This window comes from Streptomyces sp. NPDC059524, from assembly GCF_042749255.1.
In the GTDB taxonomy this organism is placed as follows: domain Bacteria; phylum Actinomycetota; class Actinomycetes; order Streptomycetales; family Streptomycetaceae; genus Streptomyces; species Streptomyces xanthii.
This window is the reverse complement of record NZ_JBHYTK010000009.1, coordinates 1-53733: the sequence shown is the minus strand read 5'-3', so window position 1 is coordinate 53733 and position 53733 is coordinate 1. Positions and strand designations below refer to the sequence as shown.

58 protein-coding genes, 2 pseudogenes and 1 riboswitch (1 of these 61 only partly in view) are annotated in these 53733 nt (G+C 71.2%); of the genes and pseudogenes, 27 read left to right on the top strand and 33 right to left on the bottom strand.

Going from position 1 to position 53733, the window contains the following annotated elements:
- Both ACFW9D_RS04340 and ACFW9D_RS04335 read right to left on the bottom strand, forming a co-directional pair.
- On the bottom strand, positions 1-1827 hold the 5' portion of the coding sequence (locus ACFW9D_RS04340; RefSeq protein ID WP_384617600.1) for an aminotransferase. Its footprint begins 1194 nt before the window's first position; 1827 of the gene's 3021 nt are visible here — the first part of the coding sequence; it begins with the start codon at positions 1825-1827; the stop codon falls past the left edge of the window.
- 42 nt (positions 1828-1869) lie between these two features.
- Positions 1870-2310, bottom strand: coding sequence for an Lrp/AsnC family transcriptional regulator (locus ACFW9D_RS04335; RefSeq protein ID WP_188335027.1), 441 nt, complete (start codon positions 2308-2310; stop codon positions 1870-1872).
- A 228-nt stretch (positions 2311-2538) separates the two neighbouring features.
- On the opposite strand from ACFW9D_RS04335, the gene ACFW9D_RS04330 reads away from it, so the two are divergent.
- Together ACFW9D_RS04330 and ACFW9D_RS04325 are read left to right on the top strand one after the other, a co-directional pair.
- The gene (locus ACFW9D_RS04330) at positions 2539-2916 is read left to right on the top strand and encodes a nuclear transport factor 2 family protein (RefSeq protein WP_188335028.1); all 378 of its coding nucleotides are present in this window, start codon (positions 2539-2541) and stop codon (positions 2914-2916) included.
- Between the two features lie 127 nt (positions 2917-3043).
- The gene (locus ACFW9D_RS04325; protein WP_384617596.1) at positions 3044-3517 is read left to right on the top strand and encodes a tetratricopeptide repeat protein; all 474 of its coding nucleotides are present in this window, start codon (positions 3044-3046) and stop codon (positions 3515-3517) included.
- Positions 3518-3676: 159 nt separating this feature from the next.
- Here the strand turns inward: ACFW9D_RS04325 and ACFW9D_RS04320 are convergent, their stop codons facing one another.
- Both ACFW9D_RS04320 and ACFW9D_RS04315 read right to left on the bottom strand, forming a co-directional pair.
- Entirely contained in the window at positions 3677-4219 is a 543-nt protein-coding gene (locus ACFW9D_RS04320) for a hypothetical protein (protein ID WP_384617593.1), read from the bottom strand.
- A gap of 122 nt (positions 4220-4341) precedes the next feature.
- On the bottom strand, positions 4342-5271 hold the full coding sequence (locus tag ACFW9D_RS04315) for an NAD(P)-dependent oxidoreductase (RefSeq protein ID WP_384617591.1): 930 nt from the start codon (positions 5269-5271) through the stop codon (positions 4342-4344).
- A 55-nt stretch (positions 5272-5326) separates the two neighbouring features.
- Here ACFW9D_RS04315 and ACFW9D_RS04310 point away from each other — a divergent pair.
- Positions 5327-5509: pseudogene (locus ACFW9D_RS04310) on the top strand (winged helix-turn-helix transcriptional regulator); the annotation flags it as partial.
- A 70-nt stretch (positions 5510-5579) separates the two neighbouring features.
- Here the strand turns inward: ACFW9D_RS04310 and ACFW9D_RS04305 are convergent.
- From ACFW9D_RS04305 to ACFW9D_RS04295, 3 genes are all read right to left on the bottom strand, one after another.
- Positions 5580-5792 (bottom strand): DUF4287 domain-containing protein, encoded by a 213-nt coding sequence (locus tag ACFW9D_RS04305; protein ID WP_384617588.1) that lies wholly within the window; start codon positions 5790-5792, stop codon positions 5580-5582.
- A gap of 60 nt (positions 5793-5852) precedes the next feature.
- Positions 5853-6425: a dihydrofolate reductase family protein gene (locus tag ACFW9D_RS04300; RefSeq protein WP_384617585.1), complete on the bottom strand. Its 573-nt coding sequence runs from the start codon at positions 6423-6425 to the stop codon at positions 5853-5855.
- A gap of 117 nt (positions 6426-6542) precedes the next feature.
- Positions 6543-7103, bottom strand: coding sequence for a dihydrofolate reductase family protein (locus ACFW9D_RS04295; RefSeq protein WP_384617582.1), 561 nt, complete (start codon positions 7101-7103; stop codon positions 6543-6545).
- Between the two features lie 161 nt (positions 7104-7264).
- Between ACFW9D_RS04295 and ACFW9D_RS04290 the strand changes: the two genes are divergently transcribed.
- Together ACFW9D_RS04290 and ACFW9D_RS04285 are read left to right on the top strand one after the other, a co-directional pair.
- The gene (locus ACFW9D_RS04290) at positions 7265-7909 is read left to right on the top strand and encodes a TetR/AcrR family transcriptional regulator (RefSeq protein WP_384617579.1); all 645 of its coding nucleotides are present in this window, start codon (positions 7265-7267) and stop codon (positions 7907-7909) included.
- A gap of 56 nt (positions 7910-7965) precedes the next feature.
- A pseudogene (locus ACFW9D_RS04285) lies at positions 7966-8352 on the top strand (hypothetical protein); the annotation flags it as partial.
- 45 nt (positions 8353-8397) lie between these two features.
- Here the strand turns inward: ACFW9D_RS04285 and ACFW9D_RS04280 are convergent.
- Complete coding sequence (locus tag ACFW9D_RS04280; RefSeq protein ID WP_384617576.1) at positions 8398-9465, bottom strand: GNAT family N-acetyltransferase; 1068 nt, start codon at positions 9463-9465, stop codon at positions 8398-8400.
- Positions 9466-9496: 31 nt separating this feature from the next.
- Here ACFW9D_RS04280 and ACFW9D_RS04275 point away from each other — a divergent pair, with 31 nt between their 5' ends.
- Positions 9497-9964, top strand: a complete 468-nt coding sequence (locus ACFW9D_RS04275) for a MarR family winged helix-turn-helix transcriptional regulator (protein ID WP_384617573.1) — start codon at positions 9497-9499, stop codon at positions 9962-9964.
- A 225-nt stretch (positions 9965-10189) separates the two neighbouring features.
- On the opposite strand, the gene ACFW9D_RS04270 is transcribed toward ACFW9D_RS04275, so the two are convergent.
- Together ACFW9D_RS04270 and ACFW9D_RS04265 are read right to left on the bottom strand one after the other, a co-directional pair.
- Positions 10190-10651: a hemerythrin domain-containing protein gene (locus ACFW9D_RS04270; RefSeq protein WP_188335038.1), complete on the bottom strand. Its 462-nt coding sequence runs from the start codon at positions 10649-10651 to the stop codon at positions 10190-10192.
- A gap of 218 nt (positions 10652-10869) precedes the next feature.
- Positions 10870-11133 carry a metal-sensitive transcriptional regulator gene (locus tag ACFW9D_RS04265; RefSeq protein ID WP_384617570.1) on the bottom strand — a complete coding sequence of 88 codons (264 nt, stop codon included), beginning with the start codon at positions 11131-11133 and terminating at the stop codon, positions 10870-10872.
- Positions 11134-11403: 270 nt separating this feature from the next.
- Between ACFW9D_RS04265 and ACFW9D_RS04260 the strand changes: the two genes are divergently transcribed.
- The 3 genes from ACFW9D_RS04260 (at position 11404) to ACFW9D_RS04250 (ending at position 14789) form a co-directional block, all read left to right on the top strand.
- A complete protein-coding gene (locus ACFW9D_RS04260) occupies positions 11404-12792 on the top strand; it encodes a rhodanese-like domain-containing protein (RefSeq protein ID WP_384617567.1) in 1389 nt (462 codons plus the stop codon).
- A gap of 62 nt (positions 12793-12854) precedes the next feature.
- Positions 12855-13439 carry a rhodanese-like domain-containing protein gene (locus tag ACFW9D_RS04255; RefSeq protein ID WP_384617564.1) on the top strand — a complete coding sequence of 195 codons (585 nt, stop codon included), beginning with the start codon at positions 12855-12857 and terminating at the stop codon, positions 13437-13439.
- Positions 13440-13805: 366 nt separating this feature from the next.
- Complete coding sequence (locus tag ACFW9D_RS04250; protein WP_384617561.1) at positions 13806-14789, top strand: 1-phosphofructokinase family hexose kinase; 984 nt, start codon at positions 13806-13808, stop codon at positions 14787-14789.
- A gap of 662 nt (positions 14790-15451) precedes the next feature.
- Here the strand turns inward: ACFW9D_RS04250 and ACFW9D_RS04245 are convergent.
- The 3 genes from ACFW9D_RS04245 to ACFW9D_RS04235 all read right to left on the bottom strand — a co-directional run bounded on the left by ACFW9D_RS04245 (position 15452) and on the right by ACFW9D_RS04235 (position 17976).
- Positions 15452-16060 (bottom strand): hypothetical protein, encoded by a 609-nt coding sequence (locus ACFW9D_RS04245; protein WP_384617558.1) that lies wholly within the window; start codon positions 16058-16060, stop codon positions 15452-15454.
- 84 nt (positions 16061-16144) lie between these two features.
- Positions 16145-16441 carry a hypothetical protein gene (locus ACFW9D_RS04240; protein WP_384617555.1) on the bottom strand — a complete coding sequence of 99 codons (297 nt, stop codon included), beginning with the start codon at positions 16439-16441 and terminating at the stop codon, positions 16145-16147.
- Between the two features lie 188 nt (positions 16442-16629).
- Complete coding sequence (locus ACFW9D_RS04235) at positions 16630-17976, bottom strand: phosphoribosyltransferase family protein (RefSeq protein WP_384617552.1); 1347 nt, start codon at positions 17974-17976, stop codon at positions 16630-16632.
- 168 nt (positions 17977-18144) lie between these two features.
- Between ACFW9D_RS04235 and ACFW9D_RS04230 the strand changes: the two genes are divergently transcribed.
- Positions 18145-19053, top strand: a complete 909-nt coding sequence (locus ACFW9D_RS04230; RefSeq protein WP_384617549.1) for a hypothetical protein — start codon at positions 18145-18147, stop codon at positions 19051-19053.
- A gap of 256 nt (positions 19054-19309) precedes the next feature.
- On the top strand, positions 19310-20773 hold the full coding sequence (locus tag ACFW9D_RS04225; protein WP_384617546.1) for a glycosyltransferase: 1464 nt from the start codon (positions 19310-19312) through the stop codon (positions 20771-20773).
- A gap of 26 nt (positions 20774-20799) precedes the next feature.
- On the opposite strand, the gene ACFW9D_RS04220 is transcribed toward ACFW9D_RS04225, so the two are convergent.
- Positions 20800-21777 carry a LysR family transcriptional regulator gene (locus ACFW9D_RS04220; RefSeq protein WP_384617542.1) on the bottom strand — a complete coding sequence of 326 codons (978 nt, stop codon included), beginning with the start codon at positions 21775-21777 and terminating at the stop codon, positions 20800-20802.
- Between the two features lie 67 nt (positions 21778-21844).
- On the opposite strand from ACFW9D_RS04220, the gene ACFW9D_RS04215 reads away from it, so the two are divergent.
- Complete coding sequence (locus ACFW9D_RS04215) at positions 21845-22645, top strand: SDR family NAD(P)-dependent oxidoreductase (protein ID WP_384617539.1); 801 nt, start codon at positions 21845-21847, stop codon at positions 22643-22645.
- A gap of 90 nt (positions 22646-22735) precedes the next feature.
- Here the strand turns inward: ACFW9D_RS04215 and ACFW9D_RS04210 are convergent, their stop codons facing one another.
- Both ACFW9D_RS04210 and ACFW9D_RS04205 read right to left on the bottom strand, forming a co-directional pair.
- A complete protein-coding gene (locus ACFW9D_RS04210) occupies positions 22736-23050 on the bottom strand; it encodes an ANTAR domain-containing protein (protein WP_384617536.1) in 315 nt (104 codons plus the stop codon).
- 253 nt (positions 23051-23303) lie between these two features.
- Entirely contained in the window at positions 23304-23819 is a 516-nt protein-coding gene (locus tag ACFW9D_RS04205; protein ID WP_384617533.1) for a GNAT family N-acetyltransferase, read from the bottom strand.
- Between the two features lie 208 nt (positions 23820-24027).
- Here ACFW9D_RS04205 and ACFW9D_RS04200 point away from each other — a divergent pair, with 208 nt between their 5' ends.
- Positions 24028-24402, top strand: a complete 375-nt coding sequence (locus tag ACFW9D_RS04200; protein WP_188335083.1) for an FKBP-type peptidyl-prolyl cis-trans isomerase — start codon at positions 24028-24030, stop codon at positions 24400-24402.
- A gap of 52 nt (positions 24403-24454) precedes the next feature.
- Here ACFW9D_RS04200 and ACFW9D_RS04195 read toward each other — a convergent pair whose 3' ends face one another.
- Positions 24455-25858, bottom strand: a complete 1404-nt coding sequence (locus ACFW9D_RS04195) for an MATE family efflux transporter (protein WP_384617529.1) — start codon at positions 25856-25858, stop codon at positions 24455-24457.
- A 113-nt stretch (positions 25859-25971) separates the two neighbouring features.
- On the opposite strand from ACFW9D_RS04195, the gene ACFW9D_RS04190 reads away from it, so the two are divergent.
- On the top strand, positions 25972-26496 hold the full coding sequence (locus ACFW9D_RS04190) for a PadR family transcriptional regulator (protein ID WP_384617526.1): 525 nt from the start codon (positions 25972-25974) through the stop codon (positions 26494-26496).
- Between the two features lie 81 nt (positions 26497-26577).
- Here ACFW9D_RS04190 and ACFW9D_RS04185 read toward each other — a convergent pair whose 3' ends face one another.
- Together ACFW9D_RS04185 and ACFW9D_RS04180 are read right to left on the bottom strand one after the other, a co-directional pair.
- Positions 26578-27984 (bottom strand): carbohydrate-binding protein, encoded by a 1407-nt coding sequence (locus ACFW9D_RS04185; RefSeq protein ID WP_384617523.1) that lies wholly within the window; start codon positions 27982-27984, stop codon positions 26578-26580.
- A 150-nt stretch (positions 27985-28134) separates the two neighbouring features.
- Entirely contained in the window at positions 28135-28920 is a 786-nt protein-coding gene (locus ACFW9D_RS04180) for a Tat pathway signal sequence domain protein (protein ID WP_384617520.1), read from the bottom strand.
- Positions 28921-29186: 266 nt separating this feature from the next.
- On the opposite strand from ACFW9D_RS04180, the gene ACFW9D_RS04175 reads away from it, so the two are divergent.
- Entirely contained in the window at positions 29187-30209 is a 1023-nt protein-coding gene (locus ACFW9D_RS04175; RefSeq protein ID WP_384617518.1) for a LacI family DNA-binding transcriptional regulator, read from the top strand.
- Between the two features lie 63 nt (positions 30210-30272).
- Here the strand turns inward: ACFW9D_RS04175 and ACFW9D_RS04170 are convergent, their stop codons facing one another.
- The 3 genes from ACFW9D_RS04170 to ACFW9D_RS04160 all read right to left on the bottom strand — a co-directional run bounded on the left by ACFW9D_RS04170 (position 30273) and on the right by ACFW9D_RS04160 (position 34185).
- Positions 30273-31778: an aromatic amino acid ammonia-lyase gene (locus tag ACFW9D_RS04170; protein ID WP_384617515.1), complete on the bottom strand. Its 1506-nt coding sequence runs from the start codon at positions 31776-31778 to the stop codon at positions 30273-30275.
- On the bottom strand, positions 31778-33118 hold the full coding sequence (locus tag ACFW9D_RS04165) for an MFS transporter (RefSeq protein WP_384617512.1): 1341 nt from the start codon (positions 33116-33118) through the stop codon (positions 31778-31780). Before ACFW9D_RS04165 ends, ACFW9D_RS04170 begins: the two co-directional genes overlap by 1 nt.
- Before the next feature lie 443 nt (positions 33119-33561).
- Entirely contained in the window at positions 33562-34185 is a 624-nt protein-coding gene (locus ACFW9D_RS04160; RefSeq protein ID WP_384617509.1) for a TetR family transcriptional regulator, read from the bottom strand.
- 76 nt (positions 34186-34261) lie between these two features.
- On the opposite strand from ACFW9D_RS04160, the gene ACFW9D_RS04155 reads away from it, so the two are divergent.
- The 5 genes from ACFW9D_RS04155 (at position 34262) to ACFW9D_RS04135 (ending at position 37975) form a co-directional block, all read left to right on the top strand.
- Positions 34262-34957 carry an NAD(P)-dependent oxidoreductase gene (locus tag ACFW9D_RS04155; protein ID WP_384617507.1) on the top strand — a complete coding sequence of 232 codons (696 nt, stop codon included), beginning with the start codon at positions 34262-34264 and terminating at the stop codon, positions 34955-34957.
- Positions 34958-35019: 62 nt separating this feature from the next.
- On the top strand, positions 35020-35421 hold the full coding sequence (locus tag ACFW9D_RS04150; RefSeq protein WP_384617701.1) for a pyridoxamine 5'-phosphate oxidase family protein: 402 nt from the start codon (positions 35020-35022) through the stop codon (positions 35419-35421).
- A 35-nt stretch (positions 35422-35456) separates the two neighbouring features.
- Entirely contained in the window at positions 35457-36332 is an 876-nt protein-coding gene (locus ACFW9D_RS04145; protein ID WP_384617504.1) for a haloalkane dehalogenase, read from the top strand.
- Between the two features lie 83 nt (positions 36333-36415).
- Positions 36416-37342: a sigma-70 family RNA polymerase sigma factor gene (locus tag ACFW9D_RS04140; RefSeq protein ID WP_384617502.1), complete on the top strand. Its 927-nt coding sequence runs from the start codon at positions 36416-36418 to the stop codon at positions 37340-37342.
- A gap of 69 nt (positions 37343-37411) precedes the next feature.
- Complete coding sequence (locus ACFW9D_RS04135; protein ID WP_384617500.1) at positions 37412-37975, top strand: dihydrofolate reductase family protein; 564 nt, start codon at positions 37412-37414, stop codon at positions 37973-37975.
- Positions 37976-38054: 79 nt separating this feature from the next.
- Here ACFW9D_RS04135 and ACFW9D_RS04130 read toward each other — a convergent pair whose 3' ends face one another.
- Positions 38055-38546 carry a hypothetical protein gene (locus ACFW9D_RS04130; protein ID WP_384617497.1) on the bottom strand — a complete coding sequence of 164 codons (492 nt, stop codon included), beginning with the start codon at positions 38544-38546 and terminating at the stop codon, positions 38055-38057.
- 588 nt (positions 38547-39134) lie between these two features.
- Positions 39135-39276: riboswitch (SAM riboswitch) on the top strand.
- A 189-nt stretch (positions 39277-39465) separates the two neighbouring features.
- Here ACFW9D_RS04130 and ACFW9D_RS04125 point away from each other — a divergent pair.
- Positions 39466-40188, top strand: a complete 723-nt coding sequence (locus ACFW9D_RS04125; RefSeq protein WP_384617494.1) for an IclR family transcriptional regulator — start codon at positions 39466-39468, stop codon at positions 40186-40188.
- A gap of 26 nt (positions 40189-40214) precedes the next feature.
- On the opposite strand, the gene ACFW9D_RS04120 is transcribed toward ACFW9D_RS04125, so the two are convergent.
- Positions 40215-40799, bottom strand: coding sequence for a DinB family protein (locus ACFW9D_RS04120; protein ID WP_384617491.1), 585 nt, complete (start codon positions 40797-40799; stop codon positions 40215-40217).
- On the bottom strand, positions 40796-42085 hold the full coding sequence (locus ACFW9D_RS04115; RefSeq protein WP_384617488.1) for an MFS transporter: 1290 nt from the start codon (positions 42083-42085) through the stop codon (positions 40796-40798). Before ACFW9D_RS04115 ends, ACFW9D_RS04120 begins: the two co-directional genes overlap by 4 nt.
- A gap of 89 nt (positions 42086-42174) precedes the next feature.
- Here ACFW9D_RS04115 and ACFW9D_RS04110 point away from each other — a divergent pair, with 89 nt between their 5' ends.
- Positions 42175-43152: an ArsR/SmtB family transcription factor gene (locus ACFW9D_RS04110; protein WP_384617485.1), complete on the top strand. Its 978-nt coding sequence runs from the start codon at positions 42175-42177 to the stop codon at positions 43150-43152.
- Positions 43153-43189: 37 nt separating this feature from the next.
- Here ACFW9D_RS04110 and ACFW9D_RS04105 read toward each other — a convergent pair whose 3' ends face one another.
- The 5 genes from ACFW9D_RS04105 to ACFW9D_RS04085 all read right to left on the bottom strand — a co-directional run bounded on the left by ACFW9D_RS04105 (position 43190) and on the right by ACFW9D_RS04085 (position 47186).
- On the bottom strand, positions 43190-43822 hold the full coding sequence (locus tag ACFW9D_RS04105; protein WP_384617482.1) for a M15 family metallopeptidase: 633 nt from the start codon (positions 43820-43822) through the stop codon (positions 43190-43192).
- Between the two features lie 11 nt (positions 43823-43833).
- Positions 43834-44454, bottom strand: a complete 621-nt coding sequence (locus ACFW9D_RS04100; protein WP_384617480.1) for a hypothetical protein — start codon at positions 44452-44454, stop codon at positions 43834-43836.
- Between the two features lie 266 nt (positions 44455-44720).
- A complete protein-coding gene (locus ACFW9D_RS04095; protein ID WP_384617477.1) occupies positions 44721-45233 on the bottom strand; it encodes a DinB family protein in 513 nt (170 codons plus the stop codon).
- 109 nt (positions 45234-45342) lie between these two features.
- On the bottom strand, positions 45343-45738 hold the full coding sequence (locus ACFW9D_RS04090) for a cupin (protein WP_384617474.1): 396 nt from the start codon (positions 45736-45738) through the stop codon (positions 45343-45345).
- Positions 45735-47186: an MFS transporter gene (locus ACFW9D_RS04085; protein ID WP_384617471.1), complete on the bottom strand. Its 1452-nt coding sequence runs from the start codon at positions 47184-47186 to the stop codon at positions 45735-45737. The genes ACFW9D_RS04090 and ACFW9D_RS04085 overlap by 4 nt, the downstream gene beginning before the upstream one ends.
- A gap of 58 nt (positions 47187-47244) precedes the next feature.
- Here ACFW9D_RS04085 and ACFW9D_RS04080 point away from each other — a divergent pair, with 58 nt between their 5' ends.
- Positions 47245-47919 carry a TetR/AcrR family transcriptional regulator gene (locus ACFW9D_RS04080; RefSeq protein ID WP_384617468.1) on the top strand — a complete coding sequence of 225 codons (675 nt, stop codon included), beginning with the start codon at positions 47245-47247 and terminating at the stop codon, positions 47917-47919.
- A gap of 12 nt (positions 47920-47931) precedes the next feature.
- Here the strand turns inward: ACFW9D_RS04080 and ACFW9D_RS04075 are convergent, their stop codons facing one another.
- Positions 47932-48798, bottom strand: coding sequence for a hypothetical protein (locus tag ACFW9D_RS04075; RefSeq protein ID WP_384617466.1), 867 nt, complete (start codon positions 48796-48798; stop codon positions 47932-47934).
- Between the two features lie 151 nt (positions 48799-48949).
- A complete protein-coding gene (locus tag ACFW9D_RS04070) occupies positions 48950-49369 on the bottom strand; it encodes a VOC family protein (RefSeq protein WP_384617463.1) in 420 nt (139 codons plus the stop codon).
- A gap of 214 nt (positions 49370-49583) precedes the next feature.
- Here ACFW9D_RS04070 and ACFW9D_RS04065 point away from each other — a divergent pair, with 214 nt between their 5' ends.
- The 3 genes from ACFW9D_RS04065 to ACFW9D_RS04055 all read left to right on the top strand — a co-directional run bounded on the left by ACFW9D_RS04065 (position 49584) and on the right by ACFW9D_RS04055 (position 51454).
- Complete coding sequence (locus ACFW9D_RS04065; protein WP_384617461.1) at positions 49584-50015, top strand: ribosomal protein L7/L12; 432 nt, start codon at positions 49584-49586, stop codon at positions 50013-50015.
- A gap of 25 nt (positions 50016-50040) precedes the next feature.
- Positions 50041-50373 carry a lysine transporter LysE gene (locus tag ACFW9D_RS04060; protein WP_384617458.1) on the top strand — a complete coding sequence of 111 codons (333 nt, stop codon included), beginning with the start codon at positions 50041-50043 and terminating at the stop codon, positions 50371-50373.
- A 220-nt stretch (positions 50374-50593) separates the two neighbouring features.
- On the top strand, positions 50594-51454 hold the full coding sequence (locus ACFW9D_RS04055) for a hypothetical protein (RefSeq protein ID WP_384617456.1): 861 nt from the start codon (positions 50594-50596) through the stop codon (positions 51452-51454).
- Between the two features lies 1 nt (position 51455).
- Here the strand turns inward: ACFW9D_RS04055 and ACFW9D_RS04050 are convergent, their stop codons facing one another.
- The gene (locus tag ACFW9D_RS04050) at positions 51456-52889 is read right to left on the bottom strand and encodes a PLP-dependent aminotransferase family protein (RefSeq protein ID WP_384617454.1); all 1434 of its coding nucleotides are present in this window, start codon (positions 52887-52889) and stop codon (positions 51456-51458) included.
- 46 nt (positions 52890-52935) lie between these two features.
- Here ACFW9D_RS04050 and ACFW9D_RS04045 point away from each other — a divergent pair.
- Positions 52936-53733: MFS transporter (locus ACFW9D_RS04045; RefSeq protein ID WP_384617451.1), on the top strand; the 798-nt coding region annotated here is incomplete at its 3' end.

Sequence of the window (53733 nt, the reverse complement as noted above, 5' to 3'; positions counted from 1 at the left end):
GTGGCGCCAGCCTCGCTCGAAGCGCGGCGGATCGGCGTAGTAGTGCCCCTGCACGGTCGCGAAGACGGCGTCCCGCCGCTCCAGCAGGTCGGGGTCCTCGCCGCGGTCGGTGGCCGCGAGACCCAGGATCGGAGCGGGGTCCGCGGTGAGAGGGAGCCAGCCCGCGGCGTACTCGGGGCGGACCCGGGGCGGGACGGCCGGGGCGCCGGCGTGGGCGAGTGCGACGTGGATCCTCGTGTCGGTCGTGAAGCGGGCGAGTTCGACGCCGGCCGGGACGATCGAGCCGGTGGTGACGAGCGGCTGCACGGAGTCGGGGAAGGAGAGGGTCAGCTCGCGGGCGCCGTAGGTGAGGGTGACGTGTCCCGGTGCCGCCGCCAGGACCTGTCCCTCCGTCGGGACCTGCATCACCGCGGGGCCGGCGAGCCACAGGTCGAGGCCGGTCGGCACGGTGGCCGGCGAGTCCGCCGACAGGGGTGGTGTCTGCGCGAGGCTCGGCCCGGCGTACCGGGTCACGGCGGCAGCGGCGCCCCCGGCGAGCGCGGAGGCGGCCACCCGGTCGTCGATCCCGGGTTCGCACCAGGCTCCGCGGTCCATGCTGTCGGCATCGGTGGACAGGTCGAGGAGGGCGATGTCGGCGCCGGCGATGTCGCGCAGCAGGGGGCAGGCGGGCGCCTCGATGGTGGCGGGAGTGTCGGCCAGGCCGATCGCCTCCTTGACCAGGTGGGTCATCACCGGCAGCGGCAGACGGGTCGCCTGCTCGAACATGGCCCATTCGCGCTCCAGCGCGGACCGGGCGTAGTGGTTGTCCTCGTCCACGGCGGTCTGCTGGCGCCCGCTCGCGACCAGTACGGCGGCCCGCACCACCACGAGGGGCCACAACGCCTCCGCCTCTTCGGCCGCCAGTGGCCGTACGGCGTGGAAGGCCCGCACGGCGGGGAGCACCCGGTGCGGCTCGAATCCGTCGTGGTGCAGCATCGACGAGAGGCATACGGCGAGTTCGCCGACCGCCCACGTCTCGGTCAGGTCGCCGAAGTCGATGACTCCGTCGGGCAGGGGCAGGCGGTTGTCCGGTGTGCGGATGAGGTTGTCGTCGGTGAGGTCGAGGTGGACGGCCTGCGTGGGCAGCCGGTCGGCGACGTGTCGGACGCTCGCCCAGGCCTCAGCCGTCGCGGCCAGGACGGCCTCGCGCCGCTCCTGTTCGTCGATGTACCGGGCGAGTGCGTTCACGACGCGGTCGCCGTGTCGCGGGTCCCACTGGAGCACGCGCTCGATGCCCGGGTGCCGGAAGTCGCGCAAGGAGGTGCTGACCCGTGCTGCGACGGTTCCCATGGCCGCCACCGTGCTCGGCGACAGGTGCCGCGGCCCCGACAGCGAGCCTCCGGGCAGATACCGCAGCAGCCGTGCGACGGCCGGCCCGCTCTCGGTGTCCACGGTCTCGTGGAGCGGGGAGCCGTCCGCGCGGCGCAGGACCGTGGCGACGCGCAGGTCGGGGTGGGTCGCGGCTATGAGGTCGGCGGCCGCGTCCTGGGCCTCGATCTCCGTCCTGCCGAAGGCGGGGTTGGCAATCTTCAGGATCCCGATGGCGGTCCCGTCCTCGCCGCTCAGCAGGAAGTTGGCGTCCTGCTGGCTCCCCAGCGCCTCGGCGCGCACTCCTTCGCCCACCATGCGGGCGGCGACGTGCTCGGCCTGCGTCTCGCTCAACTGCGGTACGGGGAGCGCCTCCTGGGCGAAGAAGTCGATGGTGCGGTGCTCGTCGTGCGGCGGCATGCGGAAGTTCCTCGGCGGTTCGGGGTACGGGTGCGCCTTCGGCGCGCGGGAGAGAGACATGTGCGGATCGCGGCGGGGGGTGCGGCCGGGCCCCGGACTCCGCTAGTCGACGTCCCACATGAACCGGTGGGTGTGGATGGCGAAGTAGGGGAAGCTCTCCACGGACGCCACGCCGTCGACGGTCCGTACGACGTCGTTGATGAAGTCCAGGAGGTCCTGCGGCCGGGAGCAGACGACCTCGGCGAACAGGTCGTAGCGTCCGGAGGTCAGCACCGTGTAGACGACCTCCTCGTGCCGGGAGAGCTCGTCGGCCACGGCGCGGGAGTCGCCGCCGATGCGCAGGCCGAGGAGCGCCATCGTCTGCTGGCCCATGGTCATCGGGTCGGTCACACCGACGACCTGGACCGCCCTGGTGTCGATCAGCCGCTGCAGCCGGTGCCGGGCCGCCGACGGGGACAGGCCCACTTTGGGTCCCAGCTCGGCGTAGGGGATCCGGCCGTCGATCTGCAGTTCTCGCAGGATGGCCCGGTCGATGTCGTCCATGAAGCGCCCCTCTCCGTCTTGCCCGAAACAGGAGTCCTTCACCTGTCTCACGCATGCTGGCAGATCCACACGCTCGATTCAACGGTTCACGCTTCAGAATCGAGCGTCCACATGGTCCGCGATGCGTGATCCCCGGACCGGCCGCCGCGTCACCAGGTACGCCGGCAGCCTCGGAGTGCGCGGATCGTTCGGCGCGGTCGGGCGCGCGACGACTGGTATTACTGGGTCATGCAGGAAGAGACGGCACGCTCCGCGATCGACACATTCATCTCCGCGTTCAACGCCTCGGACGACAGCTCCGTGACCGCCCTCCTCTCCCAGGCCCTGACCACGGACGTGGTCTTCTGGGGGCCCTTGGGGCGCAGCGAAGGAATCGCCGCGGTCGAGCGGTTCGTACTGGACATCCGGCGCCACCCGGCGGGCACCGGCAAGATGGTGCGCTGCTCGGCGGTGGACATGCCGGACGAGTGGGCCCGGTACCAGTGGGTCTTCACCACACCGGACGGAGGCCCCCGCCTGGCGGGAACGGACGTCGTCCATCTGCGGCGCAGCCTGATCGACCAGGTCATCGTCTTCGCGGGCGACATCGAGCCGTCCGCGTCCTGACCTCTGCTGTGGCCCGGCGCAACTGACGCGGGCCGTCCGGTCGTCCATGGAGGTGGCAGGTCGCCACGGCCGGCGCCCGGCGATCGGCGCCGGCCTGACGTTGTGGAGCGAAGGAGGCGTGCCTGACGTGTCGTTGAGATGGGTGATCGCGGGGACCGTCGTCGCGGTCGGGGCCGCGTTCGGTGCGGTGCGGATGAGAAGAGCGCTGGGCGACCCCTTCGCGCAGGCCGAGAAGGAACTCGACATGCGGGATCGGACGCTGCGCGAGGAGCACCCCGACACGGTGGCACTCCGGCACCAGGCTCACTACCTGAGCGAGACCGGGGACCTGGCCGGCGCCGTGGACCTCTCCGAGCGACTGCTCGCGGAGCGGGTACGGGCGCTGGGCGAGGACCACCCTCAGGTCCTCACCACCCGCCACAACCTCGCCAACCTCCGCGGCAGAGCGGGAGATGCGGCCGGGGCCGCCGAGGCGTTCGAACGGCTGGCACTCGACATGGAGCGAGTGCACGGAGCCGACTACATCGACACCGTGATGTCCCGCCGTGCCGCAGTCCGTTGGCGGGAGGAAGCGGACGGCGGCGGCCGGAACACCGAGTAGTCACAGCGGAGCCGCACCGCCACATGGCTCGTGCGCCCCGCCTGGTCACCACAGGCGCGGAGTCCGCCGGGCACGGCAGTCACCGCGTGACATGCCGTACCGGAGGGCGCGGGTGCCCGTCGGAGCGTGGTTCCGAATGCCGATCCGGCACCCGCCGCCTCACGCGGTGCTGATGTCGCTGCCGAGCGCCTTGCGAGCCGTGGTCCAGAGATCTCGAAGAGCCTGAATGCGCTGAGCCTGCGCCTCTTCGTAGTTCTGCCACGGGCCGGGCCGTCGGTCCAGGTAGAGCGCCCGGGCCGCACTGTGTTCATGACGCAGGGCAGCGACGACCTTCTCGGCCGCGTCGATCACGGGCTCGGGACCCTCCAGCATGATCAATGGTTCGACTGCCGCCAGTTCCCGGATCGCCTCGCGCGCCTGACCAGCCGCGGCGTCGAACTCGGCCTGGTCGAGGTCGGCCGAGGTCCGCAGTGCGAAGACCAGTCGTCGAGTCTCTGACGCCTGCTCCAGGAACTTTCGGTAGACCTCGCGGCGGATCCCCCGCTGCGCCATGGCGCGGGCCTCGAGCCGCTCCTCGCTCGCCTGGAGCCGCTGCGTCTGCGCCTGTCGGCCGGCTGCTCGCAGGGCGAGCCAACTGGACACGACCGCCGCCACGAGTGTGGATCCCCCGGTCACCAGCGCCACAGCGACGGTGTCATTCATGTGCACCTGGCCGCCCGCTCGCCTCTTCGCACACTCTCACGTCCTCCATGCGCCAAGAGTCGCGCATTCAGGCGCGGTTCATCAGGAGGACAGGGAGAACGGGGACCGCTCTGCCGGCGCGATCACTCACTCTCCGGTGCTTTGAGACTCTCGATGATGCGGGCGAAGCCCTCCGTCCCGTGGCCCGCGTCCACCTGCTGCCGGATGAGGCGCTGGACCATGGCGAGCGGTTCGGCGCTCACCCCCTGCTCGGCGATCGCCTCCAGGAACAGGCCGAGGTCGGAGAACGTCAGGCTCTGCTGCCCAGGGACCGTGTAGTCGCCGCCGTCGATCACCTTGGCGAAGCCGGCGAGTTCGCCGGTCATCGCGGTCAGCCACGGCACCGCCATCTCCGCGAACCGGCTTGCCGGCACGCCCGCCGGTGCCAGCATGGCCGCGCCCTGCATGAAGCCCGCGAACATCACGTACATCGCCGAGAGCAGCGCGAAGTCGTAGAGCGACGCGAGCCCCGCGTCCTCGCCGTAGTAGGTGCTTGCCGCCCAGTGGTCGAACAGCGCCGTGTGCTGACGGAACACGTCTTCCGAACCGCTGTACAGGATCGAGGCGCCCGGCTGCCCGATCATGGAGGGCACCGCCATGATGCCGCCCTCCAGGTAGGCGATCCGCGCCTCGGCCGCCCAGACGGCCGACTGCCTCGCCTGTTCGGGCTTGGTGGTGGTCAGGTTGACCAGCGTCCTCCCGGCCAGGTCGTCGACGAGCGGATCGAGCACCTCGTGCACCGAGGCGTGATCGAAGAGGCAGACGACGACCAGCGGACTGGCCTGGACCGCCTCGGCGGCGGAGCCGGCCTCGGTCGCTCCCCGGGCGACGAGCTCTTCCGCCTTGCCCGCCGAGCGGTTCCAGACCGTGGTCCGTACTCCCGCCTTCACCAGCGCCTCGGCCAGCGCACTGCCCATCGCGCCGAGTCCGAGGATGCTCACGTCGGTTGCGTGGGTCTCGTGCATGTCACTGCTCCTTGAGGTCGTACGCGGAAGGTTCCGTTGATGCCTCAATCCTCTTCTGGGCCAGTAGAGTTGAACAGTACGGACTAATTAGTGCAGTACTCACCGGAAAATGAAGGAGGACGGCCTCGTGCACCGCGAGGTGTACCCCGTCGTGCCGCCCAAGGTCGAGTACTCCCTGACGGAACACGGAGTCACCCTCAACACCGCCCTGGAGACTCTGGCCGAGTGGGGCCGGGAACGTATCCAGCGCATCGGAGCGGAGAAGGTCCCCGTCGAAGCCGCGTGAGAACGGGGGCAGGTCCTCGCCCGCGCGGAGCAAGGGAGCCACGTCCCCATACCCCTGAACCACCGGAGGTTCAGTTGCCGCGCGCCTCGGCGAGGGTGTGGGCGACCAGGGCGTTGGCGTGGCCGTGGCCCAGGCCGTGGTCGGCCTTGAGCCAGCTGACCAGTTCCATGTGTTTGGTCAGGGGCGAGGCCTGGATGAGGCTCTTCCATTCGGCGATCGGACGACCGTACTTCTTCTCGATCGAAGGGAAGTAGCTGGCAGGGCCTTTGACTGCGGTGGTCATGTCGGGCTTCCGTCCTTCCAGATGTGTGCTGCCGGTGAAGCAGTGGCGGTTCGGGAGTGGTCAGCGGACGACGTCGAAGACGTTCTTCTGCAGGCCGTTGGCGTAGGCCTCGTGCTCGACCAGCTTCAGCTTCTGGGTGTCCTTGTCCGTGGTGCTGAACAGTCGCTTGCCCGCGCCGAGGAGCAGCGGGAAGACGAGCAGGTGGTAGCGGTCGATCAGGCCGGCGTCCGAGAGGCTCTGGTTGAGGGCGGCGCTGCCGTGGACGATGATCGGGCCGCCCTCGGTCTCCTTCAGCGCGGCGACCTCGTCGAGGGAGCGCAGGATCGTGGTCTCGCCCCAGTTGGTGACCAGGTCGTCCTCGGTGAGCTTGCTGGAGACGACGTACTTCGGCATCACCTTGTAGTCGGCGAAGTCCGCCATGCCCGGCCACACCGGGCTGAAGGCTTCGTAGCTGGTGCGGCCCAGAAGTATCGCGGTGGCTTCCTGCTGCTCCCGGCCCTTGATGTCGAACGCCTCGGGGAGGAACTCGATGTCCTTGAAGGTCCAGCCGGAGTTCCGGTAACCGGGCTCGCCGCCGGGGCCCTCGACGACGCCGTCGAGCGAGATGAACGCGGTGCTGATCAGAGTACGCATCTTGGGATTCCTCGGTATCTCGTGCCTGAGTACGTATGGTTCGCTGACTGTTGACTGCTGAGCGCGGGAAAAATCGTCGGTCGCCGCCCACCCGCCGGGCCGCTTGCGCGAGACGACCTAGCGGGTGCGTTCGTGGCGGAGCAGGACGACCTGGGAGTCGAAGGTCCTGGTCTCGGCCAGGGTCAGGTCGATGCGCTGCTGCGGGGTGGTGAAGACGGGCTTGCCGCCGCCGAGCACCACGGGGTGGACGAAGATCTGGTACTCGTCGATCAGCCCGTGTTCGGTGAGGTGGCCGGCCAGGGTGGAGCCGCCGAACAGCAGCAGGTGCGCTCCGCTGTTCTTGAGGTCGGTCAGCTGCTCGATGACGTCGGTGTTGATGACGCGCGTGTTCCAGTCGGCCTCGGTCAGTGTCGAGGAGACGACCACCTTCGACGCCTTGCGCCATACGGGCGCGAAGGCGAGGTCGTGCTCGTGGGTGGAGAACTCCTCGGCGCGGGGCCAGAAGCCGGACATCATGTCCCACACCCTGCGGCCGTACAGGAACATGTCGGCGCTGTCGGTGAGTGCCTGCGAGTAGGCGGACAGCTCCCCGTCCATCCGCGGCCAGTCGAACTCCCCGTTCGGGCCCTCGATGAAGCCGTCCAGCGACTGGTGCACGAAGTGCGTGATCTTGCCCATGAGCAGCGATCCCCCTTTGGCGACATGTGTCGGGCCGGCCGACGACCGCCCCTTGTGTACGATGTCCACATTCGGGGAGCGCGGTGATCCGCGCCCCCCGAGTGATCAAGCAGGAGCCTAGACGACTTAAGTGGATGCTGTCCACATTGGAGGTGGCGGCCATGGCGGCAGCCAACGAAGACAAGCCCAAAAGGGACACTTACCGCCACGGCAACCTGCGCAACGCGCTCATCGAGGCCGCCGTCGAACTCGCCCGCCAGGGCGGCCCGGAGGCCGTCGTGCTGCGCGCCGCCACCCGACAGGCCGGCGTCGCCCCCAACGCCGCCTACCGCCACTTCGCCGACCGCGGAGCCCTGTTGCACGCCGTCTCCCAGGCAGCCATGGCCCAGGTCGCCCACACCATGGAGGCAGAGCAGGCAGCCGTGCCGCCGACCGAGGACCCGGCGGCCGGCGCTCGGGCCCGCTTCCGCGCCGTCGGCACCGGCTACCTCCGCTACGCCCAGGAGGAACCCGGCCTGTTCCGCACGGCCTTCCACGTCCCCGGCGACATGACCGACGCCGCCGCCGACACCGCCGCGGGCGCCACCGGCAAGACCCCCTTCGAGCTGCTCGGCGACGCCCTCGACGGCCTCGTGGACGCCGGACTCCTGCCCGAGGACCGGCGCCCAGGCGCCGAGTTCCTCGCCTGGTCCGCCGTCCACGGAATCGCCGTCCTCCTCATCGACGGCCCCCTGCGCGGCCTCCACCCCACCCAGGCCTACGACGCGGGCCAGCACGTCATCGACATGATCGAACGCGGCATCTGACACCACCAGGCACCCTCAACACCCGCGCCCCGCCCCACAGCCCTCGGGAGGATCCCGTGCCGGAACCACAACCGCTCACTCCTGAGGACCGACTCACCGATGCGAAGAAGCTGCTGAACCTCCCCCGTATCGTCGCGATCTGCGGCTCCACCCGCTTCATGGCCGAGATGGCGGAGGCCGATCTGCGGGAGACGAAAGCCGGAAGGATCGTCGTCAAGCCGGGGTGCGACATGAAGTCGCCGCGCGAGCTCGCGTCCGACCCCGTCGAGGCCGAGGCACTGAAGGCCCGACTCGGCGAACTGCGCCGTGCGAAGATCCGGCTCGCCGACGAGGTCCTCGTCGTCGGCGACCACATCGGGGACAGCACTCGAGCCGAAATCGCCTACGCCGCATCGTTGGGCAAACCAGTCCGGTTCACCCACCCCGATACCGGCCGGGACATCAACCAGCCCGCGAGACCGGCCTGTCAGGGCCGGCAGGCCGCGCTTCTACGCAATCGCGTCCTTGGTGAGACGGACGGTTCCGTCGTCGACGGTGAGTGACGCGGACCGGTATCCCTCGCCCTGGTAGAGGGCGATGTTCTGCCGGCTGCGCACGCCCGTGTGCAGCACGATGCGGCGGCAGTCCGGCTCTGCCGCGGCTTCGGCGGTGCGCAACAGCCAGCGGCCCAGCCCCTGACCCCGCAGGTCCGGTACGACGGCGAGCCGGCCTACGTGCCAGTCGCTGTCGACACGCCGTCCCCGCACCATGCCGAGCAGCCGTCCGTCGCGCCAGAGCCCCACGGCATGCCAGGTCTGCAGCCACTCCCCCGTCTGCTCCGGCGACTCGTGCAGGGCCGGGATGGCCAGGGTCTCGTTGGCGAGGGCCTCGTCCACCCAGCAGCACCGCTGCAGCACCGTTACCTCGGGAGCGTCCTCCGGGGTCAGCGGCCTCAGATAGGAACCGGGCAGCGGGCCGGGAGACAGGCCGGGGCGTGCCGCTTCGCGCATCGGACGCAGGGCGTGGGCCACGCGGACCAATTCGTCCAGGACACCGACAGCGGCCCTGGTCAGAGCGGCGCTCGGGCGGACCTGTCCGTCCTCGACCGCTTCGCTGATGCGTAGCGCGACCGTGCGCCCCAACGGCACCAGGCGCAGTGTGGTCACCACTTGCTTGGCGTGCTGGACCGAGCGCGTGCCCGCGGATGTGTTCCCGTAGCTGACGAAGCCGATCGGCTTCCATGCCCACTCGCGACTCAGGTAGTCGAGGGCGTTCTTGAGGGTCGCCGGCATCCCGTAGTTGTACTCCGGCGTCACCACGATGAAGCCGTCCGCGGCGTCCACGAGCGCACTCCATCGCCTGGTGTGTTCGTGCGCGTAGACGCCCGAGGACGCGTGCTCCTCTTCATCCAGGAAGGGCAGGCCGAGGTCGCCGAGGGTCACGGGCACGAGTTCGACGTCGAGTTCCCCGGCGCGGGGCGCGATCGCGTCGGTCAACCACGTGCCGACCGCCGGGCCGAGGGCGCCGGGTCGGGTGCTGCACACCAGGACAAGGACACGCACCGTTTTCGTTGACATGGAAAGGAAAAGTAGCCGGTAGATTGATTACATGTCAAAGAAGTCCTCGGCTGAGAATGTGCGCTGGCTGAACCCGGACGAAGAGCGGGCTTGGCGGGCCTACCGGCGTGTGACGGTCGCCGTGCAGGCCGCCACGGCACGTGACCTGGGCGCGGTCGGGCTTTCCGAGCCCGACTACGAGGTGCTCAGCACGTTGTCGAAGCGGCCCGACCACACCAGCACCCTCCACGAGCAGGCCGCCAAGATGCGGTGGTCGCGCAGCCGGCTCTCCCGGCACGCAACCAGGATGGAAGCGCGCGGCCTCCTGCGCCGCGCACCCGACCCGGCGGACGGCAGAGGCTGTTTCCTCGTTCTCACGGATCACGGCCTGGAGACGCTCGAGGACGCCGCCCCGGCCCATGTCGCCTCGGTGCGACGTCACTTCATCGACCGGCTCGCGCCCGAGGACCTCAACGCGCTCGAACGCATCGCTGAGAAGCTGGAGGACGTCGAGGGCTGACGCTCGACGTCGGCCGGTCCCACACCTACGCCGCCGACGGGCAAGACGGCCGCCATCGCCGGTGCGCGGCTGGGGTTACGGCTGATTCCCGGTGGGCGGCGGCGGGGGGGGCCGGGGCCCGCGGGGGCGCGGGGGGGGGATCGGGGGGCGTGTGAGGGGGGGGGGGGGTCTCGGCTCCCGCCGGCCCCGCCCGGCGGGGGGCCGCCGCCCCCGGCACGGCGCGGATCAGCTGATCGGGCCGAAGATCGCGGTGCGGTCGAAATCGGCGTCCATGCCGTCGAGCACCGCGCCCAGTTGCTTCTCTTCGTACTTGAAGTGCGTCTCCATGACCGCCTCGATGCCGTCCAGGTGGCTGTGCGCCACCTCCGGGTCGGTCGACTCGGCAACTGCCTTCTGCAGTCCACCGATGAGGTGCTCGATCATGTTGTGGTCCTGGCTCAGCTTCTCGACCACCGGCGCCAGGTCCGGGCGCGCTCGCAGCAGTTCGGGGAAGAGCGAGCCGTCCTCGGCGCGGTGGTGGCCGGACAGGGCGGCGCAGAATCCGTGGCAGAAGAGCAGCAGGTCGGTGGTGGCGTCGGCGGGGTCGCCGTTGTCCAGCCCCGCCCGCGCCAGCGCCAGCGCCTTGCGCAGTTTCGCGTGCACCTGTTGCAGTTCCTTGCCCCAGGCAGTGACGCGGTCAGTCGACAAAATTGGCCTCTCTGTATGACGCCTCCATGCCTGACGATCGTCCGCCACCGGCACGCGACGCTGCCCGGAATCATAATCGCGAAGATCATCGGCGGCACTGGACTTCACGGATCCGCCCCGACTCAGGGTGTGAAGTACGGCACCAAATCGGCGCCCGAGTAGTCCAGTTGGCGTCGCAGGAACACCTGGTGGACGGTGCATCGCGGCCCTGGAGCCGCTTACGCGAGGGCCAGGAAGAGTTTCTCCAGCTCCTCCTGCGACATGGGCGGCGCGTCAGGGGCTCCCGAGAGGCACTGGCGCATTCCGCTGGCGACGATCTTGAATCCGGCCCGGTCCAGCGCGCGGGACACCGCGGCGAGCTGCGTCACGACATCCTTGCAGTCGCGGCCCGCCTCGATCATCGCGATCACGGCCGCCAGTTGCCCTTGGGCGCGCCGCAGCCGGTTCAGGACGGGCTGCACCGATTCTTCGTCCACTTGCATGCGATCCTCCTCCGCGCCCCCTTCCTCACCCATTATACCCCTAGGGGTATCGATGGCCCAGGATCTCGCGCCGCCACTTAATACCCCAGGGGGTATTTGACAGGCGAAGCCCGCCCCTCTTACCGTCGAATACGTAATACCCCCCGGGGTATCACGCCCCATCGCGCCCTATCACGCCCACCAGCGGGCCGAGCAGCCTGCCGGTATGAGCCACCCCCACCCTCAGGCATACCCCCCTGGGTATCCGAGCAGCTAGTTCCGGAGGTATCCGTGTTCTTCTCGCAGTACTACCTCGAGTGCCTGTCCCAGGCGTCGTACATGATCGCTGACGAGACCACCGGCCAGGCCGTGGTCGTGGACCCGCGCCGGGACGTGTCGGAGTACCTCGGCGACGCCGAGGCCCGTGGCTTCACCGTGGTGGGGGTCATCAACACGCACTTCCACGCGGACTTCGTCGCCGGGCACCTGGAGATGGCCTCCCGCACCGGCGCCTGGATCGGCTATGGAGCGCGGGCCAAGACCGAGTACGCGATACGCGAGCTGTCCGAAGGCGACACCATCAGCCTCGGCGAGGTGACGCTGAAGATCATGGAGACCCCGGGGCACACCCCCGAGTCGATCAGCGTGCTCGTGTACGAGCGTGCCGAGGACGCGGTCCCGTACGGGGTGCTGACCGGTGACGCGCTGTTCATCGGCGATGTCGGCCGCCCGGATCTGCTGGCCTCGGCCGGGGTGACCGCCGAGGAGCTGGGCGCGATGCTGCACGACAGTGTGCAGCGCAAGCTGATGGGCCTGCCCGACGAGGTGCGCGTGTTCCCCGCGCACGGCGCCGGCTCCTCCTGCGGCAAGAACCTGTCCACCGAGCGGCAGTCGACGATCGGCGAGCAGCGCGCGACGAACTACGCGTGCGCGCCGATGAGCGAGAAGGACTTCGTCGCGATCGTCACCGCCGGGCAGTCGGCGGCTCCCGGGTACTTCGCCTACGACGCGGACCTCAACCGCCGGGAGCGCGCGCTGTTCGACCCGGCGAGCGCACCGCGGGCACTGGACGCCGCGGACTTCCTGGCCCGCCGTGCCGCGGGCGCAGTGGTCGTCGACGCGCGTGACCCCCAGGAGTTCGCCGCCGGGCATGTGCGCGGGGCGGTCAACGTCCCCGCCGACGGCCGTTTCGCCGAGCAGGCCGGCACCGTGCTGCCGCACGACGCGGAACTGCTGGTCGTGGCGCCCGAGGACCGTGAGGAGGAGATCGTCACGCGGCTCGCCCGGATCGGCTTCGACCGCGCGGCCGGATACCTGGACTCCCCCGACGAGGCCCTGGCCGCCATGGCCGAGGAGGTCGCCCCGGCCGGCCGCCTGACCGCCGCACAGCTGCGCGCCGCACTGGAGGGAGAGAACCCGCCGGTGGTCGTCGACGTCCGCACCTGCGGCGAGCGCGGTGACGCCGGCTTCATCGAGGGCGCCCTGCACATCTCCCTGGGCGAGCTGCCCGGCCGTCTCGAGGAGATTCCCCGCGACCGGCCGCTGGTCCTGCACTGCGCCGGCGGTCACCGCTCGTCCATCGCGGCGAGCCTGCTGCGCCACCACGGCTTCGACGACGTCTCCGATGTCCTGGGCGGCTACACCGCCTGGGCCCTGCTGAACACGCCCCTGCCCGCCTGACCCCGACCCGCACTCCCCTCGCCGACCCGTCCCTCCCGTATCGCTTCCATGGAGCAGTTCTCATGACGACCGACGCCTCGCGCGCCGCAGCTTTCACGCCCGCCGCCCTCCAGCACCTGATCAAGACCGGTGACAGTCCGCGCCTGCTGGACGTGCGCACGCCCGGTGAGTTCCGGACCAGCCACATTCCTGGCGCCTACAACGTCCCCCTGGACACCCTGCGTGAGCACCGTGCGGAGCTGCGCCGACACCTGGACGAGAGCGTGGTGCTCGTCTGCCGCTCCGGCGCCCGCGCCACGCAGGCCGAGCGGGCGCTCGCCGAGGCCGGTCTGCCGAACCTGCGCGTCCTAGACGGTGGCATGACCGCCTGGGAGGCATCCGGCGCCCCGGTCAACCGCGGTGAGCAGCGCTGGGAGCTGGAGCGCCAGGTCCGTCTCATCGCCGGCTCGATCGTGCTGGTCACCGGCGTTGTGGGCTTCTTCGTCCCGGGCGTGCACCTGATCGGCACCGCGGTCGGCGCCGGGCTGACCTTCGCCGCCCTCAGCAACACCTGCGCCATGGGGCTGATGCTCTCCAAACTGCCCTACAACCGCGGCCCGCGCACCGACGTCCGCACCGTGATCGCCTCCTTGCGGAACCAGACGTGATCACGGTCCTCGCCGCCTTCCCCTGACCAGCGGCGACCGGTCGCGGCCGACCCGCCATCCCCGTACGAGCACCGCCGAAAGATCCCGTCATGCCGTGGTTCGTCAGGGCGGCCGGAAGCGGTGGGCCGTCGCTGGACACCCGGTCTTCGGCGCACACGGCGAGGGCGGCTCGGTGGCATGACCGCCGTCGTCCTCGCGCTCGCGGCCGGAGCCGCACCGGTCATGCCCGCGACGGCAACGTGATCTGGCGGACCGGTTTGAGGGGGCGCATCGGACGCCGGCGCGGGCGCGACATGGGCGTGCGCGCGTCTTCCACCGGCGTTAGCGTCGAAGTGACGCCACTGCCGTGCATGTGGGGAGCCCACCATGAATCCCGCCTCGGCCGAGCGCGTACTCACACTGACCATGAACCCGACGATCGACATGTGCTGGGACGTCCCCCGCCTCGCCGACATGGGCAAGAACCGCGCCCGGGTCAGATCCGTCTCCCCCGGAGGCGGGGGCATCAACGTCGCCCGCGGCATCACCCGTCTCGGCGGCGCGGCCACCGCCCTGCACACCTCGGGCCGCGAACTCGGCCGCCGCCTGGACCGGTTGCTGGACGAGGAGGGAATCGACCACGTTCCCATACCGATCGGCGGCGAGACCCGCGAGGCCCTCGTTCTCCTCGAGACCGAGACGCGCCGCAGCCACCACATCGTGCCGCCCGGACCGCGGCTCGACGAGGCCGAGAGCCGGCAATGCCTGGACACGCTGGCCGGGGCACTGAGTGCCGAGCGCTACGTCGTGGCCAGCGGCAGCCTCCCCGGCGGCCTGTCCGAAGACTTCTACGGAGCCGTGGCCCGCAGGGTCAAAGATGCCGGAGCCCGACTGGTTCTGGACACGTCCGGGCCTGCGATGCGCCTGGGCCTGGCCGAGGGAGTCTTCCTCTTCCGCTGCAGTCGCAAGGAAGCCTCCTACCTGCTCGGTCGCGAGGTGCGCACCTTCGACGACGCCCGAGCGGTCAACACGCAGTTGCTCTCCGCGGGCTCCGCCGACATCACGGTCACCACCATCGGTGAGCTCGGCGCGCTCTGTTCGACCCGCGAAGGCCACACCGAGATGCGCGTACCGCCCCTGCCGGCGGCACCGCTCAGCGACGCCGGAGCCGGGGACAGCATGGTCGCGGCGATCGTCACGCGCATGGCCGCGGGTGACGATCCGGTCCGTGCCTGCGCTCTGGGTGTGGCGGTGGCCGCCGCGAGCGTGCTCACTCCGGGTACGCAGCCGTTCGACATGGCCGTCGCGGAGTCTCTCCTCCCCGATGTGAGCCTCACCTTCCGCAGCGATCCACGTCCGAGGGGACTCTGACCGTCAGCGGCAGACTCGACACGTCCGCATCCGGGTTCCGTCCCTGTTCGTGAGCACGCGGATCCACCGCGTTCACAGCAGAGACTTGGGGACCTGGATGGTGTGTACGGGACGCTCGCCCGGGGGGATGGGCATCTCGGGACGCGGGCAGGTCCCGGTCCGGTCACCCCGCACCTTGCCGACCGCCGGCGTATGAGAGCGGCGGTGCGGCGGCGCCTGCCGGCGGACCGCGCGGCCGCGTGTCTTACGGGGCATGGTCACTCCTTTCCGGCCGAAGGACTGCGGAGCTCGTTCTCGGCCCGCGCCACGTGGCGTCTGACAGTCGCGAAACTGTCGGGTGCGACGGAGATCGAGTCGAGGCCCGCCGCGACGAGGACGGCCGTGAACGCAGCATCGAGCGGCTCGCCGGGCGTGCGGCAGAAGGAGGCATCACGAGCACGTTCGTCAGTCCCATGTCGCCGCGTACCCGGTTCAGCGTGCGGCATTCGAGAGCCAAGCCTTCCGGTGCCCGCCGTCGCTTTAGTGGTCCAGGTGCAGGTCACCCCAGACGGCTCGAAGATCACGTCGGCGCGCCCTCGAGCGGCCGGACGGCGTGGACGGCCAGGGGCGTCGCGGCCCCGGACTTCACGATGCCCAGGATGCTGCGGAAGGTGGGCTGAGTGTCACGTGCCCCGTCCGTCCTCGCCGGTGTCCGGGCCGCAGTCGCGCCGGGGCCTGCCGGACCAGACGGGTTCCACTTCCTCCCACTCCCGTTCCCAGGCGGCGAGCAGGTGTCGCTCCGTACGCCGACGCGCCAGACGCAGACAGCCCAGCATGGTCAGCCCGGCGGTCGCCGTCACCAACGCCCCGCCGGAGAGGGCTCCCAGCGCACGCCCCGCGACCGTACCCGGAGGCTGCGCAGGTGCACCCGTGTCGTCGACCCAGAGCGGCACCGTCGCACCTTTGCCCGTTCCGAGCGGGACATCGATCTTCCCGGCGCGGGGCACCCCCGCGGGCTGCTCCCATCGCGCGGGGACGACCGAGCGCGGTTGCACGCCGTAGCGGGAACCGGGTTCGGGCAGGGTCCCGGCCGCCGCGGTCGTGACGGCGGTGACGTGATGCAGATGCGCGGCACGTTGGCTCTGGGCCTGTCCGTCGGCCCGCCACAGCGCGACCGCGGCCACGACTCCGCACACCAGCGCGATCATCAGCACCCGGAGGCGGAGGGCGCGTCCCTGGGTTTCCTCCGTGGGCAGGGCGGGCTCGGCGCCCGGGACCTCGATTCGTGACATGCCGCGCCTCCCGATGTGGGGTCAGCTGGCGAACGCGGACGGTCAGGTCCAGGCCGTCCCCTGCCGCCTCCCGGTCCCCGGCCCTCAGGAATGTGCCCACGGCCGCGCATGTCGCGGCACAGTGGCGCCGCCGCCGGCCCGCACAGCCTCCACCACCGCCTGGTGCAGATCCCGGCTGTCCTCCTGAGACGGGCACGGCACCGGGCTGCCGGTCAGGGTGTGCCAGTCGGAGGTGCCCGTGTACTGGATCTTGACCTCGGCCTGGGTGCCGTCCCAGGTGGTCCGCACACTCAGGTCGCCGCTGACGATCCCGGCCTCGTCGGTGCGGGCACCTCCCTGCCCGGTGAAAACGCCTCTCGTCGTCCAAGATGTCTGGTCCATGACGCCATCGGCCTCGCTTCCTGAATGCCGTACCGCCAGGTTCCGCTCCTGTGTCGCGGCGGAACCCGCCTCCTCGCTGCTCCTGTCCTCATCCTGACCTGGGCGCCTGCTGCGGGGCGCGTGCCATCCGGCCCATGGTCGGGAGGCCGGACGGCCCCGGCCGGAGCGAGACCGGGCAGGGCAGGCTCTCATTCGGCCTCGGAACCCCCGGCGCCGGCAGGGCGGGCGGGTGCCATGTGGGCGGTGAACCAGTCACGGGCCAGACCGGTGACCTGGTCCAGAGCACCGGGCTCCTCGAAGAGGTGCGTCGCGCCGGGGACGACCGCGAGCGCGCTCTCACAGCGCATGCGTGCCCGCGCCTCCCGGTTGAGGGCGAGAACGTGCCGGTCGTGTCCCCCGACGATCAGCAGCGTGGGTGCCTTCACGTCCGCCAGGCGTGGCCCGGCCAGGTCGGGCCTGCCGCCCCGCGAGACGACCGCGGCCACCCGGGCGCCGGGCTCGGCGGCCGCCCACAGTGCGGCACCCGCACCGGTGCTGGCGCCGAAGTACCCGACGGGGCGTCCTTCGGCCTCGGGTTGCCGGCGCAGCCAGTCGGTCGCTCCCGCTAGCCGCCGGGAGAGCAGACCGGTGTCGAAGACGTTGGCCCGGTCGGCCTCCTCCTCGTCGGTCAGGAGGTCGAACAGCAGGGTGCCCATCCCCGCGGTGTTGAGTCCGGCCGCGACGAGCCGATTGCGCGGACTGCGCCGGCCGCTGCCGCTCCCGTGCGCGAACATGACGATCCCGCTCGCGCCCGAGGGCACCGTCAACCGGCCGCGCAGCAGCACGGATCCAGCGTGCACGTCCGTCTCCCGGTCCGCCGGGCCGGCAGGACGCGGATCGCTCGCCGCGGCATCGGTCCTCTGCTCCCCCGCGTCCGCCAGACACGCGACCACCTCCTCGTCCTCCGTCTGGGAGAAGTCGTCGTAGAACTGCCCGACCGCATCGAAGTCCCGCGGGGCGTACAGGCAGACGTAGTCGTCGGCGTCCTCACCCAGCCGAGCCGTCCAGTCGCGCGGTGCCACAGGAACCGCCAGAACGATCCGCGCCGCCCCTCCGGCACGGGCGATCCGGCACGCCGCACGCGCCGTCGACCCCGTGGCCACCCCGTCGTCGACCACCAGCACGGTACGGCCGTCCACGGACACCGGTGGGCGCCCGCCCCGGTAGCGCCGGGCCCGCCGCTCCAGCACCTGCCTCTCGCGCGCCTCGACCCGGTCCAGCTCGTCGGCAGTGACCCGCGCGCCACGCACCACCTGCTCGTTGATCACGCGGACGCCACCCTCGCCGATCGCCCCCATGCCCAGCTCCGGCTGGAACGGCACCCCCAGTTTGCGGACCAGGCAGACGTCGAGCGGCGCGCCCAGCGCGCGGGCGACCTCGGCGGCCACCGGAACCCCGCCACGTGGCAGCCCCAGCACCAGCACGTCGGCGCCCTGCAGATGTCCCAGCCGGGCGGCCAGCTGCCGGCCGGCGTCACGACGATTTATGAAGAACACGATCCGGCCTCCTCCCGTGAGCAGGCCCACGGGGAACGGAGATGTCCCCACCTCCATCCTCGCTCCATCGACGGAACGCACGCCTCCGCCCCGGCACCTCCACCCCGCCCGGTCACGAGGCACTAGGCTTCCGGCCGCACACGTGCAGGGGGCACGGAGGGGGCGGACATGGTTCAGTTGGAGAAGAGGCCGGAGCGGGCCGGACCCACGTACCGGCGCAGCGTGTGGACCACGCTCACGGGCTGGGGCATGCTGGTCAGCGCCATGGGCGCGGTGGGCTGTGCGCTGTGGGGCGTCAGCCCGTATCCGCCGCTGGTCGTCGAGGCGGTTCTGACCGCGCTGAGCATGGCCTTCGCCGTCGCCTGGATCGTGGTGTCCCGCCGCGCCCCGCGCCGCGCCGGGTTGCCGCCGACCGGCGGACGCGTGCCGGTGTGGCTGGTCGCCTGGCTGGTGCCGCTCGCCACGCTGGTCTGCTTCGACCTCGGGTTCATGGTGTCGCCGGAGTACGGGCGGGAGACCGCGCGCCTGGAGGCGGCGCGATTCGAGCGCTACACCGTCCCGATCGCGCGGCTCGCCGGAAAACCGGTCCGCGGAGACTACGCGTCCGACGAGCCCGTGTACTTCGAGACCGACCTCGTCCTGCGCCTCTCGTACGACAACGGTCCACGCGAGGTGACCGTGCCGAGCATGTACACCCGCTACCACCCGCCGAAGGCCGGCGCGAGCATCGACGTGTACTACGCGCCCGGCGACCCACGCCCCGACTCGCCGGTACTGGAGGACGGCCGCCGCTGGGGCACGGGGGTGATCGGCACCCGGCTCCTCATCCTCACGATCTTCCCCGTCCTGTTCGCCGGGGCGCTCCTGACGGGTGTCCTCTCCCACGAATTGCCGAGCGCGGCACGCCGCTACAGCCCATCCGTGCACCTGCCCGCCTTCGGCATCCTCGTCCTCGGCCTGCTCCTCCTGCTGCCGACCGCCCTGGGTTGGGGAACCGGCACCGCGACCCACACGGCGGCCTTTCTGGCCTGCGTGACGCCGGGTGCCGCGCTGGCGTGGGTGTGCCGCTCCGCCTGACCCACGCGCCGGCCGATCCCCTGCATGACCGTCACCTCTACTGCTTGACGGGTCATCAGCGGAGGAAATCGGTTGCGGTGCGACACCCGCTCACCCTGGTAGAGCGATCATCTTGAAGCGTCCGGACTGTCGACGCGAACGCGCTCGGCGAACGCTGAAGGGCGCGACCGCTACCCGCTGTTGTGGCATTCCGCGATCCGGCGGGTCGCTACACTCCCCTTGATCATTTGTGTGCTCGGGGGAACAGGTGAACACGGTGGAGACGGTCCGCGCGGGTGTGGACGTGGCCGGGGCGTTGGCGGGCCGGGAGGCCGGGGCGCAGGACCGGTTCCTGGAGGAGCACTCGGCTGTGGTGGCCGATGCCATGGCGGACGGGTTCACCCGGCGATGTCCGGACCTGGCGGCGAAGCCTGGTTTCGCGCGGTGGCAGGTCGTGGCCCTGGGGGTCGCCGTCACCGCCGTCGTGGGCTTGGTGCTGTTCGTACCGCTGCTCGCCCTCGCGCTGTTGACCGTAGTGGTGACGGTCTACAGCCTGCTGCAGGCCGTGGTCGCGGCGGCCGGTCTGCTGCACCGCAGGCCCGGGGCGGCCGCGGCGGACCCGCCGGTCCCCGACGCCGAACTGCCGTCCTACACCGTGCTGGTGCCCGCCTACCGGGAGGCGGAAGTGATCGGCGGTCTGGTCCGGCACCTGGCCGCGCTGGACTACCCGCCGGACCGGCTGGAGGTGCTGATCCTGGTGGAACGGCACGACCCCGACACCCGTGCGGCCGTCCTCGCGGCGGATCCTCCGCCGTTCGTCCGCATCGTCCAGTTGCCGCCCGGTCCCCCGCAGACCAAACCCCGCTCGGTGAACCTCGGCCTCATGCTGGCCCGCGGCGAACTCCTGGTGATCTTCGATGCCGAGGACCGGCCCGACCCCGCCCAACTGCGGCGCGTGGCAGCGCGGTTCGCGGCCCGTGGTGAGCGGACGGCCTGCGTCCAGGCACAACTCCTGTTCCGCAACGCCACCGGGAACTGGCTGACCAGGCAGTTCGCGATGGAGTACGCCCTGCGCTTCGGCCTCGCCCTGCCCGGCCTTGAGCGGCTACGGCTGCCGATCCCGCTCGGCGGCACCAGCAACCACTTCCGCACCGCCACCCTGCGCGCGCTGGGCGGCTGGGACGCGTGGAACGTCACCGAGGACGCCGACCTCGGCATGCGCTGCGCCGCGATGGGCTACCGCACGGAGACCATCGAGTCGGTCACCTGGGAGGAGGCCCTCGACACGGTCGGCCCGTACGTGCGCCAGCGCACCCGCTGGTACAAGGGTTTTCTGGTCACGACCATGGTCCACACCCGCCACCCGGGCCGCACCCTCCGCAGGTTCGGCCCGACCGGGGTCCTCGTACTGCTCGGCATCGTCGCCGCAGCGCCGGTGACCGCTCTGCTCCAACCCGTGCTGGGCGCCCTCACGGTGCTCGCCCTCACCTGTCCGGTGTGGTCCTCGACCGGTGCCGGGCTGGTGTTGCCGGCCGTGGCCGCCCAGGTCGCCTCGATCGTGGCGTGGATCGTCATCACCTTCGTCGCCGCCCGGCGGGCGGGACTGGCGGCGCCCTGGCACGCCGTGTTCAGCCCCCTCGTCACGTTCCTGTGGTCGGTCGCCGCGTGGCGGGCCGCCCACCAGGTGGCGTTCTCCCCGTTCAGCTGGGAGAAGACCCCGCACCGGCCGACCACGGACTGAGAGCGTCCGGCGGACGGCGGGAAGCGTCAGTCTGCCCCTCGGCCGTCACGGTTCGGGCGCCTCCGGCCTCCCCCGATGTCGTCCTGTGGTTGTTGCGAGATGGCCGTGACGGCGGCGGACAGGAGGCCGGCCAGGTCGTCGACGACGGGGTGGGACGCGCGTGGGCGGGTGACGGCGAGGACCTCGCGTTCGGGGCGGTCGGGTGCGGGGATGCCTTCGACGCGGGTGAGGGGCCGGGCCGGGTCGTGCCAACCGTGGACGACGGAGGCCGGTACGAGCCCGACGGCCAGACCTTGGGCGATCAGTGCGAGTGCGGTGTGGTAGTCGTCCGTCTCGTACCGCACGGCTGGTTCGAGGCCGGTGCGGTGGGCCCAGCGCTGGAGCAGGCGCCGGTCGGGAGTGCCCAGGTGTCCGGCGGCCCAGTCGGCTTCGCGGCAGTCGTCGAGCGTGGCGATGCCGGTGCCGCGTGCGGCCATGAGCCACAGCGGTTCTCTGCCGAGTTCGCGGATCTGCAGGTCGGTGGCGCTGGGCGGGTCTTCGGGGAGATAGCGGTAGGCGAGCAGGAGATCGACCTCTCCGGTCCGCAGGCCGCGGAGACCGTGCACCGGCTCGGTCTCGGTGACGTGCAGCACGACATCCGGATGGGCCCCGCGCAGTTCGGCCAGCGCGGTGGGGAGCAGGCGTCCGGCCGCGGTCGCGTACACGCCGATGCTCACCTCCGGCGCCCCGGTCCGTGCGATGTCGTCGGCCAGGCGCTGGAAGTCCGCGGTGGCGGCCAGGACGTGGGCGGCCGCGTCGGCGAGGGCCCGCCCGGAGGCGGTCGGGGTCACGCCGCCGCCCGGGCGGCGCGAGAGCAGCTCGGCCCCCACCTGCTGCTCCAGCCGGGCGATGTGCTGCGACACCGCCGAGGGGACATAGCCCAGTGCGGCCGCCGCGGTGCTCATCGACCCGTGCCGCATCACCGCGAGCAGGGTCCGCAACAGCCGGGGGTCGACGCCGTTCATGATTCGTGAAAGCTCACTTTCTTGATCGTCGCTTCCCATGATGCCCGGCGCGGGTGAGGCTGTGCCCATGGACAAGAGCACGCAGCAGGACGTACGGGTGCCGGTCGCGGTGGTGACCGGTGTGACACAGGGCATCGGCCGTAGGGTCGCCGAGGTGCTGGCCCGCGAGGGGTACGCGCTGATACTGGCCGATCTGAAGGAGCCGGTGGAGACGCTGGCGGCGGTGCGCGCCACGGGCGCGGAGGCGTACGCCGTGGTCGGCGACGTGGCCTCGGAGACCTATGTGGCCGGGCTCGCCGAGCAAGTACAGGAGCGCTTCGGCGGGGTCGACGTACTGGTCAACAACGCGGGTGTCTCGCTGCTCACCCCGGCCGAGGACACCACCGCCGAACAGTGGCGACGCGTCCTGGAGGTCAACCTCACCGGCCCCTTCCTCCTGTCGCGGGCCCTGGGGAAGCTCATGCTCGAAGCGGGCGGCGGATCCATCGTCAACATCGCCTCGATCGCCGGACTGCACGGGGTCGGGGACCGGGCCGCGTACAACGCGAGCAAGCACGGCCTGATCGGTCTGACCCGGACCCTGGCCGCGGAGTGGGGCGGCCGCGGGGTGCGTGTCAACGCCGTGTGCCCTGGCTGGGTCAAGACCGAGATGGACGCCGCGGACCAGGCGTCCGGCGGCTACACCGACGAGGACATCGTCGACCGGGTCCCGATGGCGCGGTTCGCCGCACCCGAGGACATCGCCCAGGCCGTCGCCTTCCTGTCGGACCCGGCACGCAGCGGCTTCGTCAACGGCGTGGCCATGCCGGTGGACGGGGGCTGGACGGCCGACGCGAGCTGGAACTCCCTCCGGAAGCGCAAGCGCTGACGGGACACGGATGCGGGCCCGCCGGCAGCGAGCGCTGTCGGCCCCGCAGGCGTCATCAGATTCCGAACCCGGAGCTTCCGGACTCGGCTGCTACGTCGGCCGGAGCGCGGACGCGAGCCGCACGCGCAGTTCCCGGCGTACGTCGTCCGGCAGCTCGCCGCGGCCACTGGCCCACGCGACGAGGGTGTCCGCGACCAGGCGCAGCTTCCTGTTCCGGTTCATCGACACCTCCCGCAGCACGTCCCAGGCCACCGCGGGCTCGACCCTCCCCACGGCGACGATCACACCGATCGCCTGATCGACAGCCTCGTGCGCGCCGACCGCGGCCCGCAGATGCTCGCACTCCCGGCGCAACGCCTCCGTCTCGTCACGCTCGTCGAGGGGCGAGGTGGGCGGTGACGACATGGAATGCCTCCAAGCGGCGGGGTGACGGGCTACTCCACAGTCACCCCACTGCCAGGGAGACGCAAACGCCTGATCCACACGGAGCAAGGACACCCATCGGTGTCGTCCCCGAGCCGCTGGCGTGGGTTCCCGGCCATGGAGACCAACACACAGCCCGGAGCCACCACGACGCGGATGCCGTCGTGACCGGCGACCACCACGCCGCCCGCCCCTGACCGCGCGCACGCCTTCCGGCGTACGGACGTCAGGAGACTCAGTGGGCCGCCGCCTGCCGGACCATTCGGACATTGGGCAGCCTTCCCCGCCAGAGCTCTCGCTCGCCCGTGATCTTGAAGCCGTGACGCTGATAGAAGCGGACCGCGCCGGCGTTGTAGTCCGTGACCCACAGGCCTATGGGTACGTCTCCTGCCCAGGCGAGGAACTCGCTCATCAAGCGGCCGCCCAGTCCCCTCCCCTGCACCTGGTTCAGCAAGTACATGGGCCCCAGGGACACCTGCTCGCCTCGCCGGCCGCACAGGACGCCGACGGTCTCGCCGCCCGAGCGGACCACGCGGCAGAACAGCAGGTCCGGTCGCTGGTTCGCCGCCTCGATGAACTCTCGCCAACGAGTGGTGCCGTCCGCGGTGGCTGACGAGCCGCGGTGCTCGCGGATCCAGTCCTCGTCGATCCCCGCCTCCGGGTGGGGGTACGTCTCCAGCCAGGCTCGCAGCAGTAGCGGCCCCAGCGACTCGGCATCGTTCCGGCAGGCGGCGTCGATCACATAGGTCATGGCCACGATCCTCGTCGATCATCCGTCACGATCAGGTCGCTCGGCGGCAGATCCGCCGACTGGGGCGCGGTGGTTCCCCGTGGTCGTCCGCGCCCGTCCCGCAGCTCGTCGAACCAGGGCTCACTCCTGGTCGACGGCGTGGGAGAGTGATCACCCAGGCATGCCGGCCGGTTGCGGATCGGCCGGTGACGAGAGCGAGGAGCGGGCCATGACCCTTGAGCGACCGACGATCGAAACCCCCCAGGGGCAGCCGTCCCCCAACCTGCACATCGAGGACGTCGTCGTCGGCGACGGGGCCGAGGCCACCAAGGGGTCGACGGTGTCCGTCCAGTACGTGGGGGTGTCCCACTCCACCGGCGAGGAGTTCGACGCCTCGTGGAACCGGGGCCAGGCCTTCGAGTTCACTCTCGGTGGCAAGCAGGTCATCACCGGCTGGGACATGGGAGTGCGCGGCATGAAGGTCGGTGGCCGCCGGAAGCTGGTCATCCCACCGCACCTGGCCTACGGCGACCGCTCGCCGTCTCCGGCCATCAAGCCGGGCGAGACCCTGATCTTCGTGATCGACCTTCTCGCGGTCAGCTGACACTTCGCCCGCCGCGCCCGCGAGGGTGCGGCGGGCGCGTTCCCGGCGCGCGTCAGGCAAGTCGCTTGTCGGGGGCGGAGGTGGGGGTGGAGGTGGAGGCGCCGTCGGACGCGGCGGGGGTTCTCGGTCCGTCGTCGTCGCGGCCGGTGGTCTTCGGGTGTGCCGTGCGGCGGTACATCCTGGTGACCGCCACGCACTGCAGAGCCATGGATGCCGCCATGGCCGCGCAGATGCCGGGCAGCCCTGCCCCCGACAGGCCGTACGCGAGCGCCAGTTGAAGCAGCACACCGCAGGTGGTGATGCGGGCCAAGGCGGGGCTGCCGCCGCTGCCTTCGAACACTCCGCCCAGTGCGATGAAGCACGCGAGCAGGATCAGGTACGGCCCCAGGGACCGCAGGTAGAGCGTGCCGGCCTCGGCCACCGCGCCCTCGCTGCCGAAGGCCCGCATGACCCACGGTCCGGCGACGAGCAGCGCCAGTGCGGCCGTGAGTCCCAGTGATCCACCGATGAGCAGCGCCTGCCGTCCGATGGCGCGTCGTTCGTCGCGACCTGTGCCGAGCAGGTGGGAGGTGCGGATGGCGGCGGCTTGGCGTACGGAGTAGAAGGCCATGGTCGCTACGTACATGGCCTTGGTGGCGATGCCGTAGGCGGCGACTTCGGTGACGCCGATCCGGGCGACGATGGCCACGAGGGCGAGGGCTCCTGTCATCCGCACGACGAAATCGGCGGACATGGGCAGCCCGGTGGCAGCGACTCTTCGGGCGTCGGAGACGAGTGTTCCGGTCCGCCCTGACTCTGCGGCGGCCACCTGTCGCAGGACGGCGTTGCGGCGGAGCGCGACGATTCCGCAGGCGAGTGCGGCCGTCCGGCCGAGCACCGTGGCGATCGCGGCCCCGCGGACGCCGAGGTCGAACCCGAGGATGAGCAAGGGGTCCAGCGCGAGAATCAGCCCGTTCGCGAGCAGGGCGAGTCTCATGGGGGTACGGGTGTCGCCCGCGCCCTTGAGGATGCCGTCGATGACGTTGGTCGCGTAGAACACCGCGATTCCCGGCAGCGCGATCGAGAAGTAGCCGACGGCGAGAGGGAGCGAGCTGTCGTCGCCGCCGAGTACGAGTCGGGCGAGCGGCTCGCGGCACAGGAACCCGCCCACGGCCACGACGGGCGTGACGACCGCCCACAGTGTCCAGCCGCCGCGCACGGCGGAGCGCAACGCGGCCGGATCCTCCGCGCCCCTGGCCCGTGCGACCAGCACGGTCATCCCCGACCCTGCGACGAGGATGACGCCGAGGAGCAGGTTCTCCAGGTTGGTGGCGACGGCCACCGCGGCGACGGACCCGGCGCCGAGCATCGCCACCCAGATCATGTTGATGATCCCGGCGGTGACGCCCGCGAGCAGTTCGAAGTAGACCGGATACGCCAGCGACACGAGCTTGCGCCGGTGCTCGGTTGCCCCCATGACCTTGCCCCCTCTTTTCGCTGTACCTCGATTCGAGGCACAGCGAAAAGAGGTAGCATGCTCGCACGGAACGGGCAAGTGTCCGGCTACGAGCAGGAAAGGGGTTCGGCCGCGTGCTGGAGCTGTCGATTCTGGGCTTCCTCTACGAGGAGCCCTTGCACGGTTACGAGTTGAAGGCGCGCATCCAGGGCCTCAGCGGGCACATTCGCCCGGTCAGTGACGGCGCGCTCTATCCGGCCATCACCCGGCTGGTGAAGGCGGGGCTGGTCGAGCAGCGCACCGAGCCCGGAAGCGGCGCGGCGCCCCGGCGGATCCTCTCCCTCACCGAGGCGGGCCGCGCCGACCTCCAGGCCCGGCTCCGGAACCCGAAGGAAGTCGAGATCACCGACGGGCAGCGCTTCTTCACCCTGCTCTCGTTCCTCCGACACCTCCCCGACCGCGCGGAACAGGCCGCGGTGCTGCGCCGCCGGCAGGACTTCCTCGACACCCCGGCGAGCTTCTTCTACCGCGACGGCGAGCCGGTGCGCGCCGAAGAGGCGCCGGACCTCTTCCGGCAGGGCATGCTGCGCATCGCCCGCGCCACGGGCGCCGAGGAGAAGCAGTGGCTGACCGAGGCGATCGCTTCACTGGAGGGCTGACGCCGGCCGGGCGCCATGCCGGCGGTACGGGCGCTCCCCTCGCTCACACTCGGCGCGGGGAGCGCCGCCGCGGCCGCGGACTCAACCCGCGTACTGGGCCAGGACCTTGAGGTAGTCGTACGGCTGCTGGGTCACCCCGCTGCACGAGTCTGCGTCGGAGCCGGAACCGCACGGCCGGTCGCGGTTGACGGACCAGTAGGTGAGGCGGCCGATGTGGTGCTGCTGCGCGTAGGCGAGCATCGTCTGGAAGTCGCTGACCCGGACGAGTTCACCGGCGTCGTCGGTCGTGCCGTTCATCGACGAGAGGCCGATGTGCGCGTAGGTGACCGAGTCGCTGTACCCGTACGCCGACTTGACCTGCGCCTTGAGGCCTTCCATGGCCTGGACGGTGAGGGTGCCCATGTTGGTGGTGCCGCCGCCGAAGTCGAACGGCATGATGCACCAGACGTCGTTCGCCAGGCCGGAGGCGGCGCCGCGCTTGATCATGTCTGTGCCGGTCGAGTCCGGTCCACTGCTCGTCGTGCCGAACGTGATGACGGTCTTGAGGCCCGCGTTGTTCGCCTTCACGATCTTCAGGGCGTCGATGACGCGCTGGCGCACGGTGGCGCTCGCCCACTCGGTGTTCTCGATGTCGATGTCGAGGGCCTTGAGGCCGTAGGCGTCGATGACCTTCTGGTAAGCGCCCGCGAGCGCCGAAGCGCTGGTGCACTTCTCGCCGAGCTTGGCGCCGCTCCAGCCGCCGACGGAGACCATCACGTCACCTCCGGCCGCGCGGATCGCGTTGATCTTCGACTGGTCGCTGCCGCCGGTCAGCGGGCGTGAGCCGTCCCAGGCCGGGTTGCAGGTGCCGTCGGAGAGGATGAAGGCGAGGGTGAACCACTTGACGCCGGTCGCGGCCATCACCTGGGTCGGGTCCTGCGGGCTGCCCCAGCCGAGGTACTCGTAAGGGGCGACGGCCATGCCCGGCGTGACGGCCGGAGCCGAACCCGCGGTCAGCTTGTCGAGGTTGGGGCCTCCGTTCGCGGTGACGGCGGTGGCGCGCACGGTGTCGGTGCCGGCTTTCAGGGAGACGTTCACGGTCTTGGTGGCCCAGGTGTCCCAGCCGCCCGTGGCGGGGAACGAGACGTTCGAGGCGACGACGGCGCCGTTGACGGAGATGTCCATCGGGCGGTCGGTCGTCGTGCCATTGGCGTAGCGGAAGGCGAGCGAGGAGCTGCCCGCGCTTGCCGCGTCGACCGTGAACTGCACGTACGAGCCTGAGACGTTGGTGTAGTCGACGAACCCGGTGCCGGTGTACCCGGTGTGGTTCGTGGCCACCGTGCCCTGCGAGATCGTCGCGTCCTCGGCCTGGTGGTCCGTCGCGGTCGCCGCGGCGCGGGAGGGCGGCGAGGCGACGAACTGCAGGGAGAGGAGACACAGAAGCAGGGCGCACAGCGCGGCGAGCGGAGTGGCGCCGCGGGGGCGGCCCTGAGGGATGGAGATGTGCACGGTATCGACCTCCGGAGGAAGGGAGTTGGGGGGTGCGAGGTGCGTGCGCGGACGAGCGGGGCGACGGCGCCCGCGAAGGACAGGAAAGGTTCCTGACAGTCGCGGGACACACGTCGCCCCGGGTGCGCCCGACCCGGGAGGGGTCCGGGTTCAGACGAGCTGGTAGCCGAGGAAGTCCTTGAAGCGGATGTACGTGTCCTGGAGCGAGCCCGAGGTGTCGCCGAGCGACCGGTAGATGCCCCACTTGGGCCGGACCCGGTCGTCGAGGAAGGTGTCGACTCCGGTCAGCGACTTGTCGATGATCGCGTTCGTGCCGTCGCTGAGGATCCAGCGGACCGTGCCGGAGGTGCCGTCACCGACCTTGATCCGGAAGTCCACCTTGGTCCAGGTGTCATGGAGCGGGTCGAGCGACGTACGGCCCACGAGGGTCCCTGAGATGGGCAGCACCAGTTCGATCGTCTGGGCGCCGCTCACCCGGCGCAGCGACTGCACCACGATCGGGGAGGTGCCGGTGCCCGGCTGCTTCATCTGCATGATGTGCGTGAAGGACGTCGTGGCCTTGAGCGAGCTCGGGATGTACATCCAGTACGTGACCCGCCAGGTCTGCCCGGGCAGCCACTGGAGATAGCTGCCGGCGGACGTGCGGTTGCCGGTGACCTCCTGGCGCTGACGGTCGGTGGACGTGTCCCGGTCCACCATGTGCATGTTGAAGCGGTAGGTGTTGTCCTCGACGTAGATGTGCGGCTGCCCCTCGGGGTGCGAGTCGGCGCGGTCGTCCTCGACCGTCTCGAACGCGCCGAGCCCGTCGTCGTAGGGAGACGGGTTCCACTTCAGCACCCAGGAGGAGGCCGAGGCGGGAGCGGCCGGCAGGCCGACGGCGGCTGCCGCGGCCCCGCCGAGTGCGGCGCCGAGCAGTGTTCTGCGGGACGTACCCATCGGTCAGTCCTTTCGTGGTGACGATGGTGACGTTGGCGGTGATGCGGTGCCGGCGATGACGGCGGGGTTCATATACATGACCTGTGTTCACCAGCCTGCAACAGAGTCCCGGCGTGACGAGCCACGGTCAATGGTCTGGACCGAAAGCATCAGACCAGTTTTCGCCAACGTTCTCGCGGCCCGGCGCGACGCACCGAGGCCGCTCGGCACAGGACCGCGCCCCGGCGCCCAAGTGGGGCGCCGGCTCGGACTCATAGACTGTCGGCGTGCCCAACAACCAGCGACGTATCACCTTGCGCGACATCGCGAAGGACACCGGACTCTCCCCCGCCGCGGTGTCCTACGCCCTGCGCGGCCTGCAGGTGCCGCCGGAGACCCAGCGGCGGGTGCGCGAGGCGGCGGACCGGCTCGGCTACCAGGTCGACCCGATCGCCAGGGCGCTGGCCTCCGGCCGGACCGACACCGTCGGAGTGCTGTGCGAGTCGCTGACCGACGCGTGGCAGCAGGGACTGGCGGTCACCCTCGGCCGCAGACTGCTGGCGACCGGCCGGCACGCCCTGATCGTCGACGCCTGCAACGACCCACAGCTGGAGGCCCAGTTGGCCTCGCATCTGGCGGCCCAGCGGGTGGACGCGCTGATCGTGCTGCCCGTCGACCCGGCCGCCGACCACTGGAAGCAGGTGGCCCGGCAGACGGCTCTGATCTCCATCGGTGACGGCCTCCCCGGGGTCACCACGTCGGCCGAGGTCGTCTTCGACAACGAACTCGGGGTCACCGACGCGCTCAGCCGGCTGGCCTCCGCGGGCCACCGCACGATCGGAGTCGTGACGCCACGCCTGGCGAGCACCCCCGACCGGCCGGCCGAGAGCATGGTCCACCGGGTGGCGGGCGAGCTGGGCCTGACGCTGACCGTGCACACCTCGCCGTACGACCTCGAGGGCGCAACCGCCGTGGCACGCACGGCGCTTACGGATCCGGACCGCCCGACGGCGTTCCTGTGTTTCGGCGATTCCATGGCCTACGGCGTCTATGCCGCCGCCCGGGATCTCGGCCTGACGGTGCCGGACGACGTGTCCGTGCTGGGCTACGACGACCAGCCCCTGTCCCGGTTGCTGACCCCGCCGCTGTCCAGCTACCGCTGGCCCGTGGACGAGTTGCTGGACCTCATCGTCGAACGCACCGTGAAGGCCGTCGAAGAGGGCAAGCGCAGCCGGCGCAAGGTGCTGGCGCCGACCGTGCAGTGGCGCGGCTCGGTCGCGGGTCCGCGCAACGGGGCCGGCACCGGCTGAATCCGGCCCCGGCTCGGGCTCGGTCGGACGTCGACTCGTGCCTTCGCCGGGGCCGGGGCGGGTTCACGGTGACGCGACGGGCACCGCGGGCCCGGCCCCGATCGGCAGGCCCAGATCCGCCGAGCGCAGGAGCGCCGCCGCGGCGTGGACGTCCGCGGTCGGTTTGCGGTCGGCGAGGTCGGGGTCGAGGACGGCCGCGGCCGCTTCGTGGAAGCGCGACAGCTCACCGTCCCCGGGCGGGATCCGCTCCAGCATCCGCAGGGCGCGCACCGCCCCGACGAGTTCGCAGGCCAGGACGAGACCGAACTGGTCCACCGCTTCGGTCAGTCGGCGCGCGGCGGTGGCGGCGAAGCTGGCGTGCTCCTCGACCCCCCGGGAGACGACGGCATGACCGAGTGTCACCGGCTGGGCGGTGCCCCGCAGTTCGGCCAGAGCGCTGTGCGCGGCGATCTCGGTGATCATCAGGCCGCTGCTCCCGTTCTCCGCCTGGGCCAGGAAGGGGGGCAGGCCGGTGAAGGCGGGTTCGTTGAGCGCGCCCTGCCGGGCGGTGGTGAGCTGCGCGGTGCCCAGTAGCGCCAGCCGCATGTGGTCCAGGGCCAGGGCCAGGGGCGCCTGGTGGAACCCTCCGTGGTGGTAGTAGTCCTCGCCGTCCAGGAGCGGGTTCTCGGCGCTGGCGTTGAGCTCCACCGTGAGGACGCCGTCGAGCGCGGTCCAGGCGTCCATGGCGGCGCCGTGGACCTGGGGCAGGCAGCGGAATCCGAACGGGTCCTGGACCAGCGACGGGCTCCAGTCGGCGCGGTCGAGCAGCTCGGTCATACGGGCGGCGGCCCGCTGCGCGCCGGGGTGCGGCCGGCGGGCGTGGACGGCGGCGGCGTACGGCTCCAGGGAGCCGTGCACGGCGGTGAGCGACAGGGCCGCGACCAGCGGCAGGCGGTCCAACAAGGTACGCAGGTCGGTGGCGGCGAGCGCCGCCTGACCGATGGTCAGCGCGCTGCTGGACAGCAGCGGCAGCGCGTCCCAGGAGCTCAGGGTGAGCGGGCGGGGTGGGGCGCCGAGGCCGGTGCCCGGCTGCCAGGGCTGCTCGCCGACGAGGGTGAGTCCGAGTTCGGCCAGCGCGGTCAGATCGGCGGTGCCCAGCGAGCCGAGTGCGTGGATCTCGGGGACGTGGCCGTGGGTGAGGGCGTGTGCGAGTGCGTCGACGACGCTTGTGTCGATGGCGGATCCGGCGCCCAGGAGCTGGTTGAGGCGCACCGCGAGCATGGCCCGGGCCTGCTCGACGGGGACGACGGGGCCGATGCCACCGGCGTGGCTGCGCAGCAGTCGCAGGCCGAACTCCCGCGTGGCGTCCTCGTCGAGCGCGGTGGTGCGGTTGGCGCCGACGCCGGTGGAATGGCCGTAGACCGGGCGCCTCGTGCTGGCCCTGACGGCTGCCGGGCGCGCCGCGCTCACGCGCGCCCTGGCCCGCGGGTCCAGGTGGACGGGGCGCCGGGTGCGGGCCAGGGCGGTCACCTGGCTCGCGGTCAGGGAGGCGCCGTCGAAGCAGACGGCGTCGGGGTGTGCGGAGGTCATCAGTGGTGCAGGCCTTCCGTGGTCACCAGGTTCCGGGTCTCGGGTGCCCAGGCGACGCTGGCCAGGGTGCCGAGGAGCAGGACGCCCGCCAGCCAGGCCATCGACCAGCCGACGCCGAGCCGGTCGAGGCTGATCGGCAGGATGAACGTGCCGACCGCGGAGGCGACCCGGCTCGCTCCGTTGAGGAAGCCGACACCGGCGCCGCGCAGCGCGGTCGGGAACAGCTCGGGCGGGTAGACCTGCGTGATGTTGGACGCTGCCGCCATCACGAACGTGTAGATGACGAAGGGCACCATGAGCACGAGGCCGGAGTGGTCGTTGAGCGCGGCCATCGCCGCGAGGCAGACGGTCAGGACGACGAAGGTCCAGACGGTGAAGGGCCTGCGGCCCATGCGCTGCACCGGCCACAGTCCCACCACGCCGCCGAGCAGGAGGAACAGGTTGAGGACCGTGTTCTGCGCGTCCGCGTCCGCGACGTGGAGCGAGGCGAGGATCGTCGACATGAAGGTGTAGATCGCGAAGTACGGCAGGACCTGCGCGCTGTAGAAGATCACGCCGAACCAGGTGTTGCGACGCTGTCCCGGGGCGAACAGTTCGCTGTAGCTCGGGGTGACCTCGGGCGCGGGCGGCGTGTCCTGGGCGGTGCGGGGTTCGGGTTCCTCCCCGAGGTAGCGGCGGCGGATCTCGTCGGCTTCGGCGACCCGGCCCCGGCTCGCGAGCCAGCTCGGCGACTCGGGGGTGCCGATCCGCAGGAACAGGACGAGCGCGGCCGGGAGTGCACCCGCGGCCAGCAGCAGATGCGCGGAGGTGTCGCTGAGGGAGATGTAGGTGCCGAGGATGTTCGCCAGCACGTAGCCGACGGTCCACAGGACGGTGAGTGACCCGAGCAGCAGACCGCGCAGGCGCCGGGGCGAGAACTCGGAGAGGAGCGTCGGGCCCACGGCGTAGTCGGCGCCGAGGCCGAAGCCGATCAGCAGGCGCAGCGCGAACAGGCTCCACGGATCGTCTGCCCAGAGCTGTGCGGCGGAGGCGACCGTGATCAGGACGAAGTTGTACAGATAGAGCTTCTGGCGTCCGATGGCGTCGGCCACGCGGCCGAGGATCACGCTGCCGAAGAAGAGCCCGATCAGCGCGGAGGAGCCGAGCAGGCCCTGCCATACGCCGTTCAGGTGCATCGAGGTCGACAGGGTCGGCAGGACGGCCCCGATCACCCCGAGCGCGAAGCCGTCGGAGAAGTTCGCACCGAACGTAGTGGCGGTCACTCGCAGGTGGAACCTGGTCAGACGTTCCTTGGGACTGCCGGGCACCGCTCTCGTCCGGACGGTTGCTTCGGTCGTCATGAAGGCGCCTCCCGGCACAGGGTGGGTGGGCCCGCGGCCGCCGTACGACGCCGGCCGGTGGGGGGCGGCCGCCGATCGCGTGGCACCACGATGCGCGATGGTTCGGGTCAGAAGGTGCGGGCCGAAGAGGGTGCTCCGGTCTGCGGACGGCCACCGTCGCGGGGCTGTCCGCGAGGTGGCGCACTTACTGATGCGGTTCAGTGAAGCGCTTAAACGGAGGGTGGTCAAGAGTGAGAGCGCGTGTGAACCGGTCCGTCCCGGGATGCCCCTCCCGGACGAATGCGCCGGTCACCGAGCCTCCGCGGCCCGGGCCCCGGCGGACCAGGGGGGAGGGCGGCCGGTGGCGGGCGGGGGGGCGAGGGGGGCGGGGTTTGCGCAGGCCGCCCGGCGGAGGGCGCCGGGCTACGGTCGCCGGACTGGGGTCGGCCGCCGTGCGGCGAGCCTCAGCGGCCTGCGCCGGTGGCGGTCGCGGTCGCGGTACGCGACCTCGGTGCCAGGGCCGCGCGCAGTGCCGGGGCCAGGACGTGGCGGGTCTCGGCCGGAGTGAGGGCGGCCGGGGTGGGGAGCGGGTTCAGGTAGCGGGTGTAGATGAGGCCGCCGAGGATCGTCACCACGGCCGTGGCACGGGCGGTCGCGTCACGGCCGCCGAGAAATTCAACAAGCCGGGCCAGCAGCTCCTGTTCCAGGTACTCGCGGATCACCTCGGCGGCCTCGTCGCCCTGGGCGGTGAGCTGGAGGAAGTCGGCGTCCTCCCACAGGCCCGTCACCGCGTCGATCAGACGGTCGGGGAGGGTGCTCGGGTCACCGCCGAGGACGTCGTCCACCGCCAGCGCGTTGGCGCACTGGAACTGCATCACGTCCGCGAACAGGCCCTTCTTCGAGCCGAAGTGGTACCCGATGAGTGCCGGGTCGACACCGGCCGCCGCGGCCACGGCACGCACCGTGGTGCGCTTGTAGCCGCGCTCCAGGAACAGCGCGCGGGCAGCCGAGACGATCGACTCGCGGGTCGGCGGGTTGCCGCGGGGGCGACCTCGGGTGCGGGCGGGGGCAGGGGCGGCGTTATTCATCAGCGTTGAGCCTGCGTGGGGTGATCGGCACAGTCAAGGGCGTTCCGACCACCGCACGAGGAGATGACCCGACACCATGCGCATCGCAGTCTTCGGCGCCAACGGACCGACCGGCCGCCACCTCACCGACCAGGCCCTCGACGCCGGCCACGAGGTCGTCGCCGTGACCCGCCGCCCCGGCTCCCTCTCCCCCACGCGTCCCGGTCTCACCGTGGCCGTCGCCGACGCCACCGATCCGGCCGCTGTCGACGCCGCGCTCAGCGGGACGGACGCGGTCCTGTCCGCGCTGGGCGCGCGCTTCAGCAAGGAGACCATCACGACGTACTCGGCGAGCGCCACGGCCATCACCGAGGCCATGACCCGCCACGGCATCAAGCGGCTCCTCGCCGTCAGCTCGAGCATCGCCGACCCGCACTGGCGCCCCACCGGCGCGCACTTCTTCAACCACGTCCTGGACCCGCTGGTGAACCGGCGCCTCGGCCGCACCCTCCACGAGGACATGCGCCGCATGGAGGACGTGATCCGTCGAACCGAGCTCGACTGGACCCTCGTCCGGCCCTCGGGACTCTTCGAGCACCCCGTCGTCACGGACTTCCACACCGCCGAGAACAGCGCCGACGGCGTCTTCACCGCCCGCGCGGACCTCGCCGCGAGCATGCTGCGCGAAATGGAGGAACGGCGCTACGTCCGCACCGCGATGGGCGTCATCACCACGGCCGTCAAGCCGAACATCGCCAAGCTCATCTGGGACGAAGGCGTGAAGAAGAAGTGAGCCGGGCGAAGGGCACACCGGCGGCCATCACGAAGGCCACGCCGGCGGCCATGACGACGGCCATGACGACGACCGCGGAACTCCCGGGATCCGTAAGGAAGTTCCTCGACCGCCCCCACACGGCCACCTTCACCACCCTCCGCCCCGACGGCACCCCACACGTCACGCCGGTCCGCTTCACCTTTGACGCGGCCACCGGACTGGCCCGGGTCACCACCCGGGCGGGAGCCCGCAAAGCCCGGAACGTGACGGCGGGCGGGCCGGCGGCCCCCGTCGCCCTCTGCCAGGCGGACGGCTTCCGCTGGGCCACCCTCGAAGGCCGCGCCACCGTCACCGACGATCCCGTACGCCTGGCCGAGGCGGTCCGCCGGTACACCGCCCGCTACCACGCGGTCCCGCCCACCCCACCGGACCTGGTCGTCATCGAGATCGCCGTCGACCGCGTCCTGCGCCTCAACCTCTGACCGATCCCCCGGACCGAAAGCGACGTGACACCGCGATGCCCACCCTCCCCGTCCTCGACTCCACCCTCCACCACCGCGAGTCCGGCGATCCCGACGGACTGCCGTTCGTCTTCCTCCACGGCAACCCCACCTCCTCCCACCTGTGGCGGAACGTACTGCCGGGTGTCGCAGCACCCGGCCGCCGCCTCCTGGCGCCCGACCTCATCGGCATGGGCGACTCCGGGAAACCCGGCATCGCCTACTCCTTCGACGACCACGCCCGCTATCTCGACGCCTGGTTCGACGCCCTGGGCCTCGCCGAGGCCGTCCTGATCGGCCACGACTGGGGCGGCGCGCTCGCCTTCGACCGAGCCGCACGCCTCCCTGAACGCGTCCGCGGCCTCGCCTTCACCGAGACGATCCTCAAGCCGCTGGAAGGTGACGAATTCCCTGCCGCAGGACGGGAGTTGTTCAATCTGCTGCGCACCCCGGGAGTGGGCGAGGAGATGATCCTGGAGAAGTCGCTGTTCATCGAAGGACTCCCGGACACGATGGCCACGCCCCTCGACCCGGCCGACCTGGACGTCTACCGCCGCCCCTTCCCCACCCCGCACAGCCGCCGGCCGGTGCTGGCATGGACCCGGATGATGCCGCTCGACGCCGAGCCCGCCGACGTCGTGGCCCGCATCGAACGCTACGACGCCTGGCTGGCCGCCAGCCCTGACGTCCCCAAGCTGCTCGCCGCGTTCGAGCCGGGCCCCGGCGCGATGACCGACCAGGGCGCCGTCGCCTGGTGCGAGGAGAACATCGCGGGCCTGGAGGTGTCGCACCACGGCCCTGCCGGCCACCACTCCCCCGAGGATCGCCCCGAGGAACTGGCCGCGGCGATCAGCGCCTGGGCCGACCGCCACGGGCTGACCCGCCTCGTATGAACCCTGTCCGCGCCCCTGGCCCGGCGGGCGGCGCGTCCCTCGAAGCATCCTCGGGTGTGCGGGCTGTGCCGCATGATGAGCCCGTGGACTGCGAGCCGTACAGAGGTGAGCTGGTGGCGTTCTGCTACCGGATGCTGGGGTCGGTGCACGAGGCCGAGGATCTGGTGCAGGAGACACTGCTGCGTGCCTGGAAGGCCCGCGACCGCTACGACCCGGCGCGCGCGTCGGTACGGACCTGGTTGTACCGGATCGCGACCAACGTGTGCCTGACCGCACTGGAGGGCCGCAGTCGGCGGCCACTGCCGTCCGGCCTGGGAGCGCCGAGCGACAACCCCGAGGCCCCGCTGACGCCGGCGCTCGAGGTGCCCTGGCTGGAGCCGTTCCCCGACGCGCGGTTCGATGTGGAGGTCCGGGCCGATCTGCGGCTTGCGTGGGTGGCGGCCGTGCAGGTCCTGCCGGCGCGGCAGCGGGCGGTACTGGTGCTGCGGGAGGTACTGGCCTTCAGCGCCGCCGAGGTCGCCGAGCAGTTGGGGACGTCGGTCGCGGCGGTCAACAGCGCCTTGCAGCGCGCCCGTGCCGGCCTCGCCGACGTGGGCGACGCCAGTACGGTCGCTGAGCCGGCGGATCCCGAGGTGCGAGCGGTCGTCCGGCGCTACATGGAGGCGTTCGAGGCAGCGGACGTGCCCGCGCTCGTACGGCTGCTGGCCGACGACGCGATCCTGGAGATGCCCCCGGTTCCGCTGTGGTACCTCGGCAGCCAGGACTACGGCCGATTCATGGAGCGGGTGTTCCGGATGCGGGGCAGCGGGTGGCTCGTGCGGGAGCTCACCGCCTGCGGGCAGCCCGCCCTCGCCGCCTACGCGCCGGAGCCCGGCGGCGGCCACCGACTGCACACCCTCCAGGTCCTCACCGTCACCGCCGGCCGCATCACACACAACGTGGTGTTCTCCGACCCCCGTCTCTTCGACACCTTCGACCTGCCCGGGGAAATTCCCGCGAGGAAGTCCTGACGCGAGCGATGAGTCAGGGCGGTGCCGCCAGTACGTACCGATGAGCACCGAACCGAAGGGAAACTCATCGTGAGCGTCATCGTCATCGAGTTCATCACCCTGGACGGGGTCGTGTCCGACCCGGACGGATCCGCGGGAACGCCGCGGGGCGGCTGGGCATTCCGGCACGGCCCGCAGGCGGTGGCCGGGGACAAGTTCCGGCTCGGCCGCACGCTGGACGAGGGGGTGCTCCTGCTCGGGCGCACCACCTGGCAGCTGTTCTCCCGGCTGTGGCCGGGCCGCGACGACCCGTTCGCCGCCCGCATGAACACCGTCCCGAAGCTGATCGCCTCCCGCACCCTGGCCCAGACCGACACCTCGGCCTGGGCGAACTCCACGCTCCTCGACGGCGACCTGGCCGACGCCGTCAAGCGTGAGAGCCGCGACGTGATCATCACCGGAAGCCTCAGCGTCGTGGACCAGCTGAGGGCCGCCGACCTGGTCGACGAGTACCGTCTGCTGACCTTCCCCAGCGTGCTCGGCACGGGCAGACACCTCTTCCCGACCGACGGCCCCCGAGCCGAACTGGACTGCCTCTCCACGCAGCAGATCGGCGCCGCCGTCCTCACCCACTACCGCAGGGCGGCGCGGTGACCGCTCGCCGCGGCCTCCTGCGCAGGTCCCCCGGCAGCACAGATGATCGCGACAGGACCGGTCGTGCGGGCGAAGCAAGCTAGTACGCGGCGCTGCGCGCCAGGCCCGACAGATACAGCTCGCAGTCATAGACCGAGAGGCCCTCCTCCGGTTCCTCCTCCTCGGCGTAGAGGGCGCGGCCGTCTTCCGTCAGGAGATGGACACCGAGTTCGGCCGCGCCCTCGGGCTCCGGCGGCGCCGGGTGACCGCCGTCCGGGCAGGTACACGCGGGCGACTCGGCGAAGGTCTGCCGAAAGCCCCGCAGAACACCCTCGTACGCCCGGATCAGGTCCTCCTGATCGGACAGACGCGCCTCTACATACCAGGACATGGCGTAGAGCAGGACCAGGTAGCCCGAGCGTTCGAACCTGCCCTGCTCTGTGCCCTGTCGGGCGAGCGCGGCGTCAGCGTCGGCCACGAGCCGGCCCAGCGTCTCGACGGGGTCGCCCGAGGGATAGTCGACCGCGATGGAACCCAGTTCACGGCACAGACGGTCGTGTTCCGTACTGAGTGCCGGCGCCTGCTCTGTCATCACTCACATCCTTGCCGTCGTCCTGCCGGTCACGCTCGCTGCCGAAAGGACATGCATGGGTGCCATGGCCTTCCGCGCTCGGCATCTTTGCATCTCAACGTGATGACAGCAGATCTGGCGCTATGTCAGACGGGGAACTTCGATCCGCGGAACGCCATCACGACGAGGCAGCGCGATCGCCTCTCGGAGGAGCGGGCGCCGCGGATCGGCGGCCGTAGCGCACCGACGACATGATGAGCGCGAGCGCAGCCATCGCGCGGGACATCCTGCTTTCGTCGCTCACGAGGACCATCACCATCACCGCCATGATCAGCACCTCAGCCGGCCGGTCCCACCGCGCCAACTGCCTGGCGAAGGACGTCATCGCGGACCCGTCGCCGCGGACGGTCTTCGTACGGTTCTGTCTGTAGATCACTCCGCCCCCCCTTGCACGCATCAGCAGCGCTCTGGCCGCGTCCCTCGTCTACCGCGATGTGTCGCCGGGTCGCAAGAGGCTGACAGATCGCTGAGCGCGTCTCGCCGGGCGGGGCCCGACCCTGGCCCGGAGCCCCCGGTCTGCGGCGGGCGGAGTCTTGCTATTGTCTTCGCGAATCATCCAGAGGGGTGGAGGGACCGGCCCTACGAAGCCCCGGCAACTCCCCGGTCGACTCGGTGCTCATTCTTTGCGCCGCGCCGTCGGGTCCAGTGCCAACTCCGGCCCGCGCCAACGTGGCGTGGGAAAAGATGAGGAGACACGGTGCTCTCTGTGCTGCCCTTCACCCAAGCCCTGTCCGTCCTGGGCTTTCCGCATACCCGTCTCGTGATCTCTGCGGCTGCTCGGCCGATGTCTTCGGCCGTTTCTCGCTGATCATCCCTGCCCTCGCCCAGGCGAGGTCTCCGCGATCCCTCTTCGCGTCCTGAGACTGGAGTAGCTCTTTCCATGGACATTTCGGATATTTCCAGTGGTGTCGGCGTCCTCGACAAGACCGCAGTGATCATGGGTGCGCTGGCGTCGGGGCCCGCCACCCTGGCGGGTCTGGTCGCCGCCACCGGCCTGTCCCGGCCCACCGCCCACCGGCTCGCCACTGCCCTCGAACGCCACCGTCTCGTCGGCAGGGACCTCCAGGGCCGGTTCGTCCTCGGCCCCTGGCTCGCCGAGCTCTCGGCCGCGTCGAGCGAGGACCATCTGCTGACCGCGGCGGGTCCGGTCCTCACCGCCCTGCGTGACACGACCGGTGAGAGCACGCAGCTCTACCGGCGCCAAGGGGAGCTGCGTGTCTGCGTCGCCGCCGCGGAGCGGACGGCCGGCCTGCGTGACACGGTGCCCGTCGGTTCCGCATTCCCCATGAAGGTCGGCTCCGCCTCCCAGGTCCTGTTGGCCTGGGAGGAACCGGAGCGCTACCACCACGGCCTGCAGGGCGCGCACTTCACGGCCAGGACCCTGAGCGGCGTACGGCGCCGGGGCTGGGCCCAGTCGATCGGCGAACGCGAACCCGGCATGGCCTCCGTCTCGGCACCGGTGCGGGACCCCGCTCGGCGCGTCGTGGCCGCGGTCACGGTGACCGGCCCGGTTCAACGTCTCACCCGCCACCCCGGCGCCCGGCTCGCGAAGGTCGCCGTCGACGCGGCCGACCGCCTCACCGAGGCCGTCCACCCATCCTGACGGCGGATACGGAACGCCGGCCGATGTCAGGCCTCGAAGGATGCGGCGGACCTTGCGGCCCGTTCGAGCTTCGCGCGGTGGTCGGCGCGGGCCTGTTCGTCGATCGGCCGCTCGTGTTCGGCGCGCAGACCGGTCCGGCCGTCGACGCCCTCGCGCAGGATGTCGGCTTGTCCGGTGTGCCGGACGGTCTCGCCGAGGACGTGAACCAGGATGGCGAACAGGTTGGTGGCGGAGTGCGGCTGCGGCCACCAGGGCACGTGGCCGGAGGCGTCGAGGGAGAGTTCGTCGATCGTGGCGTCCGAGCGTTTCCAGGTGCGCCGGTAGAACGCGACGATCTCGTCGCGGGTCTCGTCCTCGGTCGCCCACTGGTCGCTGCCGTCGGAGTCCTGCCACCGGCACAGCGGTTCCGGGGACCGTCGGTCGAAGACCTCGCCGAAGTACCTGGCCTCGACGGTGGCCACGTGTTTGACGAGGCCGAGGAGGTTGGTCCCCGTCGCGGTCAGGGGTCGGCGGGCGTCGTACTCGGACAGGCCGTCGAGTTTCCAGAGCAGGGCCTCGCGGTCCCGCCGCAGTCTGCCGTGCAGGTTGTCCTTCGCGAATGCGTCGATCATGCGGTGTGCGCCTTCCGTGGGGTGTCCGTGGTCTCAAGGTCTCGTAGGACGGGTTTCGGGGTGGCCGGGTCGTGCCAGAGGTGGATCCAACCGGCGGTGAGTGCCGCCGCGCAGCCTGCCAGGGCGATGGCGCCGCCTGTTCCGATGCCTGCGGACACCGTGCCGAAGCAGGCCGGGCCGACACCTTGCAGCGTCATGCCTCCGGCGCCCAGCAGGCCGAACGCCTGGCCGTGGCCGTCCTGCGGCAGGGCGTCCAGGAACGGTCGTTGCAGGCCGAGGCCGTAGGCGAATCCGAAGCCGCTGAGCAGCAGCAGGCAGGACGAGGCGCCGACTCCGGGCCCGGCGGCGAAGCCGAACAGGGGCAGTCCCATCAGCGCGGCCAGCGGAACCACCAGCCGCTCGCGGGTCGGTGGGGGCAGGAGACGGCCGACCAGCACGTCGCCGATGAGCATGCCGACCGGCAGGCAGCCCATCAGCACCGCGTACCAGCCGGGCGCGAAGTGGCGCCCGCCGGCGTAGGCGACGATCAGGCCCTCCGCGCCCGCGACGAACGCGGGCGGCAGCCACTGGCCCAGCATCAGCCGTCGTACCGTCTGTCCCCGCAGCAGCAGAGCGGCACCGTTCAGGCTTGTCCGCACGGTCCCACCGTCGCCCTGCACGCTCTCGGTCGCTCCCGACCGCCGCCTCGGCAGCCGGATGCGGATGGCGAGCGCGCAGCCGAGGTAGAGGACGGCGCTCACCGCGAGCGCCCGGTGCGGTCCGAGTGCCGCGACGGTCGCGCCTCCCAGCGCCAGACCGAACAGTTGCGCGCCGGAACCGGCGATGTTGTTCAGGGAACGGCCCAGTACGTAAGCGTCGCCTTCCAGCGCCTGCGCGATCAGTCGGCTCGACGCGCCGCTGAACACCGGTGTCGCGAGGGCGACCAGCGCCACGACACCGAGGCTTGCCGCGATCGGCATCCGTACCAGGGCGAGCAGCAGGGCGGCGGCGCACTCAAAGGCGTAGCCGCCGGTGAGGAGCGCGCGGGGCGGCAGCCGGTCGGCCAGGGAGCCCAGCAGCAGCGAGCCGAAGAGTTGCGGGAGGAAGCCGATACCGAAGGCCAGTGCGCTCAGCAGCGCGGAGTCGGTGGTCGCGTAGACCAGCACCGAGAACGTGGTGATCCGCAGCGCGTCCGCGGTGATCGCAACGGTACGCGTCGCGAAGAGCAGCCGGAATCGCGGCTCGGCCAGCACCTCGCGGTAGGTGGCACGGTGGTTGCCGTGTGCGGCTCCGGCGGTCGGGGTCATGGCGTCCAGCCTCGGCGGGTGCCCGCACCGCTCACCAATGATTCGTCGCTCGACGAATCCAAACAACCGGCCCGCGCTAGCATGACCAGGTGCTGCGCTTCGAAGTCTCCGTCGACGACCTGCTGCGCAGCCGCTTCGCGCTGTCGCCCGCACTGGACCTGTGCCTGCTGCTGCGCTCGCTCGCGAGCCACGAACGGCCGCTCCCCCGGGCCTGGGCCGCCCGGCTCGAGCCGGCCTTCGAACGCCTTCGCCGCGAGACCGAACTCAACGCCTTCCTCGCCCTGCAGAACCCGCAGGGCGGACCCGACTTCGTCGCCCCACCCCCGCGTGGCCTCAGCCAGACCTGGGCGGACGACCTGGCCGTGATCCGAGCCACTCCGCCGGCGGCGGCCCGCCGCGAGATCGCCGCCACCGCGACCGGCCCGTCCGCCCGTGATCCCCGCGTACGCGCCGTGCTGGACTCGGAGGACGTCGTCCCCAGAATCGCCGCGGCGATGGACCAGGCGTGGCACGAACTGCTCGCCGCGGACTGGCCGCAGCTGCGCGCGGTCTGCGAGCGCGATGTCGTGCACCGGGTCGGGGTGATCGGCGAGCGCGGCTGGGCCGCGGCCGTCGAGAGCCTGCACCCGGGCATCGCGTGGCGCGCCGGCGGCATCGAGATCGGCTTCTTCCGCGGCGAAACCGTCCGCCTCTCCGGCGACGGACTCCTGCTCATCCCCTCGGTCTTCGTCGGGCACATCGCCGCCCACCTCGAAGACCCCTGGCCGAGAACCCTGGTCTACCGGGCCCGCGGCACCGCCGCCCTGTGGGGCGAACAGGAGGCCGCCCCGCAGCCGGACGCGCTGACCGCCCTGGTCGGCCGGGCCCGGGCCCGGCTGCTGACGGCCCTGGACGCACCGGCCAGCACCAGCCACCTCGCCCGAAGCCTCGCCATGGCCCCCGGCGCCGTGGGAGACCACCTCGCCATCCTGCGTGGCGCGGGGCTGCTCGTCCGCGCCCGGTCCGGACGGTCGGTGCTGTACCGGCGCACCCCGCTCGGCGAGGCCCTGGTCGCCGGTTCGAGCTGAGGGCTCGGATCGGCACGTCCTGAGGGATGCGAGGTCGTCAGGCGGGCCCGTAGAGGGCACTGCCGGCCTTGGTCATGAGGGCCCAGTACCGATCGCCGTAGGACCAGTGCCACCACTCGGTGGGGTAGTTGACGAAGCCGGCGTCCCCCATGGTCCTGGCCAGGAGAGCGCGGTTGCGGCGTGCCCGGTCGGACAGTCCCGGGGCGTCCATCGGGCAGTAATTCTCGTCTCCGGTGCGGTGGCCGTTCACGGCGCCGCCCATGTCCAGCTCGACGCCGCCGTCATCGACGAGCGTCAGGTCGAGGGCCGCACCGGCACAGTGGGGCGCCACCTCGACCGGGGAGACGAAGGCACTGGCCCGGCGCCGAAGCTCGGCAGCCTCGGTGATGCCGGAACCACGCAGGCGATCCTCGTAGAGCGCGAACCGCCGGGCCTGCTCGGCACTGCTGCGATGTCCTTCAACCACAAGGAATCCGATGCCGTCGGGAAGTTTCTCGGAGGCCGCACAGAGCCGGTCGAGCACGCCGGCTCTGACCCGTCCGTACGCCCCTTCCTCGTCTCGCTCCCGGGGGTCGAGCGCGATCGCCGGGGCCGAGGCGATCTCCACGAGGGGCTCGCCGCAGTCCCGCACCGGGACGTCGGCCACTTGAGGGTCACTCAGCAAGATCATGAGCCCTGACCCTAGACGTCGCGCCGCCGCGTGCTGGTGGCGCGCCTGCGCCAGTACGCGAAGCAGACGGCTGCCAGCAGAGGGCCCCAGAGGACGAGTGGGGCGTAGGTGACGTTGAAGAAGGCCAGTTCCCAGCCGTGCATCGACTGCGTCGGGTAGTCGCTGGGGAGTTGCTCGCGTCGGATGGTGAGTCCGGACAGCGAAGTGACGAAGGCGGTGGTCCACAGAACCGTCAGGATCGTGGCGCCGAGGGCGGCGGGCACGACGGCCGCGAGTGGCGGCACTCTGCGCCCGCCCAGCAGCGGGATCCAGTGCGGGAGCACCTCTCCCCACCCGGCGACCAGCCCGACGGCGGTGAAGGCCAGCAGTTCGGAGAGGACGGACAGGGCGACGATGTACACCGGTCCCGGGAGCCACGACGGGAGTTGGCCCGCGCCGTGGGGGCCGTCGTCCCCGACGTGGAAGACGACGGTCATGATCCGCCACACGCCGGAGGGAAGCACGGCGAAGGGGATCGCGTAGGCGGCGAACCGGGCCCACCGCGGGACGCCGGGCACCGGAGCGTGCGCGCGCTTCCAGGCGGCGCGCACACCCTTCGCCGGCGTGGGTGCGGTGATGTGGTGGGCGGTCATACGTTGCTCCTGAGGCCGTTGGATGTCGCTCGGTCGAACGGTCTCAACGGTCACAGCCGGCGCCGGTCGATACGTCGGCCACCGGGTTGAACCAGGTCGGCTCCATGGGGGAAGGCATCACCGATCGCATGAGCCCAAAGGGTGATCGTCCGGCGGCGAGGCGCGGCGGGTCACCGAACCACGCCTGCCGACGACCGGCGCCTGCACGCGATCGTCGGCAGTTCGTCGGCAGGACTGAGGCAGGACTGAGGCTGCCCGCCTCGGCGTTACACGCCGGTGGCGCCGTCGACGCGCTCGCGGACCAGGTCCGCGTGCCCGTTGTGGCGGGCGTACTCTTCGATCATGTGGACGTAGATCCACCGGAGGTTGACGTCCTGATCCATGAAGCGGCCGGTGTCCGTCAGGGCGCGGTCGGCGCAGTGTTCACGGGCGTGGGTGATCTCTGCCTGCCAGATGGTGAGCGCGTCGTGCAGGGTGGCGCCGTCGGCCACGTCGAAGCCGCCGTCGGGGGCGGCGGGATCGGCCTCGGGGTCGTGGATGGGCGGGGCCTGCTCCCCCGCGAACACGCGGCGGAACCAGTTCCGCTCGACCTCGGCCATGTGCTGGACCAGGCCGATCAGCGTGAAGCCGGACGGCGGCACGGACGCGGTGGCGGCCTGCTTGTCGTCCAGGCCCTCGCACTTCATGGCGAGCGTCGTGCGGTGGAAGTCGAGCCAGCTTTCGAGCGTGGTGCGCTCGTCCGCGTTCAGGGGCGGGATGGATCGTTCGATGGCGCTCATCGGTCGATTATCGCCAGTACTGGACGGGGGCGGCGCGGGTGTGTGGTGGCCCGGCAGGGTGTGGTGCCGGGCCACCGTCGGCCGGTCGCCGTCATTCAGTCGCCGTCATTCAGTCGCTGTCGTGGCGCTTCTCGAGGCGGGTTCCCTCGCGGAGGGTGATCGACATCAGGTCGCTGGGGGCGTCCAGTTGCAGGCGGTGCCAGCGGCCGCGGGGCACGATCACGGCGGTGCCGGCCTGCAACCGCACCATGTCCTCGGCCTCGCCGGGGGTTTCGGGGCGGAGGTAGAGGCGGATGCCGCCGGTGAGGCAGCACACCGCTTCCTCCGCCTGCGGGTGCATCTCCCAGTGGTCGGCGTGGACGTCGGCGTCGGTCTCCACGTGGAACGTGGCGATCTGCCAGGCATCGGAGTCGCTGCTCGCCATCCGGCGTTCGGCAGCGCGGACTTCGCCGTCGGGGCGGAAGTGCAGGGCCGAGGCGAACAGGTCGATCGCGGTGGTCGTCATGACGGAGTGCCTTCCATCTGATTCTGGGCGGGGGCAGGGGACTGCGGTACGGGGGTGGCCGCCCTGCGGCCTGGCAGTACGGCGACGGCCACGACCGCCGCGAGGACGAACACGGCCGCGGCGAGGGCCAGGCCGAGGGCGTAGCCGTCGTTGAGTGCGGCGGGGCCGGAGGCGGTGCCGGTGCGATGTGCGGCGACGGTGGCGAGGGCGGCCAGACCGATGGAGCCGCCGAGTTGGCGGGAGCTGTTCATGAGGCCGGAGGCCGTTCCGGCTTCGCGCCGCGCGATGCCGGTGGTCGCCGCGGCGGCGACGGGCGCGAGGACGAGTCCGGCGCCGACGCTGGTGACGAGGGAGGGGCCGAGCACGTCGGTCAGGAAGCTGCCGTCGGGGCTGATGAGGGCGAACCAGGCCAGGCCGGACGCGGCGAGCAGGGCGCCGGGCACGAGGGACGCGCGCGGGGTGCGGATGGCGGTGAGGCGGGTGGCGAGCACGGTTCCCGCGATGAGGCCCAGGGAGAAGGGCAGGAACGCGGTACCGGTCGCGGCGGCGCTCATGCCCAGGACCTGCTGCATGTAGAGGGACACGAAGTAGAACGCCGTGAACTGTCCGGCGGCGGCCAGGAATACGAGCACGTTCGCGCCGGCGACCCAGCGGCTGCGGAGCAGGCCCAGGCGCAGCAGGGGTGTGGTGGTCCGCGACTCGACGACGACGAACGCGACGAGCAGTCCGGTCGCGGCGGCGAGGGTGGCCCAGGTGGTCGGGGAGGTCCAGCCGAGGGCGTCGGTGCGGACGACTCCGAGGACCAACAGCCCGACGCCGCCTGTCGCGAGGACCGCACCCGGTACGTCGAGCCTCTCACGTCTGGCGGCACGCTCCGCGTCGGCGGGCACGGCGGCGAGCGCGAGGGCGAGGGCCACGGCGACGATGGGCAGGTTGATCAGCATGACCCAGCGCCAGCCCGCGTACTCGGTCAGCAGTCCGCCGGCCAATACGCCCAGCGCTCCGCCCGCGGCGTTCACCGCGCTCCACACTCCCAACGCCCTGACGCGGCGGGGACCTTCGGGGAAGGTCGTGGTGAGCATCGCGAGCGCGGCCGGTGCGGCTGCGGCAGCGCCGACGCCCTGCCCGGCGCGTGCGGCGATCAGCTGCCAGGGTGCGTGGGCCAGCCCGCCCGCGAGTGAGCACAGGGCGAAGACGGTCAGCCCGAGGACGAACATCCGGCGCCTGCCGTACAGGTCGCAGGCACGGCCGCCCAGCAGCAGGAGTCCGCCGAAGGTGAGCGCGTACGCGTGCACGACCCACGACAGGTTCAGCGGCTCGAAGTCCAGTGCCGTCCGGATCGCGGGTAAGGCGACGTTGACCACCGACATGTCCAGGGCGACGACGAACTGGGCGACGGCGGCGGCCGCCAGCACCGCTCCGGGTCTCCCCCGAGAGTTTCTATACATGTATAGAAACATAGCGCCGAGGTTCGCCCTTGTCGACGCCTGAGGAATGATGGGGGGCATGTCGCAACCGTCCGCGCCGCGCAGAACCCCTGGCCGACCTCCCCGTATCTCCCGCGAGGAGATCATCCGGACAGCACGCCGGATCGTGGACGAGGAGGGCGTCGGGAAGCTGACCATGCGGCGGCTCGCCTCGGAGGTCGGCAGCACACCGATGGCCCTCTACCACCACGTCCGCGACAAGGAGGAACTCCTCGTCCTCCTCCTGGACGACTACGCCACCCGGACCCTGCGCCGGCCGGAACTGCCCGCCGACCCCCGCGAGCGGGCCGTCGCGGCCGCCACCGCGATCCACGAGGCGCTGGCCGCCCGCCCCTGGATCGTGGAGGTGCTGACCGCCGACGACCTCATGTCCACGAGCGCGCTGTGGTTCGTCGAGCAGATCGTCGACGGCCTGGCCGAAGCCGGCCTCTCCCCCGAGCGGGCCGTGCACGGCTACCGCGCGATCTGGTACTACACCGCCGGAGAGATCGTGGTCCGCGCGACAGCGGCCCGACGCCGCACGGATGACGACCGCGCGACCTACCGGGAGCAGGTCTTCGCCGGCCTCGACGCGGACGAACTCCCGCGTCTGGCGCAGGTGGCGGACCGCTGGGCACCACTGACCGCCACGGACACCTACCAGGACGGCCTCAGGGCCCTGGTGCACGGCCTCCTCGCCGCCCGGCCCGCGTGAACTGCCGGTTCGTCAGCCGGCCGTGTACGTGTAACCGTCGTACCTGCCCTGGAGGGAACCGATGACCACGCCCATGACGACGGTGTCGACGGCGAGGCCGAGCAGAAGGATGCAGGCGACGACGACGGCCCAGCCGGTCCTGCGCAGCAGCGACTGACAGGCGACCGCGGTGCCGGGCTTCTCCGGGTGGTAGGCGACGCGGATGACGTCGGCGCGGCTCTGGCTGAACATGACGCGGCGGTGACCGTGCAGGTCCGTGTACGTGTAGTTCCCCGTCCCACCGAACTGGTCGGGGGTCGTGTCGTGGCGCCGTGCGGCCTCGACGGTGACGCCCTTGCGGGGCAGATACCACTCGTTGCGGACGATCCTCAGCCCCATGATGCCGCCCGTGGTGACGGCCGCACCGAAGGGGACGACGACCAGCAGAGGGAGCGCGAGGGACGCGGACGCCGTGATCCAGACGACCACGGCGAGAACAACGGCCAGGAGGACGACGGCCGCGAGCCAGATCCTGAACTCGCGCGTCTTCCTCTCCTGCCTGGACAAGGGCGCGGGCTCGGGCGCGGCACGAACGGTTACGAGCGCCGAGCCGTCGACGGCCTCCCCGGCACTCTCGGGCAGGATGGCATTGACGGCGTCGGCGAACACCGACGCCGCCGCCTCACTCACGCCCGCGACCCGGTGAACGGCCGGGGCCGCCCCGGCCTGAGCGGTGAGCTCGACGGCGACCGCCCTCCCTTCGGCGCGGATCCGCCGCACGGCCCGGAGCGGGATCCGCGTCTCCATGTCCGACCGGCTCAGAACCAGGCCGTCACCTTCGGACTGGAGGACGGCACCACCGGAACCGCACAGGACGGGTATGGGCGAGGTCAGGGACATGGACGTGATCGTAAGCGTTGGACGCTCCCACCTCCACCAGATCTTTTCAGGTCGGATTCACAGGCATCACAAGCAGAGGGCTTCGCCAGGGAGTTGGAAGAGCGCGAGCTGGAAGACCGACCCGCATCTCAGGACAAGCAGCAGCCACCGCTCAACTGCTCTGAACCAAGCTGATGGCGACAAGCTCGACCTCGAAGCCGTCGGCGTTCTCCAGGTAGGCGGCGTAGTGCTGCGTGCCGCCGGCATGCGGGTGAAGCTCGGGGAACATCAGGGTCCAGCCGTTCCGGGACGCGTCGGCGACCAACTCCTCGAGAGTTGAGGCGTCCTTGACGTGGAAGGCAAGGTGGTTCAGCCCGGGACGACGCCGGTCGTACCCGTCTGCGGTGAGGTCCGTGGACTGTTCCAGGACGACGTAGGTCGGCCCCAGCGACCAGCTACGGCCGGTGTCCCAACTCTGCGAGACGGCGTAGCCCAGCGTCTGGAACAGCCACCCGAGTGACGCGAGGGCGCGGTCGAGCTCGGGAACCCAGATCTCGACGTGATGCAGCGCGCCATGACTCGGCCGGTTCACGCAGCTGGGCTCCTCCCGTTTGTTCGGGCCCGGTTCTCGAGCCGGGCGCCGGAACGGACCATCGCGGCGGTGACACTACCGCCGATGGAGTCTCTCGCTCATCCAGTGGCGGACGCTCAGCCCTGAAGAGTTCGCGTTTCGGATTGTGGTCGCGGGTGCCCCGATGCCCGTGAGACAACATCCGTCCGTCGAGGCGTCGTGGAATCATGGGCAGATGTTCGGGACCGGCAGCCATGAGGATGAGCGAGCGCTTCGGTGCGAAACCGAGCGGGTTGTCAACGAAGTCGCCCAAGAGATCCGTACGTTGGACGAGGGAACATCCTGGTTTTCCGGTGAAGGGCCGTGGGGACGCGCGGCAATCGACTGTCGGAGGCTCGGAGAGGAATCGGAAGCAGTGAGTGGATATTTCTCGCTGGTCTGTGATGATCCGTCTTACGACGTGATTCTGACGGACTCCGGTCCTGAGCCGATCGATGTCGTGAAACTGCTGCACAGGCGCACGGGGATGAGTCTCTGGGTCGCCAAGTCGCTCGTCAGCCGACTTCCCGCGACCCTGGTCAGCAACGTGTCCGTGGAAGTCGCCGACGATCTGGTGAATGAGCTCCGTACGGTCGGTGCTTGTGCGCACGCCGAAGTGCTGCCGTAGAGGAAGGGCTGTTGGGGGCGTGGGCATGCGACGGGTGGCGAAGGGGATCGGCGAGTTTCTGATGGAGACGGTCGGGGAAGCCGTCGCCGAGGCGATCCTCACTCTGCTCGCCTGCGCTCTGCTGCTCGGCCTGCTTCTGATCGCCTACCTGAGCTGGTCCTTCAGCCCGCGCCTGACGGTGGCGGGTGCAGGGCTGTTCTGTCTGTTCGTCGCGCACGGCGCCTGGAGCGTGTTCCGTGACCCCACGAAGGGGCGTCGGCGGCGGGGCTTCGCCGCCGTGACGGCGGCCGGCTTCACGCTGACCGCCGCGACAGGCGTGTTCCTCTTGTTCTACGGCACCGAGTGCAGCTGCCTGTGAAGTGCTGCGGCACCCCCGGAGCGGAATGCCCGCTGCTCAGCCGACCACGACCACGTCCCATGGCGCTCCGTCGCAGGCGTCGCGGTGGGCTGCGACCGCCTTGCCCGCACGCCGGACGGGGGGTTCACCGCTTCGTTCAAAATCGTCGGGGTGGGTCTCCTGGCTGCAAGTCAGAGCCCGTGCGCCACGCCGCGAGCCGACCACCGTTACTCTCTCGGCCGTGGCGGAAACCGGGGCGGGCGCGGGGCAGGCGGGTGAGTGGGGGGCCGAGGTCGTGGAGCGGCGGCGGTCCGTGGGGTCGTGGCGGTTTCCGGCGCGGGAGGTGGCGGCGCGGCGTGACGGACTGCGGATCGAGACCGCGGTCGGCTCGGTGACCTGCGTCGACGACAGCGGGCGGATCCGCTGGACGCATCGCTGCGTGGGCCGGCCCAATGCCGTGCACCTCTCCGGCGACCGGGTCCTGGTGACCACGGACTCCCTGGAGTACACCCCCTGGGGCATGCTCGGCCCGGCTCTGCTTCTCGACCTCGCCGACGGCCGCCTGGTCGCCGAGTTGCGGGGCGCCCGCGGTGCCGCGCGCGGCGGCGGCCGCTTCCTGCTCGGGCTGGAGGGCTACGACTTCTTCGACACCTGGGAGTACGACCGGGACGGTGACCGTACCGACGCCTGGCGCTCGTACGGTCATTACGTCGTGGGCACCGGCGTGCGGGTCGTCGAGGCCGACCGGAATCTGCCCACGAAGGGCCGGGTGGTGCGTCTCCTGCCCGGTGGCGTGATCCGGCAGGGACCGTCCCTGTCCGACCCCCAGCCGCCCGAGCCGCTCGTCCTGCGGGACGGCACGATCCTCGTCCTGGACGGCGCCCGTCTCCGGTCGGTCGACCGTGACCTGCGCAGTCGTACGCTCGTGGAGATCGAAGGCGAACTCGGTCCCGTCGCCGCTTCGTCCGGCGCGCGCGTCCTGCGGTCGCTGCGGCGCAGTGGCGAGCAGGTGACGGTCATGGTGGGCGAGCCACTGCCCGACGACCCCGCACGCTTCACGATCCATACCTGGACGATCGTCCTGCGACCAGTGGGGCGCTGAACTAGCCGCACTCACCGCCTAGTTGGGGCAACCGCCCTGTGAGCAGGTCTCCGATCGCCGCGATGCCCGCCGTGACGGCGCGTTCGCCCACGTCGCCGAAACCCAGGATCAACTGCGCCGGCCGGGTCGCGTGCGCGGCGCGGCAGGCGCTCATTCCGTAGAGGCCGACGGACCGGGTGCGGGCGGCGGCGACGAGGTCGTGTTCGTCGGCCTGTCCGGGCAGGTGGGCCACCGCGTGGAAGCCTGCCGCGAGGCCGGTCACCCTGACGTCGGGGGCGTGTTCGGCGAGGGCTGCGACCAGGGCGGTGCGCCGTGCCGCGTAGGTCGTGCGCATGCGGCGCAGGTGCCGGTCGAAGCGGCCGGACTCGATCATGGTGGCGAGGGCCAACTGGTCGAGGGTGGGCGCCCCGCGGTCGTTCAGCCGCTTGTGCTCGATGATCGATTCGGTGAGCGCGGGCGGGCAGAGCATCCATCCGATGCGCAACGCGGGCGCGAGGGACTTGCTGACGGTGCCGAGGGAGATCACGCGGTCGGCGGCGAGTCCCTGGAGAGCGCCCACCGGCTCGCGGTCGTAACGGAATTCGGCGTCGTAGTCGTCCTCGATGACGACGGCGTCCCGCGTTCTGGCCCACTCGATGAGGGCGAGGCGGCGTTCGGGTGCCAGGGCGACGCCGGTGGGCCACTGGTGCGCGGGGGTGACGACGACGGCGCGCGCACTTGTCGCGGCGAGTGCCTGGACGTCGACGCCGCGCTGGTCGACCGGTATCGGGATCGCGGACAGGCCCGCCGCGGCCGCGGCGGAGGAGATGGTGGCCGGTGAGCCGGGGTCCTCGTACGCCACGGTGCGGATTCCTGACCTGGCCAGGGCGTGCAGGGCCAGGCCGAGGCCCTGTGCGTACCCGGAGCAGACGACGGTCCGTTCCGGGTCCGCATCGGCGGCGCGCACCCGCCGCAGATATCCGGCGACGACCTCGCGCAGCGCTGCGCTGCCGCGCGGGTCGCCGTAGTCGAGCGCCGCCGTCGGCATGGTGCGTGCCGCCTCGCGCGTCGCCCACAGCCAGTCGGCGAGGGGAAAGCCGCTCAGGTCGGGGACGCCCCACCGGAAGTCGGCCAGCAGCCGTGGCGGCTCCGGCGCCGGTGACGCGGGCGCTGCCGGGACGCCCGCGCCGGCCGCCACGCGGGTGGCGGAGCCGACGCGGGTCACGAGGTAGCCCTCGGCCTGGAGTTGGGCGTAGCAGTCCTGCACCAGGCCGCGTGAGAGTCCGAGGACCCGGGCGAGTTCGCGTGAGGACGGGAGGCGTTCGCCGACGCGCAGCCGCTCGGTCCGGATCGCGTCGCGCAGTCGGCGTTCCAGTTGGGACCGCAGGGGCTCGCCGCTGTCCCGGTCGATGACCAGCAGCAGATCGGGAGAGAGACCGGACCACTCCAGCGGCATGAAATCGGATCTTACCGGTGGTCCGCTCGCTCCTTAGGTTCGTCGTGTGACCAGAAACGTCAACTCCCCAGCCAAGAGCGCCGGTTCGCGGCCGCCTCTGGTGACGCGGCCTCTGCTGCTGCGCTTCGTCTCGATCGTCGGCGCGTCGACGGGCTTCTTCCTGCTGTTGTCGGTCGTCCCCCTCTACGCGGAGGCGTCCAGCGGGGGCCGCGGCAGCGCGGCGGGGCTCGCCACGGGCGCGCTGATGCTGGCCACGGTCGCGGGTGAGCTGGCCACTCCCCGGATCGTCGCCCGCTTCGGTTACCGCCTGACGCTGGTGGCGGGGCTGCTTCTCCTCGGTGCGCCCGCGCTCGTGCTGACCGTGTCCGGGAGCACGGCGTGGATCACGGCGGTCTGCGTCGTGCGCGGTCTGGGCTTCGCCTGCACGGTCGTCGCGGGTGGCGCGCTGACGGCGTCGCTGATCCCGCCCGAGCGCCGGGGTGAGGGGCTGGCCTTGGTCGGGATCGTGTCCGGGGTTCCGTCGCTGGTGGCCCTGCCGTTGGGGGTGTGGCTGGTGGCGCACGTGGGGTACGGGCCGGTGTGCGTCGCGGGCGGGGTGGCCGCGCTGGCCGCGATCGTCTCGGTGCCGGGCCTGCCGGACCGTGAGCCGGACTCGGGGCCGTCGATCGGTGTGGTGGCCGGTCTGCGGACGGCCGGCCTCCTGCGGCCCGCGATCGTCTTCGCGGCCACCACGCTCGCCGCCGGAATCGTCGTCACGTTCCTCCCGCTCGCCGTCCCGTCGGCTTCCACCGGACTCGTGCCCGCCGCCCCGGTCGCCCCGGTCGCGGCGGCGCCCCCCGCCCCG

Excerpts from the sequence above, each read along its gene's own strand:
- ACFW9D_RS04090 (WP_384617474.1), bottom strand. The coding sequence starts at position 45,738 with ATGACGACCACCGCGATCGACCTGTTCGCCTCGGCCCTGCACTTCCGC.
- ACFW9D_RS04240 (WP_384617555.1), bottom strand. The coding sequence starts at position 16,441 with ATGGACCAGACATCTTGGACGACGAGAGGCGTTTTCACCGGGCAGGGA.
- ACFW9D_RS04170 (WP_384617515.1), bottom strand. The coding sequence starts at position 31,778 with ATGACCTCCGCACACCCCGACGCCGTCTGCTTCGACGGCGCCTCCCTG.
- ACFW9D_RS04120 (WP_384617491.1), bottom strand. The coding sequence starts at position 40,799 with ATGATCGACGCATTCGCGAAGGACAACCTGCACGGCAGACTGCGGCGG.
- ACFW9D_RS04145 (WP_384617504.1), top strand. The coding sequence starts at position 35,457 with ATGCCCACCCTCCCCGTCCTCGACTCCACCCTCCACCACCGCGAGTCC.
- ACFW9D_RS04160 (WP_384617509.1), bottom strand. The coding sequence starts at position 34,185 with ATGAATAACGCCGCCCCTGCCCCCGCCCGCACCCGAGGTCGCCCCCGC.
- ACFW9D_RS04165 (WP_384617512.1), bottom strand. The coding sequence starts at position 33,118 with ATGACGACCGAAGCAACCGTCCGGACGAGAGCGGTGCCCGGCAGTCCC.
- ACFW9D_RS04155 (WP_384617507.1), top strand. The coding sequence starts at position 34,262 with ATGCGCATCGCAGTCTTCGGCGCCAACGGACCGACCGGCCGCCACCTC.
- ACFW9D_RS04250 (WP_384617561.1), top strand. The coding sequence starts at position 13,806 with ATGAATCCCGCCTCGGCCGAGCGCGTACTCACACTGACCATGAACCCG.
- ACFW9D_RS04280 (WP_384617576.1), bottom strand. The coding sequence starts at position 9,465 with ATGTCAACGAAAACGGTGCGTGTCCTTGTCCTGGTGTGCAGCACCCGA.
- ACFW9D_RS04195 (WP_384617529.1), bottom strand. The coding sequence starts at position 25,858 with ATGGGGGCAACCGAGCACCGGCGCAAGCTCGTGTCGCTGGCGTATCCG.
- ACFW9D_RS04065 (WP_384617461.1), top strand. The coding sequence starts at position 49,584 with ATGTTCGGGACCGGCAGCCATGAGGATGAGCGAGCGCTTCGGTGCGAA.
- ACFW9D_RS04320 (WP_384617593.1), bottom strand. The coding sequence starts at position 4,219 with ATGAATGACACCGTCGCTGTGGCGCTGGTGACCGGGGGATCCACACTC.
- ACFW9D_RS04265 (WP_384617570.1), bottom strand. The coding sequence starts at position 11,133 with ATGCAAGTGGACGAAGAATCGGTGCAGCCCGTCCTGAACCGGCTGCGG.
- ACFW9D_RS04105 (WP_384617482.1), bottom strand. The coding sequence starts at position 43,822 with ATGATCTTGCTGAGTGACCCTCAAGTGGCCGACGTCCCGGTGCGGGAC.
- ACFW9D_RS04125 (WP_384617494.1), top strand. The coding sequence starts at position 39,466 with ATGGACATTTCGGATATTTCCAGTGGTGTCGGCGTCCTCGACAAGACC.
- ACFW9D_RS04300 (WP_384617585.1), bottom strand. The coding sequence starts at position 6,425 with ATGCGTACTCTGATCAGCACCGCGTTCATCTCGCTCGACGGCGTCGTC.
- ACFW9D_RS04060 (WP_384617458.1), top strand. The coding sequence starts at position 50,041 with ATGCGACGGGTGGCGAAGGGGATCGGCGAGTTTCTGATGGAGACGGTC.
- ACFW9D_RS04085 (WP_384617471.1), bottom strand. The coding sequence starts at position 47,186 with ATGTATAGAAACTCTCGGGGGAGACCCGGAGCGGTGCTGGCGGCCGCC.
- ACFW9D_RS04290 (WP_384617579.1), top strand. The coding sequence starts at position 7,265 with ATGGCGGCAGCCAACGAAGACAAGCCCAAAAGGGACACTTACCGCCAC.
- ACFW9D_RS04100 (WP_384617480.1), bottom strand. The coding sequence starts at position 44,454 with ATGACCGCCCACCACATCACCGCACCCACGCCGGCGAAGGGTGTGCGC.
- ACFW9D_RS04095 (WP_384617477.1), bottom strand. The coding sequence starts at position 45,233 with ATGAGCGCCATCGAACGATCCATCCCGCCCCTGAACGCGGACGAGCGC.
- ACFW9D_RS04220 (WP_384617542.1), bottom strand. The coding sequence starts at position 21,777 with ATGAACGGCGTCGACCCCCGGCTGTTGCGGACCCTGCTCGCGGTGATG.
- ACFW9D_RS04180 (WP_384617520.1), bottom strand. The coding sequence starts at position 28,920 with ATGGGTACGTCCCGCAGAACACTGCTCGGCGCCGCACTCGGCGGGGCC.
- ACFW9D_RS04080 (WP_384617468.1), top strand. The coding sequence starts at position 47,245 with ATGTCGCAACCGTCCGCGCCGCGCAGAACCCCTGGCCGACCTCCCCGT.
- ACFW9D_RS04200 (WP_188335083.1), top strand. The coding sequence starts at position 24,028 with ATGACCCTTGAGCGACCGACGATCGAAACCCCCCAGGGGCAGCCGTCC.
- ACFW9D_RS04275 (WP_384617573.1), top strand. The coding sequence starts at position 9,497 with ATGTCAAAGAAGTCCTCGGCTGAGAATGTGCGCTGGCTGAACCCGGAC.
- ACFW9D_RS04255 (WP_384617564.1), top strand. The coding sequence starts at position 12,855 with ATGACGACCGACGCCTCGCGCGCCGCAGCTTTCACGCCCGCCGCCCTC.
- ACFW9D_RS04050 (WP_384617454.1), bottom strand. The coding sequence starts at position 52,889 with ATGCCGCTGGAGTGGTCCGGTCTCTCTCCCGATCTGCTGCTGGTCATC.
- ACFW9D_RS04295 (WP_384617582.1), bottom strand. The coding sequence starts at position 7,103 with ATGGGCAAGATCACGCACTTCGTGCACCAGTCGCTGGACGGCTTCATC.
- ACFW9D_RS04205 (WP_384617533.1), bottom strand. The coding sequence starts at position 23,819 with ATGACCTATGTGATCGACGCCGCCTGCCGGAACGATGCCGAGTCGCTG.
- ACFW9D_RS04305 (WP_384617588.1), bottom strand. The coding sequence starts at position 5,792 with ATGACCACCGCAGTCAAAGGCCCTGCCAGCTACTTCCCTTCGATCGAG.
- ACFW9D_RS04215 (WP_384617539.1), top strand. The coding sequence starts at position 21,845 with ATGGACAAGAGCACGCAGCAGGACGTACGGGTGCCGGTCGCGGTGGTG.
- ACFW9D_RS04115 (WP_384617488.1), bottom strand. The coding sequence starts at position 42,085 with ATGACCCCGACCGCCGGAGCCGCACACGGCAACCACCGTGCCACCTAC.
- ACFW9D_RS04230 (WP_384617549.1), top strand. The coding sequence starts at position 18,145 with ATGGTTCAGTTGGAGAAGAGGCCGGAGCGGGCCGGACCCACGTACCGG.
- ACFW9D_RS04130 (WP_384617497.1), bottom strand. The coding sequence starts at position 38,546 with ATGACAGAGCAGGCGCCGGCACTCAGTACGGAACACGACCGTCTGTGC.
- ACFW9D_RS04210 (WP_384617536.1), bottom strand. The coding sequence starts at position 23,050 with ATGTCGTCACCGCCCACCTCGCCCCTCGACGAGCGTGACGAGACGGAG.
- ACFW9D_RS04335 (WP_188335027.1), bottom strand. The coding sequence starts at position 2,310 with ATGGACGACATCGACCGGGCCATCCTGCGAGAACTGCAGATCGACGGC.
- ACFW9D_RS04075 (WP_384617466.1), bottom strand. The coding sequence starts at position 48,798 with ATGTCCCTGACCTCGCCCATACCCGTCCTGTGCGGTTCCGGTGGTGCC.
- ACFW9D_RS04150 (WP_384617701.1), top strand. The coding sequence starts at position 35,020 with ATGACGACGACCGCGGAACTCCCGGGATCCGTAAGGAAGTTCCTCGAC.
- ACFW9D_RS04245 (WP_384617558.1), bottom strand. The coding sequence starts at position 16,060 with ATGTCACGAATCGAGGTCCCGGGCGCCGAGCCCGCCCTGCCCACGGAG.
- ACFW9D_RS04330 (WP_188335028.1), top strand. The coding sequence starts at position 2,539 with ATGCAGGAAGAGACGGCACGCTCCGCGATCGACACATTCATCTCCGCG.